The sequence below is a fragment of the Salegentibacter sp. BDJ18 genome, assembly GCF_017579965.1.
Lineage (GTDB): Bacteria > Bacteroidota > Bacteroidia > Flavobacteriales > Flavobacteriaceae > Salegentibacter.
On sequence record NZ_JAFLQX010000018.1, the window covers coordinates 57,672 to 115,342 of the forward strand.

Annotated in this window: 54 protein-coding genes (1 of these 54 only partly in view); 50 read left to right on the top strand and 4 right to left on the bottom strand. The window is 34.3% G+C overall.

The annotated features are described in order from the left end of the window. The 38 genes from rfbB (J0871_RS10145) to J0871_RS10330 form a co-directional block, all read left to right on the top strand. Window positions 1-906: the 3' portion of a dTDP-glucose 4,6-dehydratase gene (rfbB, locus tag J0871_RS10145; RefSeq protein WP_243870457.1), read on the top strand. It extends 144 nt beyond the left edge of the window; the window shows 906 of its 1,050 coding nt (coding positions 145-1,050); the start codon falls outside the window, past its left edge; it ends in the stop codon at window positions 904-906. Beyond that, window positions 903-1,775 (top strand): glucose-1-phosphate thymidylyltransferase RfbA, encoded by an 873-nt coding sequence (gene rfbA / locus J0871_RS10150; protein ID WP_208225117.1) that lies wholly within the window; start codon window positions 903-905, stop codon window positions 1,773-1,775. Before rfbB (J0871_RS10145) ends, rfbA (J0871_RS10150) begins: the two co-directional genes overlap by 4 nt. A gap of 285 nt (window positions 1,776-2,060) precedes the next feature. Further along, entirely contained in the window at window positions 2,061-2,885 is an 825-nt protein-coding gene (gene cysQ / locus J0871_RS10155) for a 3'(2'),5'-bisphosphate nucleotidase CysQ (protein WP_208225118.1), read from the top strand. A gap of 133 nt (window positions 2,886-3,018) precedes the next feature. Further along, complete coding sequence (cysC, locus tag J0871_RS10160; RefSeq protein ID WP_208225119.1) at window positions 3,019-3,612, top strand: adenylyl-sulfate kinase; 594 nt, start codon at window positions 3,019-3,021, stop codon at window positions 3,610-3,612. 1 nt (window position 3,613) lies between these two features. Next, window positions 3,614-4,519: a sulfate adenylyltransferase subunit CysD gene (cysD, locus tag J0871_RS10165; protein WP_208225120.1), complete on the top strand. Its 906-nt coding sequence runs from the start codon at window positions 3,614-3,616 to the stop codon at window positions 4,517-4,519. Window positions 4,520-4,610: 91 nt separating this feature from the next. Then, on the top strand, window positions 4,611-5,867 hold the full coding sequence (locus tag J0871_RS10170) for a GTP-binding protein (RefSeq protein ID WP_208225121.1): 1,257 nt from the start codon (window positions 4,611-4,613) through the stop codon (window positions 5,865-5,867). 343 nt (window positions 5,868-6,210) lie between these two features. Further along, on the top strand, window positions 6,211-7,221 hold the full coding sequence (locus J0871_RS10175; RefSeq protein WP_208225122.1) for an SDR family oxidoreductase: 1,011 nt from the start codon (window positions 6,211-6,213) through the stop codon (window positions 7,219-7,221). 61 nt (window positions 7,222-7,282) lie between these two features. Next, window positions 7,283-8,569, top strand: coding sequence for a nucleotide sugar dehydrogenase (locus J0871_RS10180; protein ID WP_208225123.1), 1,287 nt, complete (start codon window positions 7,283-7,285; stop codon window positions 8,567-8,569). A gap of 76 nt (window positions 8,570-8,645) precedes the next feature. After that, window positions 8,646-8,993 (top strand): four helix bundle protein, encoded by a 348-nt coding sequence (locus tag J0871_RS10185; RefSeq protein WP_208225124.1) that lies wholly within the window; start codon window positions 8,646-8,648, stop codon window positions 8,991-8,993. A gap of 70 nt (window positions 8,994-9,063) precedes the next feature. Continuing rightward, window positions 9,064-10,461 carry a UDP-glucose 6-dehydrogenase gene (locus tag J0871_RS10190; RefSeq protein WP_208225125.1) on the top strand — a complete coding sequence of 466 codons (1,398 nt, stop codon included), beginning with the start codon at window positions 9,064-9,066 and terminating at the stop codon, window positions 10,459-10,461. 89 nt (window positions 10,462-10,550) lie between these two features. Continuing rightward, window positions 10,551-11,348, top strand: a complete 798-nt coding sequence (gene cysQ / locus J0871_RS10195; RefSeq protein ID WP_208225126.1) for a 3'(2'),5'-bisphosphate nucleotidase CysQ — start codon at window positions 10,551-10,553, stop codon at window positions 11,346-11,348. After that, the gene (locus tag J0871_RS10200; RefSeq protein WP_208225209.1) at window positions 11,338-11,796 is read left to right on the top strand and encodes a DUF2061 domain-containing protein; all 459 of its coding nucleotides are present in this window, start codon (window positions 11,338-11,340) and stop codon (window positions 11,794-11,796) included. Before cysQ (J0871_RS10195) ends, J0871_RS10200 begins: the two co-directional genes overlap by 11 nt. Next, window positions 11,789-12,397 (top strand): adenylyl-sulfate kinase, encoded by a 609-nt coding sequence (gene cysC / locus J0871_RS10205; protein ID WP_243870459.1) that lies wholly within the window; start codon window positions 11,789-11,791, stop codon window positions 12,395-12,397. Before J0871_RS10200 ends, cysC (J0871_RS10205) begins: the two co-directional genes overlap by 8 nt. A gap of 1 nt (window position 12,398) precedes the next feature. Continuing rightward, entirely contained in the window at window positions 12,399-13,304 is a 906-nt protein-coding gene (cysD, locus tag J0871_RS10210; protein ID WP_208225127.1) for a sulfate adenylyltransferase subunit CysD, read from the top strand. 49 nt (window positions 13,305-13,353) lie between these two features. After that, the gene (locus J0871_RS10215; RefSeq protein ID WP_208225128.1) at window positions 13,354-13,704 is read left to right on the top strand and encodes a four helix bundle protein; all 351 of its coding nucleotides are present in this window, start codon (window positions 13,354-13,356) and stop codon (window positions 13,702-13,704) included. 86 nt (window positions 13,705-13,790) lie between these two features. After that, complete coding sequence (locus J0871_RS10220; protein ID WP_208225129.1) at window positions 13,791-15,047, top strand: GTP-binding protein; 1,257 nt, start codon at window positions 13,791-13,793, stop codon at window positions 15,045-15,047. 151 nt (window positions 15,048-15,198) lie between these two features. After that, window positions 15,199-16,251 carry a dTDP-glucose 4,6-dehydratase gene (gene rfbB / locus J0871_RS10225; RefSeq protein WP_208225130.1) on the top strand — a complete coding sequence of 351 codons (1,053 nt, stop codon included), beginning with the start codon at window positions 15,199-15,201 and terminating at the stop codon, window positions 16,249-16,251. A gap of 33 nt (window positions 16,252-16,284) precedes the next feature. Further along, window positions 16,285-16,665: a GxxExxY protein gene (locus J0871_RS10230; RefSeq protein WP_208225131.1), complete on the top strand. Its 381-nt coding sequence runs from the start codon at window positions 16,285-16,287 to the stop codon at window positions 16,663-16,665. Window positions 16,666-16,717: 52 nt separating this feature from the next. Then, a complete protein-coding gene (rfbA, locus tag J0871_RS10235; RefSeq protein ID WP_208225132.1) occupies window positions 16,718-17,581 on the top strand; it encodes a glucose-1-phosphate thymidylyltransferase RfbA in 864 nt (287 codons plus the stop codon). 3 nt (window positions 17,582-17,584) lie between these two features. Beyond that, entirely contained in the window at window positions 17,585-19,024 is a 1,440-nt protein-coding gene (locus J0871_RS10240) for a lipopolysaccharide biosynthesis protein (protein WP_208225133.1), read from the top strand. Next, the gene (locus J0871_RS10245; protein WP_208225134.1) at window positions 19,021-20,079 is read left to right on the top strand and encodes a DegT/DnrJ/EryC1/StrS family aminotransferase; all 1,059 of its coding nucleotides are present in this window, start codon (window positions 19,021-19,023) and stop codon (window positions 20,077-20,079) included. The genes J0871_RS10240 and J0871_RS10245 overlap by 4 nt, the downstream gene beginning before the upstream one ends. Beyond that, window positions 20,079-21,275: an ATP-grasp domain-containing protein gene (locus tag J0871_RS10250; protein WP_208225135.1), complete on the top strand. Its 1,197-nt coding sequence runs from the start codon at window positions 20,079-20,081 to the stop codon at window positions 21,273-21,275. The genes J0871_RS10245 and J0871_RS10250 overlap by 1 nt, the downstream gene beginning before the upstream one ends. 4 nt (window positions 21,276-21,279) lie before the next feature. After that, entirely contained in the window at window positions 21,280-22,242 is a 963-nt protein-coding gene (locus J0871_RS10255; RefSeq protein WP_208225136.1) for a hypothetical protein, read from the top strand. After that, on the top strand, window positions 22,235-23,038 hold the full coding sequence (locus J0871_RS10260; protein WP_208225137.1) for a sulfotransferase domain-containing protein: 804 nt from the start codon (window positions 22,235-22,237) through the stop codon (window positions 23,036-23,038). Before J0871_RS10255 ends, J0871_RS10260 begins: the two co-directional genes overlap by 8 nt. Further along, window positions 23,029-24,030 carry a glycosyltransferase gene (locus tag J0871_RS10265; RefSeq protein WP_208225138.1) on the top strand — a complete coding sequence of 334 codons (1,002 nt, stop codon included), beginning with the start codon at window positions 23,029-23,031 and terminating at the stop codon, window positions 24,028-24,030. Before J0871_RS10260 ends, J0871_RS10265 begins: the two co-directional genes overlap by 10 nt. A 5-nt stretch (window positions 24,031-24,035) precedes the next feature. Then, window positions 24,036-25,241 carry a glycosyltransferase gene (locus J0871_RS10270; protein WP_208225139.1) on the top strand — a complete coding sequence of 402 codons (1,206 nt, stop codon included), beginning with the start codon at window positions 24,036-24,038 and terminating at the stop codon, window positions 25,239-25,241. Between the two features lie 10 nt (window positions 25,242-25,251). Continuing rightward, window positions 25,252-25,830, top strand: coding sequence for a CatB-related O-acetyltransferase (locus tag J0871_RS10275; RefSeq protein WP_208225140.1), 579 nt, complete (start codon window positions 25,252-25,254; stop codon window positions 25,828-25,830). A gap of 13 nt (window positions 25,831-25,843) precedes the next feature. Further along, complete coding sequence (locus tag J0871_RS10280) at window positions 25,844-26,809, top strand: glycosyltransferase family 2 protein (protein ID WP_208225141.1); 966 nt, start codon at window positions 25,844-25,846, stop codon at window positions 26,807-26,809. Window positions 26,810-26,919: 110 nt separating this feature from the next. Next, window positions 26,920-27,936: a glycosyltransferase family 2 protein gene (locus J0871_RS10285; protein ID WP_208225142.1), complete on the top strand. Its 1,017-nt coding sequence runs from the start codon at window positions 26,920-26,922 to the stop codon at window positions 27,934-27,936. Window positions 27,937-28,082: 146 nt separating this feature from the next. Further along, window positions 28,083-29,207, top strand: coding sequence for a polysaccharide pyruvyl transferase family protein (locus J0871_RS10290; RefSeq protein WP_208225143.1), 1,125 nt, complete (start codon window positions 28,083-28,085; stop codon window positions 29,205-29,207). Window positions 29,208-29,277: 70 nt separating this feature from the next. Beyond that, window positions 29,278-30,300: a nitroreductase family protein gene (locus tag J0871_RS10295; RefSeq protein ID WP_208225144.1), complete on the top strand. Its 1,023-nt coding sequence runs from the start codon at window positions 29,278-29,280 to the stop codon at window positions 30,298-30,300. A gap of 99 nt (window positions 30,301-30,399) precedes the next feature. Next, window positions 30,400-31,608 carry a glycosyltransferase gene (locus J0871_RS10300; RefSeq protein ID WP_208225145.1) on the top strand — a complete coding sequence of 403 codons (1,209 nt, stop codon included), beginning with the start codon at window positions 30,400-30,402 and terminating at the stop codon, window positions 31,606-31,608. Window positions 31,609-31,622: 14 nt separating this feature from the next. After that, window positions 31,623-32,507, top strand: a complete 885-nt coding sequence (locus J0871_RS10305) for a glycosyltransferase (RefSeq protein WP_208225146.1) — start codon at window positions 31,623-31,625, stop codon at window positions 32,505-32,507. 10 nt (window positions 32,508-32,517) lie between these two features. Continuing rightward, window positions 32,518-33,597, top strand: a complete 1,080-nt coding sequence (locus tag J0871_RS10310) for a glycosyltransferase family 4 protein (protein WP_208225147.1) — start codon at window positions 32,518-32,520, stop codon at window positions 33,595-33,597. 1 nt (window position 33,598) lies between these two features. Next, window positions 33,599-34,702 (top strand): glycosyltransferase family 4 protein, encoded by a 1,104-nt coding sequence (locus tag J0871_RS10315; protein WP_208225148.1) that lies wholly within the window; start codon window positions 33,599-33,601, stop codon window positions 34,700-34,702. A gap of 191 nt (window positions 34,703-34,893) precedes the next feature. After that, window positions 34,894-35,976: an EpsG family protein gene (locus J0871_RS10320; RefSeq protein ID WP_208225149.1), complete on the top strand. Its 1,083-nt coding sequence runs from the start codon at window positions 34,894-34,896 to the stop codon at window positions 35,974-35,976. A gap of 3 nt (window positions 35,977-35,979) precedes the next feature. After that, the gene (locus J0871_RS10325; RefSeq protein WP_208225150.1) at window positions 35,980-36,861 is read left to right on the top strand and encodes a glycosyltransferase family A protein; all 882 of its coding nucleotides are present in this window, start codon (window positions 35,980-35,982) and stop codon (window positions 36,859-36,861) included. Further along, entirely contained in the window at window positions 36,843-37,946 is a 1,104-nt protein-coding gene (locus J0871_RS10330; RefSeq protein ID WP_208225151.1) for a glycosyltransferase, read from the top strand. The genes J0871_RS10325 and J0871_RS10330 overlap by 19 nt, the downstream gene beginning before the upstream one ends. Here the strand turns inward: J0871_RS10330 and J0871_RS10335 are convergent, their stop codons facing one another. Beyond that, on the bottom strand, window positions 37,947-38,615 hold the full coding sequence (locus J0871_RS10335) for an acetyltransferase (protein ID WP_208225152.1): 669 nt from the start codon (window positions 38,613-38,615) through the stop codon (window positions 37,947-37,949). A 104-nt stretch (window positions 38,616-38,719) separates the two neighbouring features. On the opposite strand from J0871_RS10335, the gene J0871_RS10340 reads away from it, so the two are divergent. From J0871_RS10340 to J0871_RS10370, 7 genes are read left to right on the top strand one after another with little or no spacing between them, the layout of a single operon-like run. After that, a complete protein-coding gene (locus J0871_RS10340; protein ID WP_208225153.1) occupies window positions 38,720-39,886 on the top strand; it encodes a glycosyltransferase family 4 protein in 1,167 nt (388 codons plus the stop codon). A 45-nt stretch (window positions 39,887-39,931) separates the two neighbouring features. Beyond that, complete coding sequence (locus tag J0871_RS10345) at window positions 39,932-40,537, top strand: sugar transferase (RefSeq protein WP_208225154.1); 606 nt, start codon at window positions 39,932-39,934, stop codon at window positions 40,535-40,537. A 1-nt stretch (window position 40,538) separates the two neighbouring features. Further along, window positions 40,539-41,141, top strand: coding sequence for an acetyltransferase (locus tag J0871_RS10350; RefSeq protein WP_208225155.1), 603 nt, complete (start codon window positions 40,539-40,541; stop codon window positions 41,139-41,141). Continuing rightward, window positions 41,134-42,294: an aminotransferase class I/II-fold pyridoxal phosphate-dependent enzyme gene (locus J0871_RS10355; RefSeq protein WP_208225156.1), complete on the top strand. Its 1,161-nt coding sequence runs from the start codon at window positions 41,134-41,136 to the stop codon at window positions 42,292-42,294. Before J0871_RS10350 ends, J0871_RS10355 begins: the two co-directional genes overlap by 8 nt. A 7-nt stretch (window positions 42,295-42,301) precedes the next feature. Then, window positions 42,302-44,278: a nucleoside-diphosphate sugar epimerase/dehydratase gene (locus tag J0871_RS10360; protein ID WP_208225157.1), complete on the top strand. Its 1,977-nt coding sequence runs from the start codon at window positions 42,302-42,304 to the stop codon at window positions 44,276-44,278. A gap of 10 nt (window positions 44,279-44,288) precedes the next feature. Then, window positions 44,289-45,074 (top strand): polysaccharide biosynthesis/export family protein, encoded by a 786-nt coding sequence (locus J0871_RS10365; RefSeq protein ID WP_208225158.1) that lies wholly within the window; start codon window positions 44,289-44,291, stop codon window positions 45,072-45,074. Continuing rightward, the gene (locus tag J0871_RS10370) at window positions 45,075-47,477 is read left to right on the top strand and encodes a polysaccharide biosynthesis tyrosine autokinase (RefSeq protein ID WP_208225159.1); all 2,403 of its coding nucleotides are present in this window, start codon (window positions 45,075-45,077) and stop codon (window positions 47,475-47,477) included. Window positions 47,478-47,525: 48 nt separating this feature from the next. On the opposite strand, the gene J0871_RS10375 is transcribed toward J0871_RS10370, so the two are convergent. After that, complete coding sequence (locus J0871_RS10375; protein WP_208225160.1) at window positions 47,526-48,257, bottom strand: CpsB/CapC family capsule biosynthesis tyrosine phosphatase; 732 nt, start codon at window positions 48,255-48,257, stop codon at window positions 47,526-47,528. Between the two features lie 76 nt (window positions 48,258-48,333). Here J0871_RS10375 and J0871_RS10380 point away from each other — a divergent pair, with 76 nt between their 5' ends. The 4 genes from J0871_RS10380 (at window position 48,334) to J0871_RS10395 (ending at window position 54,209) form a co-directional block, all read left to right on the top strand. Then, window positions 48,334-49,692 carry a capsule assembly Wzi family protein gene (locus tag J0871_RS10380; protein WP_208225161.1) on the top strand — a complete coding sequence of 453 codons (1,359 nt, stop codon included), beginning with the start codon at window positions 48,334-48,336 and terminating at the stop codon, window positions 49,690-49,692. 27 nt (window positions 49,693-49,719) lie between these two features. After that, window positions 49,720-51,891, top strand: coding sequence for a PAS domain S-box protein (locus J0871_RS10385; protein WP_208225162.1), 2,172 nt, complete (start codon window positions 49,720-49,722; stop codon window positions 51,889-51,891). A gap of 129 nt (window positions 51,892-52,020) precedes the next feature. Then, the gene (locus J0871_RS10390; RefSeq protein WP_208225163.1) at window positions 52,021-53,775 is read left to right on the top strand and encodes a PAS domain S-box protein; all 1,755 of its coding nucleotides are present in this window, start codon (window positions 52,021-52,023) and stop codon (window positions 53,773-53,775) included. Window positions 53,776-53,798: 23 nt separating this feature from the next. Then, window positions 53,799-54,209: a response regulator gene (locus J0871_RS10395; RefSeq protein ID WP_208225164.1), complete on the top strand. Its 411-nt coding sequence runs from the start codon at window positions 53,799-53,801 to the stop codon at window positions 54,207-54,209. On the opposite strand, the gene J0871_RS10400 is transcribed toward J0871_RS10395, so the two are convergent. Continuing rightward, window positions 54,206-55,315 (bottom strand): endonuclease/exonuclease/phosphatase family protein, encoded by a 1,110-nt coding sequence (locus tag J0871_RS10400; protein WP_243870460.1) that lies wholly within the window; start codon window positions 55,313-55,315, stop codon window positions 54,206-54,208. The genes J0871_RS10395 and J0871_RS10400 overlap by 4 nt on opposite strands. A 35-nt stretch (window positions 55,316-55,350) precedes the next feature. Then, the gene (locus J0871_RS10405; RefSeq protein ID WP_208225165.1) at window positions 55,351-56,166 is read right to left on the bottom strand and encodes a phosphatase PAP2 family protein; all 816 of its coding nucleotides are present in this window, start codon (window positions 56,164-56,166) and stop codon (window positions 55,351-55,353) included. Between the two features lie 190 nt (window positions 56,167-56,356). Between J0871_RS10405 and J0871_RS10410 the strand changes: the two genes are divergently transcribed. Next, window positions 56,357-57,487 carry a hypothetical protein gene (locus tag J0871_RS10410; protein WP_208225166.1) on the top strand — a complete coding sequence of 377 codons (1,131 nt, stop codon included), beginning with the start codon at window positions 56,357-56,359 and terminating at the stop codon, window positions 57,485-57,487. Window positions 57,488-57,671 lie beyond the last annotated feature (184 nt).

Sequence of the window (57,671 nt, forward strand, 5' to 3'; positions counted from 1 at the left end):
ATTGAGAATGCCGAAAATTATCATTTCCTAAAAGCTGATATTACTGATGCTGATAAAGTAAAATCGCTTTTTCAGGAATATAAATTTGATAGTGTAATTCATCTTGCAGCAGAATCTCACGTAGACCGGTCAATTTCCAATCCGAAAATATTCGTAGAAACCAATATTACCGGCACTCTAAATTTAATGGAAGCCGCCTTAGGAATCTGGAAAGAAAATCTGGAAGATAAATTATTTTACCATATAAGTACCGATGAAGTTTACGGCACTCTTGGAGAAATAGGCTTATTTACTGAAACCACTCCTTATGCGCCAAATTCCCCTTATTCTGCTTCCAAAGCAGCTTCAGATCATTTTGTAAGAGCCTATGGAGAGACTTATAATTTGCCCTATGTAATTTCCAATTGCTCCAATAATTACGGGCCAAATCAATTTCCAGAGAAACTTATCCCGTTATTCATCAATAATATTATTGAGAATAAATCATTACCGGTTTACGGAGACGGAAAGTACACGCGAGATTGGTTGTATGTTATAGATCACGCCAGGGCTATTGATTTAGTATTTCACAAAGGCAAAATTAAAGAAACCTACAATATCGGCGGATTTAACGAATGGCAGAATATTGATCTAATCAGGTTGTTATGTAGCATTTTGGATAAAAAACTGGGTAGGAGTGAAGGAGCATCTGAAGCCTTAATTACTTTTATCAAAGATCGTCCCGGCCACGATAAACGTTATGCAATTGATGCCAGTAAAATTAATAAGGAACTGGGGTGGAAACCCTCGGTAACTTTTGAAGAAGGTTTGATGAAAACAGTAGCTTGGTATTTAAATAATCCCGATTGGATAGAATCCGTTGGTTCGGGAAGTTATAAGGAGTATTATAAAGAGCAGTATTTATGAAAGGAATTATTCTAGCCGGGGGAACCGGTTCACGCTTATATCCACTTACTAAAAGCGTTTCAAAACAATTGCTGGCGGTTTATGATAAACCAATGATTTATTATCCGTTGTCTGTTTTAATGCTGGCGGGTATAAGGGAAATCCTTATTATTTCCATTCCCGAAGATCTTCCTAATTTTCAAAAACTGCTAGGCGATGGAAAAGCCTGGGGGCTTGATTTGTCTTATGAGGAGCAACCAAAACCAAATGGTTTAGCTGAAGCTTTTATTATCGGAGAGAATTTTATAGGAAGCGAGGACGTATGCCTTGTTTTAGGAGATAATATCTTTTACGGGCAGGGATTTAGCGGTTTACTGGAGAATGCGGTTAGAAACTGTAAAGAATCGGGCCAGGCTACTGTATTTGGATATTACGTAAATGATCCAAAAAGATATGGGGTTGTAGATTTTGATGAAACGGGGAATGCACTAAGCATAGAAGAAAAACCGGAAAAACCCAAAAGTCATTTTGCGGTAACCGGACTCTACTTTTATCCTAATTCTGTTATTGAAATCGCCAAAAAATGTGAGCCAAGCGAGAGGGGAGAGTTGGAAATCACGAGTATCAATCAGGCTTATTTAGATCAAAAAGAATTAAAGGTAGAAATTATGGGCCGCGGTTACGCCTGGCTGGATACCGGCACCCATGATTCTATGCTGGAAGCTTCTAATTTTGTACAAACTATAGAAAAAAGACAGGGTTTAAAAATTGCCTGTCCTGAGGAAATCGCTTTCAGAAAAAAGTATATAGATAAAGCTCAATTACAGAAACTGGCTGTGGAGCTTGAGAAAAGTGAATACGGGAAATATTTATTGAATTTGGTAAGATGAGCTAGTATATGCCATATTGAATTACCCTGCACTATTGGTTTTTTTTGTAAGAAAACCTTTAAAATCTTCATTTAGTCTAATAGAAGTCTATTGATTATGTCTTTTTCAATTAAGATATTCTGATTTTTATTTAGTTAAATCTTTTATTCTATTGTATTTCACAAAGAAAATAAGTCTTGAATTAGAATTTTAAAAATTTCAATATTTAAAACCCTATTAATTCGATAGACTAATGGGAAATATTATATTTGCGAAGTAATTATAGTATTGCCAATTAGTAAATGTATGAATAGCGAAGTTCAAAATAATGTTTCACAGGATTTCCTTGTGGCAATAAAAGCCGCTGTAAAAGCGGGCTTAGAAATAATGAGTGTTTACGAAAATGGTAATTTTCATGTTGAGCTTAAAGATGATGATTCACCAGTGACACTCGCTGATAAATCGGCTAATGATATAATAAATAAATATTTACAACCTACTGGGATACCTATAATCAGTGAAGAAAATGAAGAAATTGCTTTTTCTGAAAGAAAAAAATGGAATAAATGCTGGATAGTAGATCCATTAGATGGTACCAAAGAATTTATAAAAAAGAGCGGTGAATTTACAGTGAATATTGCCCTTGTTGAGAATAACCTGCCGGTTTTTGGGGTGATCTATATTCCGGTAAGTAAAGAGCTTTATTATGGGGATGTTAAAGAAGAAAAATCTTTTAAGATTCTGATTAATAATGAAAATGATATTGAAGGTTTGATAAATAAGGCACAGGAAATCTCTCCAGGTTTTGTTGAAAAAACTATTAAAGTGGCAGGGAGTAGATCTCATATTAATAAAGAGACGCTTAGCTTCATTGAATCGATTAAAGAAAAATATGAGCAGCAGGTTAATGTAATTCCAAAAGGAAGTTCTCTTAAATTTTGCCTGATGGCCGAAGGACTTATAGATGTTTATCCAAGGTTAGGACCAACTATGGAATGGGATACGGCCGCCGGTCACGCTATTTGCAAAGCTGTTGGGTTAAAAGTAATTGATAAACAAACGGGGAAAGAAATGGTTTATAATAGAAAAGTATTGTTGAATAATTCCTTTGTAGTTTCAAATCTAGCCTAAGAAATTTAATTAAACAATGCAGGTTCTTTGGAAATTGTAATGGAAATGCGTTTATGTTATCTTCACAAAATATTTAGTGTAATCAGCGGCGAAATCGAATGGTTTTTTCTGTTGAAAATTTAGAAAAGATAATATGAGCAATATCCAAACATTTAATTTTTCCATGGGTAGAAAAGAGCGTAATAGGTTAAATAGTCATACTTCGTTAGTAGTTTGGTTTACTGGCCTATCTGGGTCGGGAAAATCCACCCTGGCAAATATGGTTGAGAAACTACTTTATGAAGCAAAAGTTAGGACTTTTATTTTAGATGGAGATAGTCTAAGAAAAGGATTAAATAAAGAACTGAATTTTAGCAATAAAGAAAGGGAAGAAAATCTTAGGGTGGCAGCTGAAGTAGCCAAGATTTTGGTTAATTCCGGCTCTGTAGTGTTGGCTTCCTTTATTAGTCCGAAACAAACTAATAGGGATATGGTGAAAGAGATCATTGGAAAGGATGATTTTATAGAGGTTTTTGTAAATACAAGTTTAGAAACTTGTGAAAAGCGAGATGTAAAGGGATTGTATAAAAAGGCAAGAGCGGGAGAAATTAAAAATTTTACGGGAATAGATGCAGTATATGAGAAACCTGTGAATCCTGATATTGAAATAAATACTGAAAAGGAAAATCTGGAAGAAGCAGCTCAAAGAATTTTGAAACTGCTTCAAAAGAAACTTGAATTAAAGTAAAATGAGCAAATATTATTTAAATTATTTAGACGAGTTAGAGTCAGAAGCAATCTATATATTAAGAGAGGTTTGGGCACAGTTTGAGAATCCTGTAATCTTATTTTCAGGAGGAAAAGATTCAATTTTAGTGACCCACTTAGCAAAAAAGGCTTTTTATCCCAGTAAAATTCCATTTGCTTTAATGCATGTAGATACCGGGCATAATTTTCCGGAAACCATTCAGTTTCGAAATGATTTAGTTGAAAAACTTGGCGTAAAATTAATTGTGGGTTCTGTTCAGGATTCTATAGATCAGGGCCGGGTTGCCGAAGAAAAAGGTAAAAATGCTACTCGAAACGCACTTCAAATCACCACTTTACTTGACGCTATTGAAGAAAATAAAGTAGACTGTGCTATTGGCGGAGGAAGAAGGGATGAAGAAAAAGCACGGGCCAAAGAACGTTTCTTTAGTCATCGTGACGATTTTGGACAGTGGGATCCTAAAAACCAGCGTCCTGAACTTTGGAACCTGCTAAATGGAAAGCATTTTGAAGGCGAGCACTTCAGGGCTTTTCCTATAAGTAACTGGACTGAAATGGATGTTTGGAACTATATTAAAAGAGAGAATATTAGTATTCCTTCTTTGTATTTTGCTCACGAACGGGAAGTTGTTTTCAGAAGTAACTCCTGGATTCCTGTTTCAGAATATTTAAAGCTGGAAGAAGGAGAAAAAGTAGAGAAAAAGAAAATCAGGTTTAGAACCCTGGGAGATATTACTATTACTGGTGGAATAGAATCTGATGCCGACACCCTTGAAAAAATTGCACTTGAAGTTTCTGCAATGCGAAAAACGGAGCGAGGTGATCGTTCAGATGACAAACGTTCTGAAACTGCAATGGAAGACAGAAAAAAACAGGGTTACTTTTAATTAAACGTCACCCAGAACTTGTTTCAGGGTCTAACTATTCAGATATGTCATTCATAAGAAAGTACTGATGACATCTTTAATTAGAAATAAAATGGAAATAAATAACAACCAACTTTTAAGATTTACCACGGCCGGGAGTGTAGATGACGGGAAAAGCACTTTAATCGGGCGGCTTTTATATGATTCCAAGTCGATTTTTGAAGATCAACTTGATTCAATAACGGCGACAAGCGCAAAAAAAGGACATGATGGTATTGATATGGCGCTGTTTACCGATGGTCTAAGAGACGAAAGGGAACAAGGTATAACCATAGATGTAGCCTACCGTTATTTTACCACACCCAAGCGAAAATTTATTATTGCGGATACCCCCGGGCATATTCAGTATACAAGAAATATGGTTACGGGAGCCTCAACAGCAAATGCCGCGGTTATTTTAATAGATGCCCGGCACGGGGTAATTGAGCAAACCAAGCGCCATTCTTTTATTGCTTCTTTATTGAATATCCCGCATCTTATTGTATGCATCAATAAAATGGACCTGGTAGATTATTCAGAAGAGGTATATAATAAAATTATAGGACAGTTTGAAGAATTTTCTTCCAAACTATTGATGAAAGATGTTCGTTTTATTCCTATTAGTGCGCTTTTGGGTGATAATTTGGTAAACCGCTCAAAAAATATGGACTGGTACCAGGAAGGTACTTTGCTAAGCACGCTGGAAAACCTTCATATAAGCAGTGATATAAATAAAATAGACGCTCGTTTTGCTGTACAAACTGTTTTAAGACCTCAAAATGAAGAATTCCGGGATTACCGCGGTTATGCCGGGCGAATCGCTAGCGGAATTTATAGGGTGGGTGATGAAGTAGCAGTATTGCCATCAGGCTTTCAATCAAAAATCAAATCCATTAATGCCGGGGAGCATGAAGTTCAGGAGGCTTATGCACCCATGAGTATTTCAATGACCCTGGAAGATGATAAAGATGTAAGCCGGGGAAATATGATTGTGAGAAAAAATAACCAGCCCGAAATGGAACAGGAATTTGATGTTATGCTATGCTGGTTGAATAATGACTCTGCTAAACCAAGAGCGAAATATACAATAGTGCACACCTCTCACGAGGAGCGTGCACTAATCAAAGAGGTGGTATATAAAATGGACATCAATACTTTTGAAAGGGATAAGACTGGTCAGGACCTGGCTATGAGCGATATTGCCAGGGTTAAAATAAGAACTACCAGAAGGATGATGTTGGATACTTATCGCGAAAACCGAAATACAGGAAGTATTATTTTAATAGATGAAAATACAAATGAAACCGTTGCGGCTGGGATGGTTGTTTAAAGTTTCCGTAAACAGTTCACTCTTGTACTTTTTTAAAAAAGTTCACTAGTACTTTGATTTACTGAAAGTTGAAGGGCCGTGAATTATCAATCTTTTCTTATAAATAGCGAAGAGTGCAGTCTGAACTGACGATTTTTATGCAATTGATAAAAAAATAGGAGTCTTCGATAATATACTTCTATAAATTGAAAAAAATATGCTGGAGCTGCCAACCTTAAAAAGATTCTGGTTGCTAATATTAACAACATTTTTAACGTTTTTAAAGCTTTAAGGTTTCTTTAGCAATAGCCTCATAAAGAAATTCTATCTTTGCGGCCGATAAAAAGGTAATTTAATTTTTCAAATGACTGAATTTCAGCAAAGATTAGAAGAAAAAAAAATATTAGTGACTGGTGGGGCGGGTTTTATAGGTTCAAACCTATGTGAAACCCTGATAAATTTAAATGCTAAAGTTGTTTGCCTGGATAATTTTGCTACCGGTCACAAGCATAATCTTGATGCCTTCGAAAATCACGAGAATTTTCAATTAATTGAAGGGGATATTCGTAACCTTGAAACTTGTCATAAGGCGTGTGAAAATGTAGATTATGTATTACACGAAGCAGCCTTAGGTTCTGTACCGCGGTCTTTGGCCGACCCTATTATCAGTAATGAAGTTAATATTTCTGGATTTTTAAATATGCTGGTGGCTGCTAGAGATGCCGGTGTAAAAAGATTTGTTTATGCTGCAAGTTCTTCTACGTATGGAGATTCAGAAAAACTACCTAAAGTAGAAGAGGAAATAGGGAAGCCACTTTCACCCTACGCAATTACAAAATATGTAAACGAATTATATGCCGATATTTTTCAGGAGGTATATAAATTAGACACTATAGGACTAAGGTATTTTAATGTTTTCGGAAGAAAGCAGGATCCAAATGGAGCTTATGCCGCCGTTATTCCAAAGTTCGTGATGCAATTTATGAAGCACGAAAGCCCGGTGATAAATGGCGACGGAACTTATTCCCGTGATTTTACCTATATTGATAATGTAATTCAAATGAATTTAAGGGCAATAACATCTGAAAATGAAAAAGCCGTAAATGAAGTTTATAATACGGCTGTTGGGGATAGAACCAATTTGGTAGAACTTACTCAACTATTGAAAAAGCATCTTTCTGAATTTGATCCTGAGATTGCTAAGGTTGAAGTAAAACACGGTCCTAATAGAGCTGGGGATATTCCGCATTCTTTAGCTTCGGTAGAAAAAGCAAAGGAATTATTGGGCTATAATCCAAGTCACCGAATTGATGATGGTTTAAAGGAAGCTGTTTCTTGGTATTGGAGAAATTTAGACCCTGATGCTCAAAAATAAATCAAAGCTTAATTAGTTATGAATTTAAACTTCAATTTTATTCCCAATTAATAATTGAAAAATGATCAATAAAAAATTAGCCATTATAGGCCTTGGATATGTTGGCTTGCCTTTAGCAAGATTATTTGCAACTAAATATCCCGTAGTTGGATTTGATATCAATAAAGCCAGAGTGAAAGAACTAATGAGTGGACATGATTCTACTTTAGAGGTGGAAGACGGTGTGCTTCAGTCTGCATTGGTTGAAAAGGAGAATTTAGAAAAGGAAAATGGTCTGTATTGTTCGACAGAACTTGAAGATATCGCAGATTGTAATTATTATATTATTACCGTTCCCACGCCGGTAGACAAAAATAACCGTCCCGACCTTACTCCGCTTTATAGAAGCAGTGAAACCGTGGCTAAAGTCCTTAATAAAGGGGATGTAGTTATTTATGAATCTACAGTTTATCCAGGTGTAACAGAAGATGAGTGTGTTCCGGTGTTGGAGAAACACAGTGGGCTGAAATTCAACGAAGATTTCTTTGTGGGTTATTCCCCGGAAAGAATAAACCCGGGAGATAAAGAACATACGGTTGATAAAATATTAAAAGTTACGGCTGGCTCTACTCCTGAAATTGGAAAAAAGGTTAATGAACTTTATGCCGAAGTAATCACCGCCGGAACTCACCTGGCGCCTAGTATTAAAGTAGCTGAAGCAGCGAAGGTTATAGAGAATTCACAAAGGGATATTAATATTGCTTTTGTAAACGAGCTTGCAAAGATCTTTAATATGATGGGCATAGATACCCAAGATGTTTTGGAAGCTGCCGGTACCAAATGGAATTTCCTTCCGTTCAAACCCGGACTTGTTGGTGGGCATTGTATTGGGGTAGATCCATATTATCTTGCTCAAAAGGCCCAGGAAATTGGTTACCATCCTGAGATTATCTTAGCAGGGAGGAGAATGAATGACTCTATGGGGCAATATGTAGCTTCAGAAATAGTTAAACTTATGTTGCAAAATGACCAAAAGGTCAAAGGTGCAAATATTCTTGTAATGGGGATCACCTTTAAGGAGAATTGTCCCGATGTAAGAAACACTAAGGTCGTAGATGTTATAAAGAACCTGAAGGAGTATGGAACCAATGTGACGATTTATGATCCGCTTGCTAATCCGGAGGAAGTTAAACACGAATACGGACTTACAACTGTAAAAGAAATACCTTGCGAAAAATATGAAGCTGTGGTTTTAGCCGTGGCGCATAAAGAATTTTTAGAATTGGATCTTGATCAATTGAAAAACGGAAATACCGTTGTTTATGATGTGAAAGGTGTTCTAGGAGATAGATGTGATAAGAAGTTGTAATGATGTGATGGAGTGACGATGTAAAGAAGTGATCTTGTGGTAGAATTTAGTTTTGTAACCTTTAAATTTTAATATAGTGAAATCACACAAAGATCTCACTGTTTATAAGACAAGTATTGACCTGGTTATAGATATTTATCAACTAAGCCAGAATTTTCCGGATTCTGAAAAATTTGGATTAACGAGTCAGATAAGAAGAGCTTCAGTTTCCATTCCATCTAATATTTCTGAAGGAGCTGCAAGGAGTAGTAAAAAGGAATTTATTAGGTTTCTTTATATCGCTTTGGGTTCCGTGGCAGAAATAGAAACTCAGCTTGAGATTGCATATAGATTGAAGTTTATAAAAGACACTCCAGAAGTTGTGGAGAAAATAATATATATCAGAAGAATGATTCTGAAATTAATACAAAGTTTGAAGGAGTAATGTTGTGAAGTAGTAACGAAGTGAAGCAGTTGTAGCAAACAATTACCTGTTTAGAAGATATAAAATACTAATGACACAAATTAAAAACATCTGTTGCATAGGAGCTGGATACGTAGGCGGGCCTACAATGGCGGTAATCGCTCAAAAATGTCCTGAAATAAACGTAACCGTGGTAGATATAAATGAGGAGAGAATAAAAGCCTGGAATGATGAAGATGTAGAGAATATTCCAATTTATGAACCAGGTTTATCGAATGTAGTAAAAGAAGCTCGCGATAGAAATTTATTTTTTTCTACTGATGTTGATGCAGCAATCGATAAGGCCGATATGATCTTTATTTCGGTGAATACGCCAACCAAAACTTATGGTATTGGGAAAGGAATGGCTGCCGATCTTAAATATATAGAACTTTGTGCGCGACAGATAGCAAGAGTTTCTAAGACCGACAAAATAGTAGTAGAGAAATCTACTTTACCGGTTCGTACAGCAGAAGCTTTAAAAAATATTCTTGATAATACAGGGAACGGTGTAAATTACCAAATTCTTTCCAATCCTGAATTTTTAGCAGAAGGTACCGCGGTAGATGATTTGATGAATCCGGATCGTGTGCTTATAGGAGGTGATATTGATACTACTGAAGGGAAAAAAGCGGTAGATGCTTTAGTAGATGTTTATGCGCATTGGGTGCCAAGAGAAAAATTATTAACTACGAATGTTTGGTCTTCTGAATTATCTAAGCTTACCGCAAACGCCTTTTTAGCGCAACGAGTTTCCAGTATAAACGCAATGAGTGAATTATGTGAGAAAACCGGTGCAGATGTGAACGAAGTTTCTAAAGCTGTAGGGATGGATTCCAGGATTGGTTCAAAATTTCTCAAATCTTCAGTAGGTTTTGGAGGTTCCTGTTTTCAGAAAGATATTTTAAACCTGGTTTATATTTCTAAGTCTTTTGGTTTACACGAAGTAGCCGACTATTGGGAGCAGGTCATTCTTATGAATGATCATCAAAAAAGAAGGTTTGCCGCTAAAATTGTGCAAACCTTATTTAACACTGTTTCCGGAAAGAAAATTGCGTTACTGGGTTGGGCTTTTAAAAAAGACACCAACGATACCCGGGAATCGGCAGCCATTTATGTGGCAGACTATTTGTTGAACGAACAGGCCGAGATCGTAGTGTATGATCCGAAAGTAAAAACAGAACAGATCTATGCCGATTTAGATTATTTGAATACCCGTTCTTCAGAAGAAAATAGAGCCAGGGTAACAGTGGTAGACGGAGCTTATAAAGCGACTAAAGATGCTCACGCCATAGCGGTGTTAACTGAGTGGGATGAATTTAAAGAATTAGACTGGCAAAAAATATATGAAGGAATGCTAAAACCTGCCTTTTTGTTTGATGGAAGAAGGTTGTTGGACAGAAAAACTAAAGAGAATATTGGGTTTGAGTTTTATGCAATTGGTAGCTAGTTAAAAACTAAATAAAATAGATGTTAAGTTTTGTTTAGGACTAGGATTACAGTAATAAAGCTATAAATTTGCCGGTTTAAAAATTAAGAATGAAAGAGGTTTATAAAATTGCAATTAATGCAGCCATTGAGAGTGGTCATAAAATCATGGAAATCTATAAGACTGAAGACTTTCAAGTGGAATCAAAATCAGATGAATCACCGCTCACTATTGCAGATAAAAGTGCTAACAATATTATCAATAAGTTTTTAAGACCTACCGGGATTCCTATTATAAGTGAGGAAAATAAACAGCTTGAGTTTTCAGAAAGAAAAGATTGGAATAAATGCTGGATTGTTGATCCTTTAGATGGAACAAAAGAATTTATTAAAAGGAATGGGGAGTTCACAGTTAATATATCATTGATTGAAAACCAGAAACCTGTTTTTGGGGTTATATATGTGCCTGCTAAGAATGAGCTTTACTTCGGAGATGTGCTAAGTCAAGAAAGCTTTAAAGGTGTTATTAATATCGGAGAGTTTCTTTTCCAAAAATCTAATTTTAATCCAATTACTCCCGCTTTAGTTGGAGATAAAATAAAAGTTGTGGGTAGTCGTTCTCATATGAATCAAGATACGCTAGATTATATTGAGAACCTTGAAAATGAGTATAATAAAGAGGTAGAAATAGTTTCTAAGGGAAGTTCCTTAAAGTTTTGCCTGCTAGCTGAAGGCAAGGCGGATGTTTACCCAAGATTTGCACCCACCATGGAATGGGACACCGCAGCTGGACATGCTATTTGTAAGGCTGTAGGTTTAAATGTTATTGATAAAGAAACTTCAGAAGAATTGAAATATAACAGAGAAAATTTGTTGAATAATTATTTCCTGATATCTAATCTTGGATAAATCTTATAAAAGACATATTGCTAAAAGCATTACCTGGAGAATTATCGGTACAATAGATACAATTCTTTTGGCTTGGTTGATTTCCGGGGATCCCTTAACCGGTTTACAAATTGGTTTTGCAGAGGTGGTTACTAAAATGCTTTTTTATTACCTGCACGAAAGAGTATGGTTTAAAATTAGAGCGGGAATCACTAAAAATGGGGATAGCAAAAAACGTCATATTGCTAAGACAGTAACCTGGAGAATTGTAGGAACCCTTGATACTATGATTCTTGCTTGGATAATCTCGGGTAATCCTGTGGTGGGACTAAAGGTTGGCGGAGCCGAAGTGGTTACGAAAATGATATTATATTATTTTCATGAAAGGGGGTGGTATAAGATAGATTATGGCCTCGAGAAACGAAAAGAAAGAAAAAGGGAGTTACAGGAACAAACTGTTAATGAATAGTAATAATATGGATAATATCATTCCACATGATTTTTACATCGGAAAAACCGATAGAAATAAACTTAATGGCCACGATTCTTGTGTAGTGTGGTTTACCGGTCTATCAGGCTCTGGGAAGTCCACGATTGCGAATCTTGTTGAAAATGAATTATTTAAAAAGGGAATCAAAACCTTTTCGTTAGATGGAGATAATATTCGAAAAGGATTAAATAATAATCTTGGTTTTAGCGCTGAAGATAGACATGAAAATCTTCGAAGAATTGCGGAAGTTGCAAAACTCTTTGTAGAATCAGGATCTGTAATAATTGCCTCATTTATTTCTCCTTTAGAAAAAGACAGGGAAATGATTAAGGGTATTATAGGTAGAAGTAATTATATAGAGGTTTTTGTAAATACATCATTGGAGGAATGTGAACGTCGTGATGTAAAAGGTTTGTATAAAAAAGCCCGTGCAGGGGAGATTAAAAATTTCACGGGCATTGATGCGCCTTATGAAAATCCTGTGAATCCGGATATCGAGATAAATACAGAAAAAGAAAGTTTAGAGGAAGCTACCCATAGAATTTTTAAACTGCTTCAAAAGAAACTTGAAATAAAGTAAGATGAGTAAATATTATTTAAACTATTTAGACGAATTAGAATCGGAAGCGATCTATATTTTGCGTGAAGTTTGGGCGCAATTTGAGAATCCTGTCATCCTTTTTTCGGGAGGGAAAGATTCTATTTTAGTGACGCATTTGGCAAAAAAGGCCTTTTACCCCAGTAAAATTCCTTTTACCCTGATGCATGTTGATACCGGGCATAATTTCCCTGAGACCATTGAATTTCGCAATGATTTAGTTGAAAAACTGGGCGTTAAATTAATAGTGGGCTCTGTTCAGGAATCTATAGACCAGGGACGTGTAGCCGAAGAAAGAGGGAAGAATGCCACGCGAAACGCTTTGCAAATCACCACGCTGCTGGATGCTATAGAAGAGAATAAGATAGATTGCGCCATTGGAGGCGGAAGAAGGGATGAAGAGAAAGCCCGTGCTAAAGAACGGTTTTTTAGCCATCGCGACGATTTTGGGCAATGGGACCCTAAAAACCAGCGTCCGGAGTTATGGAACCTACTCAATGGAAAACATTTTGAAGGCGAACACTTTAGAGCGTTCCCAATTAGTAACTGGACTGAAATGGATGTTTGGAATTATATCAAAAGGGAAAATATTAGTATTCCTTCCTTATATTTTGCGCATGAGCGTGAGGTGGTCTTTCGTAGTAATTCCTGGATCCCGGTTTCTGAATACTTGAAACTTGAGGAAGGTGAAAAGATAGAAAAAAAGAAGATCAGGTTTAGAACCCTTGGCGATATTACCATTACCGGTGGTATAGAATCTGATGCCGATACGCTTGATAAGATAGCCCTGGAAGTTTCGGCTATGCGGAAAACCGAAAGAGGAGATAGATCAGATGATAAACGTAGTGAAACCGCTATGGAAGATAGAAAAAAGCAGGGGTATTTTTAACATGAGGCTATAGGCTTTATGCAATAAGCTATAGCAGCTACTGTCAATAATGAGAGATTTTAAGAAATATGATGTTTGGAAATTAAGTCATGATTTGACTTTGCGTGTTTATAAAATAACTTCTTCTTTTCCTCCTTCAGAGAGATATCAATTAATTTCTCAAATGCAGCGAGCTGCTTACTCAATACCTTCTAATTTTAGTGAAGGTTGTGGAAGAGGTTCAGACAAAGACTTTAATAGGTTTGTGCAGATTTCACTTGGTTCAGCTCATGAATTAGAATACTTTTTCATACTGAGCAAAGACTTAAAATTTATTGATGAGCGAACATTTGAGGTTTGTTTTGATGAGGTCAATGAAATAAAGAAAAAATTATACAGATTAAGTCAAAGATTACAGTGATATTTTATATATCAAAGACTTTAATCGACAACTAAAATACATTTTTGGCCTAAAGCTTAAAGCCTGAGGCCTAAAGCATAAAAAACATGGAGATAAATAACAACCAACTACTAAGATTTACAACTGCCGGGAGTGTAGACGACGGAAAAAGCACCCTTATAGGTCGTTTGCTTTATGATTCAAAATCTATATTTGAAGATCAGTTGGAATCGGTAAGTAATACCAGCGCGAAAAAAGGCCATCAAGGGGTTGATTTGGCATTATTTACAGATGGACTAAAGGATGAGCGGGAACAAGGCATTACAATAGATGTGGCATACCGTTATTTTACAACGCCCAAAAGAAAGTTTATTATTGCAGACACTCCTGGTCATATTCAGTATACGAGAAATATGGTAACGGGAGCCTCAACTGCTAATGCTGCTGTGATTCTCATCGATGCACGTCATGGGGTTATTGAGCAAACAAAGAGACACTCCTTCATTGCGTCCTTACTAAATATTCCTCATTTAATTGTATGTATCAATAAAATGGATCTGGTAGACTTTTCAGAGGAAGTTTATAATAAAATTATTGGCCAGTTCGAAGAATTTTCTTCAAAACTGTTGATGAAGGATGTACGCTTTATTCCAATTAGTGCTTTAAAGGGGGATAATGTGGTAAACCGTTCTGAAAATATGAATTGGTATCAAAACGGAACTTTATTAAGTACCTTGGAGAATCTTCATATCAGCAGTGATATTAATAAGATCGATGCGCGTTTTCCAGTGCAAACTGTCTTACGGCCCCAAAGTGAGGAGTTTAGGGATTACAGAGGTTATGCAGGAAGAATTGCCAGTGGAATTTATAGGCTTGGAGATGAAGTCGCCGTATTGCCATCAGGATTTACTTCTAAGATAAAATCGATCAATGCGGGAGAGGAGGAAGTTGAAGAAGCTTATGCCCCCATGTCTGTATCGATTACTTTAGAAGATGATATAGATGTAAGCCGGGGTGATATGATCGTTAAGAAGAACAACCAACCTGAGCAAGAACAGGAGTTTGATGTAATGCTTTGCTGGTTGAACAATGATGCTATAAAACCCCGTGCAAAATACACCATATTGCATACTTCAAATGAAGAAAGGGCGATGATAAAAGAAGTAGTTTACAAGATGGATATTAACAGCTTTGAAAGAGATAGTGAGGATAAAAATCTCGAGATGAATGATATCGCCAGAGTGAAGATTAGAACTACCCGAAGATTAATGTTAGATTCATACCGGGATAACCGAAATACTGGTAGTATTATATTAATTGACGAAAACACCAACGAAACTGTTGCGGCGGGGATGGTAGTGTAACACCGTATTTTAGCGAATTCTTAGCGAATTGCATGGATTAAAGTGTTTACTGTTAGCATCATATTTAAAAATTGTTGGAACTATATTAAGATTAATTTAGGGTTTAAAACTATAGAGAAAACCTACTTTTGAAACTTAGAAATATACCGATTTGAGAAATAAAAAAATTCTTATTACCGGAGGGGCAGGCTTTATTGGCTCTCACGTAGTTCGTTTACTTGTAAATAAATATCCGAATTATAAGATTTATAATCTCGATACCCTTACGTATGCGGGCAACCTGGAAAATTTAAAAGATATTGAACGGGCTGATAATTATTCTTTTCTAAAAGCAGATATTAATGATGCTGATTTAATACATATTCTTTTTAAAGAGCATCAATTTGATAGTGTTATTCATCTTGCAGCAGAATCACATGTAGATCGGTCTATAAGTGATCCTTTAGCTTTTGTAAAGACTAATGTAATAGGGACCATGAATCTCTTAAATGCAGCCCTGGAAAACTGGAAAGATAATTTTCAGAATAAGCTTTTCTACCATATTAGTACCGATGAGGTATATGGAACCCTGGGAGAAACAGGTTTGTTTACAGAAACAACTGCTTATGATCCAAATTCCCCTTATTCGGCTTCAAAAGCCGGTTCAGATCATTTTGTAAGAGCTTATGGTGAAACTTATGGGCTTCCTTATATCATTTCTAATTGTTCCAATAATTATGGGCCTAATCAATTTCCCGAGAAACTAATCCCTTTATTTATCAATAATATTGTAAATAAAAAAGAGCTTCCGGTTTATGGAGATGGAAAATATACCAGGGACTGGCTTTTTGTGAAGGACCATGCAGAAGCTATTGATCTTGCTTTTCATAAAGGTGAAATTAAGGAAACCTATAATATTGGTGGCTTTAATGAATGGCAGAATATTGATCTGATTCAGTTGCTTTGTGAAATAATGGATAAGAAGTTAAATAGAAATGAGGGAGATTCAGCCAAATTGATAACTTATGTGAAAGATAGGCCTGGTCATGATAAACGTTATGCTATTGATGCGTCTAAAATCAATAAAGAGCTTGGATGGAAGCCTTCCGTGACCTTTGAAGAAGGTCTGGAGAAAACCATCGATTGGTATTTGGAAAATGAGGTGTGGTTAAAGAATGTGACTTCCGGTAAGTATCAGGAATATTATGATAAACAATATAATTAGTAGATTTCACGGATTAAAACGGATTTCACTGATATGGGTAAACTATTATTCGAGGAAAATACATATAAGATCATAGGGGCATGTATGAGTGTACATAAAGGATTAGGTGCCGGTTTTTTAGAATCCGTTTATCATGAAGCTTTAGAAAAAGAATTTAAAAATCAGGAGGTTGATTTTGATAGTAAAAGGAAATTGCAAGTGTATTATAATGGTGCACCTTTGCAAAAATATTTTATTGCCGACTTTATCTGTTTTGATAAAATAGTGGTTGAAATAAAAGCCGCTTCATTTTTACATAAAGACACGGAGGCGCAAACCATAAATTATCTTAAATCTACAAATTACCCCTTAGGTTTATTAATTAATTTTGGACAATCCAGTTTAACCTGGAAACGATTTATTAACACTAATTAATGACTAAATGAATCCGTGGAATCTGTTTAAATCCACGTAATCCGTATTTAACATGAAAGGAATAATATTAGCAGGAGGAAGTGGAACAAGATTATATCCTATTACTATAGCAGTGAGCAAACAATTACTGCCGGTATACGATAAGCCAATGATCTACTATCCATTATCAATTCTGATGCTTGCCGGGATCAATGAAATTCTATTTATTACCACTCCACATGATCAGGAGGCTTTTAAAAAGCTACTGGGAGATGGATCTCATTTGGGTTGCAATTTTGAATATGCTGTACAGGAAGAGCCCAATGGTTTGGCCGAAGCTTTTACTATAGGAGAGGACTTTATTGGAAATGATAAAGTAGCATTGGCCTTGGGTGATAATATTTTTTATGGAAATGGCTTTGGAAGTCTTTTGCGTAGCAAAGTTGATGTTCATGGAGCGGCAATTTTTGCTTACCCGGTAAAAGATCCACAACGCTATGGGGTGGTAGAATTTGATGAAAATAATAAGGTAATTAGCATTGAAGAAAAACCGAAAGAACCAAAATCCAGGTATGCAGTACCGGGCTTGTATTTTTACGATAACCGCGTGGTGGAATATTCAAAAAAGGTAGAGCCATCAGCTCGGGGAGAGAAAGAGATCACAGCCATTAACGAAATGTACCTCCAGGCCGGAGAGTTAGAAGTAGGGGTCATGACCCGGGGAATGAGTTGGTTTGATACCGGGACAGTAGAGTCACTTGATGATGCCACAGAGTTCATAAGGGTACTTCAAAACAGACAAAGTACTATGATTGGTTGTATTGAAGAGGTTGCCTATCAAAGAAGATTTATTTCTGAATCTGAATTAAGGCTTTTATCTAATAGATATGGCAAATCTAAATATGGAAGGTATATTAAAGAATTTACAAAAAAATAATAGATGCCTTTAAAAAAGCAAGTCCTATCCGGGGTGTTTTGGACATTTTCACAACAATTTGGGGTACAGGGAATCTCTTTCCTGGTTTCTATTATCCTGGCAAGATTGCTTCAACCGGAAGAATTTGGACTTGTAGCCATGATTGGTATTTTTATGGGGATAGGTGCCGTATTAATGGATGGAGGTTTGGGCCAGTCTTTAATTAGGACAAAGAATCCCGACCAGGAAGATTTTTCTACGGTTTTTTTTTTCAATCTTGCAGGAAGTATAATAATGTATGGGCTGGTATATCTTGCCGCGCCCCTTATAGCTGACTTTTTTGAGAGAGAAATCTTGATAAATATCACCAGGCTTTACTGTTTGATATTTGTATTCAACGCCTTTTCTGCTGTCCAGGTTACCAGGCTTACCAAGAAAATGGATTTTAAAACTCAAATGTTTATAAAAATTCCATCCCTAATTATAAGTAGCGCAGTTGGAATATTTATGGCATATTCAGGTTTTGGAGTTTGGAGTTTGGTGTGGATGGCTTTAATTCAGGCATTTTTGCAATCTGTTCAATATTGGTTATGGTCTCAATGGAGGCCTTCTTTGGTTTTTAGCAAGAAAAAGTTTAGAAATCATTTTAAGTTTGGGTTAAACCTTACTATGTCAGGACTTCTGGATGTACTTTTTACTAATGCCTATACAATTATGATAGGGAAGTTTTTCACGGCTACCCAGTTGGGATATTATAATCGGGCTGATTCTCTAAAACAATTTCCGGTTAAAAATATTGGAGTCGTTTTAGGAAAAGTAACTTATCCTTTGTTTGCATCTATCCAGGAAGATACGGTACGGCTTAAAAGGGTATATGCCAAAATAATGAAAATGGTTATTTATCTTGTAGCTCCTACCTTGATTTTTATGGCCGTGCTTGCGGAACCCTTATTCCGGTTTTTATTAACGGATAAATGGTTGCCGGCGGTTCCTTATTTTCAAATCCTATGTGTCAATGGTATACTCTATCCTATAAATGGCTATAATTTAAATATTTTAAATGTGTTAGGGCGAAGTGATCTTTTTCTTCGACTGGAGATAATTAAGAAAGCTTTAATTGTGGTCGTACTCGCAGTGTCTGTTAACTTTGGTATTTTTGCTCTTCTTTATGGCAGTGTGTTTACATCCATTATGGCTTTTTTTATCAATACTCGTTATTCAGGAAAATTTATTAATTATTCAGCCTGGGAACAAACTAAAGATTTGGCACCATATATAGGCCTTGCTCTTATTTGTGGTGCTATACTTTTTATGTTCGACTTATTAATACCAACTGCAAAAAATTATGATCTGGTTAGATTGCTTCTAGGTAGCCTTGTGGGTTGCATCTGTTATTTTGGTAGCTCGTTCCTTTTAAAAATGAGCGCAACTTCTGAATTAATACTTCTAATAAAACGAAAATGATCCCTGTAACAAAAACATTTTTCCCCCCAATTAAAGAATATCATTGCCAGGTGCAACGTATATGGGATAACCAATGGCTTACCAATCGTGGTGAATTGGTTAAGGAGCTGGAAGCTAACCTAAAAGCTGAATTGGGAGTTACAAATATAACCTTAACCACAAACGGCACCTTGCCACTTCAAATTGCCTTAAAAGTTTTGGCCGGAGGAGAGGTGATCACCACGCCTTTTAGTTATGTAGCTACAACTTCAGCCATTGTATGGGAACATTGTACGCCGGTGTTTGTAGACATCCACCCGGAGTATCTCACAATTGATGAAACTAAAATTGAGTCTGCTATAACTAAAAAAACTACGGCTATTCTGGCAACTCATGTCTTTGGAAATCCCTGTAATGTAGAAGAGATAGAAGGAATTGCGAGAAAATATAATTTAAAGGTTATTTATGATGCGGCCCATTGTTATGGAGTAAAATATAAAGGGGAAAGTATATTTAATTATGGTGATGTAAGTACTTGCAGTTTTCACGCAACCAAGTTGTTCCATACCGGGGAAGGCGGAGCAATGTTTTGCAGAGATGAAGATTTGAATCATAAACTTTTTTACAGTCATAATTTTGGCCATAATGGCCCGGAAGATTTTTATGGGGTAGGAATCAATGCCAAAATGAGTGAATTGCAAGCGGCGATGGGCTTAAGTGTACTACCCTATATGAATAAAATTTTAGAAGCTCGAAAAAAAATAGTGGATTTTTATAATGAAAACCTGGATTTTTCAAAACTTCAAAAACTAAAAATACGTGAAAGGACCAATTGGAATTATAGCTACTATCCGGTGATCTTTGAAAATGAAGCAAAACTTTTAAATGTAAAAAAAGAATTAAACGAACAGGAAATCTATCCACGTAGGTATTTTTATCCTTCTTTGAACTTGTTGGATTATGTGAATAGGGATAGAATGCCCGTTTCAGAGAACATTGCTTCTAGAGTTTTATGTTTGCCTCTTTATAAGGAATTAGAACCTGAAGTATTATTTAAAATTATTAAAAGCTTATAATGAAGAAATTATTGCTCCTAGGAGGACTTAGATATTTAATTCCTGTAATTAAGGAAGCAAAAAGTTTAGGATATTATACTATTACTTGTGATTATATACCTGAAAATATAGCTCATAAGTTTTCTGATGAATATCATAATGTTAGTATAACAGATCGAGAAGCAGTCCTAGTCCTTGCGCAGAAACTCCAAATTACAGGAATTATGTCATTTGCAGTTGATCCAGGGGTATTAACAGCTGCCTACGTAGCTGAAAAGATGGGCTTACCTGGTTGTCCGTTAAAATCAGTTGAAATTCTTCAAAACAAAGGGCTGTTTAGAGAGTTTTTAAAGGAGCACAACTTTACAGTGCCTAAGGCAAAAGCATATAAAAAGTTTTCTGAAGCTAATAATGAAATTACGGAATTCAATTTACCAGTTATTGTAAAACCTGTTGATGCAGCTGGCAGCAAGGGGGTTACTAAAGTCACCAATTTTGAAAATCTTGAATCGGCTGTAAATTATTCAAAAGAACATTCTATCACTGATACTTTTATTATTGAAGAATTTATTGAAGCAGAAGGGAACCCGTCCGATTCAGATTGTTTTTCAATTAATGGAGAATTAAAGATTGTAACTTTTTCCAATCAATATTTTAACATAGATTCAAAAAATCCTTTTACTCCCTCAGCATATAGTTGGCCTTCAATTATTAGTGAAAAAAATCAGAAGGAATTGACAAATGAATTACAGCGATTAATTAACTTATTAGGCTTACAAACGTCATTGTATAATGTGGAAGTTCGAGAGGGTAAAGATGGAAAGGCTTATATAATGGAAATGGCTCCCAGAGGTGGGGGAAATAGATTGTCTGAGATGGTAGAATATTCCACCGGTTTGAATTTAATAAAATATGCTATAAAAGCTGCGATGGGAGAAAACTTTACCATACCCCAAAGTAAATCTTATAAGGGAAATTGGACTGAATTGATTCTTTATAGTAATAGGGAAGGCAATTTTCATAAACTTGAAATAGATGAGACAGTAAAAAAATTTTTAGTAGAGGAAGATCTTTGGGTAAAAAAAGGGGGAAAGGTATACTCATTTTTAGCTGCAAACTATGCTATTGGAACTTTGGTTTTTAACTTTAATGAGAAAAAACAAGTTGATAATTTGATAGAAAATAGAGATAAATTGGTGAGAATTATTTTTAAGTGATTTTATGTCAAATTCAAAGGAAATAGGAGGTTATTTTGAACTTGAACTAAATAATGGGTTTGAGTACCACGGAGATGCTATTGCTTTAAATACGGGAAGAAATGCATTTGAATATATTTTAAAAGTTAATAATTATAATCACATTTATCTTCCTTATTTTACTTGTGATGCAATGATTGAGCCACTTAAAAAGCTAAATATTGATTATGAATTTTACAATATAAACAATCATTTATTACCTGATTTTAATTATGAAAAAGTGAAGAATAACCAAGCTTTTGTCTACAACAATTATTTCGGTTTAGTGGGTAATGACATAGCGGCGATCCGCTCAAAATGTAAAAATATTATTGTAGATAATTCTCAGGCTTTTTTTGCTAGAGCTTTGTTAGATGTGGATACTTTTTATTCTCCCAGAAAGTTTTTTGGAGTGAGCGATGGGGGATATTTATATTCTAAAAGAAAAATTTCCGAATTTTTAAAGCCTGATATTTCATACAATAATATGAAACATTTACTAGGCAGAGTAGATATGGGAGCACAGAAATTTTATAAATTATATCAAAAAAATGAAGCCAGATTAAAGAATCAATCTATAAAGAGAATGTCCGTGTTGACGCAAAATTTATTAAAAAATATTGCTTATGATGATGTCATAAGAATACGGAGATATAATTATAAGTTTTTAGAGAAATATTTAAATAAGATAAATTTATTACAGCTCAATCTGGATAAGAATGCAGTTCCATTAGTTTATCCACTTCTATTGAAAGATGGTCACTCTTTAAAAAGGAAACTCATTCAAAATAAAATATTTATTCCCACTTATTGGCCAAATGTTCTAACGTGGACTAAAGAAAATAGTTTTGAAAAATTTTTAGCCGAAAACTTAGTGTGCTTACCTATTGACCAAAGGTATAATGAGGCTGATATGCAGGTAATAATTGATTTGATAAATAATGAATAAAGTTGCAATTTTTTCAGTACCGCGTTCTGGATCTTCTTGGGTTGGTCAAATATTTAATAGTCATCCTGAAATAATATTTAGATTCCAACCTAATTTTGCCTATAGTTTTAATTATTGCCTGTCGGAGAATGATTCTGAAAAAGATATTAATATTTTTTTTAAAGAACTTTTAAATACAAATGATGCTTTTGTCAAGGGAGTATTAACTATAAGTAGTAAAAAAGGGGTCTCTTTTCATAAAGAGACGCCTAGAACATTAGTATTTAAAGAAACTCACTTTCTCAATGTGATAAATAATTTATTGGCCAATTCTAATATAAAGGTTATTGGTTTGATTCGTTCTCCTTTTGGTGTGATTAACTCCTGGTTAAATATTCCTAAAGAGTTTAGTTCCAATTGGAGCGTTAAGGACGAATGGAATATGGCTGAGAAAAAGAATAAAAAACAACCATCAAATTATTTTGGCTATAAAAAATGGAAAGAAGCCGCTTTTTTATTTTTAAAATTAAAGGATGAATATCCTGAAAGGTTTTACTTACTGGATTACAATATACTCTTAACTGATAAGAAGGCTGAAGTTGAGAAACTTTTTAATTTTTGTGATCTTGAAATGAAAACACAGACTAAAGATTTTTTGAATAAGTCTTCAGAAAAAGATGATGAAGATGCCTATTCCGTTTTTAAGAAAAAGTCTAAAGATGATAAATGGAAAACAGAACTTCCTCAATTTATTATTGACGAGATAAAGGCCGATACAGATTTTCAGGAATTAAATAAAGTTTTTAAGTGGATTTAGAAGAATTTAAACAAAAATTTGAAAATAAACCAGTTGTTGAAGAGCCTAATTCAGTAACTCAAAATCCATTAGTTTCGGTTTGTGTACAGTCTTACCAGCATGCTAAATATATCAAAGAATGTTTAGATGGTATTTTGATGCAGGAAACCAATTTTGAATATGAAATACTTTTAGGTGAAGATGCATCAACCGATGGTACTCGAGAAATTTGTATTCATTATGCTGAAAAATACCCCGATAAAATAAGACTGTTTTTGCACCATAGAGAAAATAACATTGCTATTGAGGGCAGTCCAACGGGCAGGTTTATTTTTATGACTAATTTACTTACAGCTCGAGGTGAGTATATTGCTCTTTGTGAAGGTGATGATTACTGGACAGATCCTTATAAGCTTCAAAAGCAAGTAGATTTTTTAGAATCCAACCCAAGTTATATTATACATAGTGGTAAAGCACAAGTATTAAAAGATAATAATTTAGTAAAAGAAACATATAGTACTTTAGAATCAAAAACTTATGATATTAAAGGGTTTTACACTGTAAATAAAGTATATACCTGTACTGTAATGTTCCGTAACATATCAAGATCTACATTTGAATTTGAATTTAAGTTATTTGGAGATTGGATAAGTTACATATCACTTCTATCCAATAAACCGGGAAATTTGGCGTATGTTTCGAATGAAGTATATGCCGTATATAGAGTTCATAGCGGTGGCGCGATGCAGAGAGTGTCGCAATTATATAAAAATGCTGAGGCACAAATAACGCATATATATGCTATAAATAAATTTATTAAGTGTGAATATTCTGAAAAAGACATTCAACGGATAAACGACTATTGTTTAGTGATTTTTTCACACTACTTAAATATATCGGAATACAAAAAATGCATTAACATATTTTATAAGAACATCGAATTAGTGAAATATCATATTTCAGTAAAAGGTTATCTGTCATTATTATTTAGAAAAATAATACCTAAAAGTTAGGAGTTATGCAAAAATCCAAGAAAATTATTATTGTTCATGGGTATATGGATATGGGGGGTGTTGAAAAGGCTTTATTAGCTCTATTAGACGCTTTAGAGTTTACTGAATTCAGTGTAAAACTTTTATTGTTACGTCCAGGTGGCAAATTGTTTAATGATATTCCAAACTGGGTAGAGGTTGAAGCCCTTAAAGAATATGAAGAATGGAGTTTTCTACTTTCAGAACCTCCATTGAAGACTGCAATTAAGCTACTTAGAGAAGGTAAATTTTCACAATCTTTTCGTGCCATAATTAGAGCTTTGAGAATTAAATTTTCGAAACAGGATTTATGGCATCTTAATTTTAAAGCTTTTTTGAACCAGGTAAAGAACTCTTATGAAGCTGATATAGCAATATCTTTTAGGGGACTTGACATGATAATTCCATATTTTGTTTCTAAAAAAATCAGGGCAAGTAAGAAGTTGATATGGTTTCACGGGGATATTAAACATCACATTTCACCAAATCATAAATTTGCTCATCAATTGTATTCCGAATTTGAAAGGATTTATGGTGTGTCAGAGGATGTTGAAGAGTCTATAATTTCAATGTTCCCAAATTTAAAGGATAAAGTTGAAGTTTTTAGAAACATTGTTCCTGTTGATAGAATTAAAAAGCTAGCAGCGCAGGGAGAATCTTTTAATGATGATTTTTCTGGTTTCAGGTTGTTAACAGTTGGAAGGTTGGATCCATTGAAGGGGCAGGATAGAATCCCTGAAATAGTAAAAATGCTAAAAGACAAAGGATATAATTTCAAATGGTATTTAGTTGGTGACGGGGATCTAGAAAATGATATTAAAGAACAAATAAATAAGCTAGGTATAGAAGATTACTTAATCTTACTGGGAAATAAAATGAATCCCTATCCTTTTATAAAAAATTGTGATATATATGTTGTACCATCAAGAACCGAAGGTGCTTCTATTGTAATGCATGAGGTGAAAATTTTAGAAAAACCAATTATAACTACTTCTGTTGCTAGTGCAAATTTGTTCGTACGTGATGAAGTAGATGGTTTTATTGTATCAAATAATGTGGAGGGTATTTTAAATGGAATTAAAAAACTTCTTGATGACCCTATGCTTATTCAGAAATTCTCTTTTTTTTCCAATTTAGAGAAGAATAACTCTTTTAAGGATGTTGGTAAATTGAGTAATCTATTAAACACTTAAAATATCAAATATGAATGGTATCTTTCATCGATTAAGAATATTACTGTACTTTCTAAAAGAAAACTCTAAACCAAAAGCACAGCCTCCATACCCGATAAGGTCTCAGGGGCAAATTATAAGTAAAGGAAGAGACTCAGTTCAAAATGGTAACTTCGTAGTGAAGGGTAAAGGTGGAGTTTTAGAGATTGGAGGTTTTTGTGCCTTAGGGGCAAATGTAACAGTTATATTATCAAATCATTATTACGATTACCCAGCGATTGAATTTGATTTTTATAAAAAATATTTTGGTAAATATCCTTATAAAATAGAACAGAGAAAGAATATAATAGAAAATGATGTGTGGATCGGAGATAATGTAATTATATTACCTGAGATTACTATTGGAACTGGTGCAATAATTGGTGCGGGTGCAATTGTAACTAAAGATGTTCCGCCCTATGCAATTGTTGGGGGTAATCCTGCTAAAATTTTAAAATATCGTTTTTCAAAGAAAGTAATTGATGAGCTCTTAGAGTCAAAATGGTGGGAATGGGATGACGAAAAAATTGTTCAAAATTCAGATTTTTTTCTTCGAAATTTGAATAAATAAATCCAGAATAGTTTTGAATAAGATTTCAGTTATCGTTCCTATATATAATTCAGAAAAATTTCTGGAAGCTTGTTTAACTAGCTTAGGTAACCAGGTGTATGGAAATCTGGAAGTCATATTAGTAGATGATGGTTCAACAGATAGTAGCTTTAAAATAGCGAAATCTTTTGCAGAAAAAGATGCCCGGTTTAAACTTTTTAAAAAAGAAAACGGTGGTCAAGCATCGGCAAGAAACTTAGGTTTAAATAAAGCGACGGGTGATTTCTTATCCTTTGTGGATTCAGATGACACTGTCTCTCCAGATTTTTTTTCTAAAAATTTAAAACATTTTATTAAAGATCCAGAGCTTGAAATAGTACAGGTTCCTGTTTTTTTTAATTATGGAAATGCTAATGAAAAATTAAAAATTAATTCAGGGAGACAAATAATTACTTCTCAGAAAATATTTAAACATTGGATTGAGTTAGGGGATATTACCTGGATAGTTTGTGATAAAATATTTAAAAAAACACTGCTTGAAAATTTGCGTTTTAATGAAGGGATGCTGTATGAAGATAATTATCTCCTTGTAGATATTTTAAGAAAAAGTAAAAAAATATACCTGTCAGCGCAAGGTATTTACTTTTATCATTATAGACCCGGTTCTACAACACAATCTGCTCATAATTTAAAGAAAGACCTGGATACTCAAAAGGTAAGTTTGCATATTTTTTCAACTTTGTTAGAATATCCTGGTTTGGAAATGGCAAAATTGAAAATTTATATTAGGATTGTAAACGTTTATGTTTCCCAAGCTTTTAATTATAATTATCGTGAATTCAATCAAATTCCTGAAATTTTGTTAAGGTTTTCTTATTCAATTTTTTGGATGGTTAAATTAAACTCTTCAATCAGTGAAAAAGTAAAATTAATTGTAATTAAAATAATTGGGCTAAAAAATTACTTGTTACTTTTTCTTAAGCTTAGGAAGTTAAATTGATGCAATTTTTTCGAATTGCCTATTCTTTGGGGAAAAGATTTTTCAGCTTACTTAAGCATTTTTAGTTTATAACTTTATTATCACGAATTCTTTTAAAATTCATCTCACAAATGAGTAATGATTCGGAAATAACTTTAATAATTCCGGTATTTAATGCAGAAAAGTACATCATTAGATGTCTTGATAGCGTGAAACTTCAAAACTATAAAAATTTTGAAGTCATTTTAATTAATGACGGTTCTACAGATAACTCTGAAAATATCATACTAGATTTTATGAAATCGGATAATAGGTTTCGGTACTTTACTCAAAGCAATGCCGGTCCTTCATCGGCAAGGAACCTTGGGATAAAAGAAGCTAAAGGAAAATACTTAGCTTTTATAGACGCCGATGATTGGTTACGTCCAGATTACCTCGAGAAATTAGTTACCCCAATGCAGAAGCCAATAATCGATCTGGTTTGTGCGGGTTATTATGAGGTAAATCGCGACTATCCAAAAGGTTTAAAATTACATGATTTTCAGCCCGAAGTTTTTACTAAAAGCATTGATAAAAGAAGTTTTCAAGCTAATTTGTTCAACGGCGTTAGCGGGGTGCTCTGGGGTAAATTATTCAGGAAAGAAATTTTCCTGGTAAATAATATTGAGTTCCATCCTAACTTAAGATTGTCAGAAGATTTGCTGGCAGTCATAGAATATTCACTTTACCTTAATAAGGTATTTATTATACCTGATGCAATTTATTTTTATAATCGATTAAATGAAACCGGCTTAAGCCAGGGGATAAGTATAGAAAAATATCATAATCTGAAATGCTTTTTCCGGGAACTAGGGAGATTTAGGGAAGAACTTGATTTTTTGGACCTTGACCTTATTAAATTAAGAAGGAAATATTCTTTTATAATTCAACTTCTTAAAGATCAATCTTCATCAAAAAGGGAATACTATAACACAGCCCAATTTTTAGTGGAGAATGAAAAACCTTTTGACCCCAACATGTTTCCAAAAAAGAAAATCGATAATTTTATACTTAGGAGTATATATAAAGGAAATTATTACAGGTCCTGGATTATAGTGAGACTATTTCAAACCCTAAAGCGAGTTAAAGCTGGATGGAAATTTTTTTAAGAATTTTTTAGTATTTATTCCGGTGGACTAAGCTATTTCTTAAGGGCTTAAAAGAAGATTCCAAACTTAGGTTTTGTACATTTGCAGCTTGAAAACTCCAAGTTATTAGTATTATTAAATTGGGAGATTGAATTAATAGTTTTAACATGAAAAATAAAATTGCCTTACTTACTCTACCGCTTGGACATAATTATGGAGGCATCATTCAGAACTACGCATTACAAAAAGTTCTGTTGGATCTCGGATATGAAGTGGTTACTATAGACAGAAGGGCAGATAACCCGCATTCCAAGATTAAAATCCTGGCCAGTAAATATAAATCCAGTTTCTTTAGGAATATTATACAATCTAAAAACCCTAAATATCTGCCGTATAATACGGTATTTAAACACAATTTAAGTTTTATAAAGGAATATATAAAATTATCGCCTGAACTCGAGTCTACAGAGGCTTTGGCTGCCTATTTTAATAAAGAAAATTTTGATGATGTAATAGTTGGTAGTGATCAGGTTTGGCGACCTAAATATTCTCCTGATATTTTGAATTTTTACCTGGATTTTATAAAAGAGCCTTCAATTAGCAAGCTAGCTTATGCGGCTTCATTTGGCACCGAAGAATGGGAGTATACCAATGAACAAACAAAAAAATGCTCTGAACTGATTAATCAATTTAATGCCATTTCGGTGAGAGAGGATTCAGGGGTTCCAATTTGTGGCGATAAATTTAATAGAGATGATGCAAAACATGTATTGGATCCAACTTTACTTCTAGAAGCAGAAGATTATAGTCAGCTTATAGGGGAGAAACAAAAAAAGTCTGGATTATTTACTTATGTGCTTGATGACTCAAAACTAAAAAAGGACTTTATAAATAATTGTTCAGAATATTTAAATTTAGGAGTAAGCACAAATCAGGCAAAATATCAAACTCATATCTACAAGAGTGGCAAAACTGAGGATTATATCGTTCCACCTCTTGAGGGATGGCTTCAGGGTTTTAGGGATTCAGACTTTGTGATTACAGATTCCTTTCACGGCACCTTATTTTCAATTATTAATCAAAAACCTTTCTTGTCTTTAGCCAACATGGATAGGGGAGCCTCGCGTTTTGAATCTATTTTGAAACAATTGGGTTTAGAAGATCGTTTAGTCTATGATGTCGAAAAATTTGATAAATCTAAATTAAAAAAAGAGATTGATTATGCTGCTGTTAATTTAAAACTGAAATCTTTAAAAGAGCATTCCCTTAATTTTTTAAAAAACAATATATAGTTTATAATAAAGACTAATTCGGCTTTGAAATCAGTGAACCTTTCCAGAGCTCTAATCATATGAAATTTCTATGAATAAAATAAAAAATTCAATAAAAAAAATACTGGGACCTAAGCTATATAATAGTTTCATAAATACTATTATTAATCTACTGGGTATCAGGAAACTTTTTGTTAATACATATGAAGATGCCAAGTTGTTTTATAAACATTCTATGGTGTTTAAGCAAAATACCTTTAACAAAATTGAGTCTAAAATAGTTCTACACTATCATGCTATAGAGAAGGGATTTTTACATAATAATTTTAGATATAGATTTGGAGAGGATCGAATAAGGGACTTGATAAAGCTTTTGTCTATCGATATTGTTAAACAAAACTATAAGAATAGTCAAATAGCAGCTGCCTATTTAGCTATGTGTAAGTATTACGAAAAGCACGAATCTGACAAAGTAGATATATCTGATTTTTTTAGTAGGGAAGATTATGAACTTTTTAAAAAAATGACAACATTAAATATGTGCATAATTCAGGAGAGGGATAATAATACATATTTTAATAATGTTTATCATGATTTTAAAGAATTTTCAGCCTCACGTAAAAGTGTTAGAAATTTCAAAGAAGATAAAATACCTTTAGATACCATTGAAAAGGTAATAGAATTAGCAAAAAACGCACCTTCTGTTTGTAACAGACAGCCTACTAAAGTTTACTATTTAGAAAACAAGGAGAAAATAGATAAGGTCTTAAAAATTCAGGGTGGACTCACCGGGTACACAAAAGAGATAAATCAATTGTTAGTGGTGGTGGCAGATAGAAACTATTTTTACTCCATTGGGGAGAGAAATCAGCTATATATTGATGGAGGATTATTTATTATGAATTTGCTATATGCTTTGCATTACTATAAAATTGCAGCCTGTCCTGCGCATTGGGGGCATCCCATAGAAAAAGATAAACAAATTTTGAAAGTATTGCCTCTATTAGAGTCAGAAAAAGTTCTTTGTGTTGTCCCAATAGGTTTTCCTGCCAATTCCTTTAAAACTACGTTGTCTTTAAGACGGGAAAATGATGAAATTTTGAAAATAGTATAAATTGAATAATTATACACAAAAACCGGGAAAATAGTGCTTGGTACTTAGATTGTATATAGAAATTATAATTAGGAAAAACTATCACTAAAGGAAATCAACTTGAATAAAAGAAATAAAATAAAAATACTTTTTGTCATTGAATCCTTAAGTTTAGCAGGTAGTGAAAAGAGTTTAATAGCCTTACTATCTAATTTAGATTCGGAGATATATGATATTGATTTACAGTTATTTAGTTACGGAGGTGAATTGGAAAATTTAATACCTGATTATGTTAGATTATTATCTCCCTTACCTTATAATGAATTTGCCAAAAAATCATTAATTCAAAATTTGACATCATTTAAAATTAGATATGTATGGGCAAAACTAACCTATACCATAGGTTTGCGAGTTGGAAAGAGAAATGTGTCTGACACTGCAAAACTTTATTGGGGTTCTGTTCAAAAGGCTTTTACTATTAGTGATAAAGAGTACGATATTGCCATTGCATATGCTCAGGGAGTTCCCACCTACTATGTTATTGATAAAATAAAAGCGCAAAAGAAAATTACCTGGGTAAATGCTAACTTACAATTAACCAAACGTAGTTTGTCTTTTGAAAAAAAATACTACAATCAATTTGATTATATTGTTCCTGTTTCTAGAATAAACAGACAACATATTGCAAAAATTCTTCCTTTTCTTACTGAAAAGCTTTGGTTGATTCCAGACATGCTTGATGTTTCAAGTATTTACAAGATGGCTGATATGTTCCAGGCCGATTTTAAAAAGAATACTTTTAAAATATTAACAGTTTCTCGTTTAGAGAAAGGAATGAAGGGGCTTGATATTACCATTGAAGCCTGTAGACTATTAAAGGAAAGTGGAATTGATTTCCATTGGTATATTATAGGTAAAGGTTCTTTTCAGTCTGAAATGCAGGAATTCATTAAATCTAATAAGCTCGCCGGGTGTTTAACACTTTTAGGCACAACCGCCAATCCTTATCCTTATTTTAAAGCGGCTGACTTATACGTGCAAACATCACGTTCAGAAAGTTATGGGATTTCAATTGCCGAAGCTCGATTGTTGAACACCCCCGTAGTAACCACACGTTTTGATACTGTTTATAATCAGATGGTACACGGTAAAAATGGATTGGTAACAGACATGAATCCCGAAGCAGTTGTTTGTGGAATTATAAAAATGATGCAGGATAAAGAATTATACCATTCAATTGTAAATTATTTACGGAAGGAACCTAAAGAGAGTAGCGAAACGATAAAACGTTTTGATTCGATGATTAGCAAATTAATTGCTTCTAACTGAATTTATATTAAAAAATGGATAAAGTTTCAGTAAGCATTTGTTGTTTAACATATAACCATGAGCATTATATAGAAGAATGTTTGAAGGGATTTTTGATGCAACAAACCAACTTCTCTTTTGAGATTCTTATTCATGATGATGCTTCTACCGATAAAACCCTGGAGATTATTACGAAATATGAGAAAAAGCATCCGGACTTATTTAGAGTAGTCAAGCAAAACGTCAATCAATTTTCTCAGGGAATTCAACCTTTTTTTAAGTTTTTGTTTCCGATCGCTAACGGAAAGTATATTGCTTATTGTGAAGGAGACGATTTTTGGACCGATCCTTTAAAGTTGCAGAAACAGGTTGATTTTATGGAAAAAAATGAGCAAATACAAGTTTGCACTACCAGTTATAATATTTTAAGAGGAAATCAATTAATTGAAAGTATAAAAATTCCAAAATTGCAAATTTTTAGTCAATATGATCTCATTTTAAAAAACAGAACCGGTACTTTAACCGGATTAATTAGGAACAATTTTAATATACCGGATTATTTAGCTGAAGCTGCGATAGGAGATTTAAGTTTGTTATTATTTCTTACACGCAACAATGGTAAAATTGCAGTTTTGCCGTTTAATTCAGCGGTATTTCGGGTAAATGAGAAAGGTATATATAGCGGAGCAAGTGTAGATGAAAATTTGCAAAAAGGATTTTCTGATAAAATATTATTTTTAAAGCATAATACCAAAGACCCGTTATTCCTTTTTTACTCTATAATTGGTTATTTTAAAAATTCTTCTATTTATTTTATGAAGGCATTTTTTAAAAATTCTTCTGCTAATTTTCGGTATGCAAAAATTTACCTAAAACAAATTTCAAATTTAGTTCAGGTTTATTTAATGAAATCCAATTAATTAAAAGTGCATGAAACTTCTATTTATTACTAATGGTGTGACCGGGTCGGGAGGTTTGGAGAGGGTGCTGTCTGTAAAGACAAATTTGTTGATAGAAAAGTATGGGTATGAGGTAAGTATAATCTCTTTAAATGAAGAAAATTTATCAGCCTTCTATTCTTTTAATAAAAATATTACTTTTTATAATATTAAAATAAATGATGGCCTTGTAGGGAAAATAAAAGATTATATAGAAGGGCTTCGAAGTATATTTCACGAATTTCAGCCCGATATTATTTCCGTTTGTGACGATGGTGTAAAAGGATTATTTCTACCGTTAATCTTTAAAAAAAATATAAAATTTATATATGAAAGGCATGCTTCGAAGGAAATGAATTTTAAAAATCCAAAAAGTATAAAATCCGGGATTTTTAGCATCTTAATGAACTATGGAGCCGGTCTTTATGATAAGTTTATCGTACTTACCGATTCTAATAAAAAAGAATGGAAAACGAACAATATAATTTCAATTCCAAATCCACTTTCGTTTTATCCATCTCAGGTTTTTCAGGAGAAAGAAGAAAAAAAAGTTATTATGGTTGGTAGCCATAGTTATATAAAAGGTCTTGATAGATTGTTGAATATTTGGGCAAAGGTATATTCACAAAACCCTTCCTGGAATTTAGAGATTTTTGGAAAGATAGACAAGGATAGAACATTTATTCGATTAGCGAATAAGCTAAATTTAAAATCTACGGTAAAATTTTTTGATCCTGTTAATGATATTGAAAGTGAATATTTGCAAGCATCAATTTTCGCTTTAAGCTCCCGATCAGAGGGGTTTGGGATGGTAATTGTTGAAGCCATGGCTTGCGGTTTAGCTTGTATAGCCTATGATTGCCCCAGTGGTCCCAGGGATATTATTACCGATGGCATTGACGGTTTCCTTATTCCTGAAGGGGATGAGCAAGTCTTTATAGAAAAATTACAATTATTAATGAACGATCATAACTTAAGATACAGGATGGGGGAAATGGCTCGAAAGAAGGCACTAAAATATAAGCCGGAGAATATTTTGCCGCAATGGGATAAATTATATAAAAGTCTTTAGTTTGAAAATATTATTTATAACCGATCAACTTTATAAACCCGGCGGAATAGAAAGGGTACTAAGCTTGAAAGCTAATTATATGGCCGCAGAGTATAAATGGGATATTTCAATTTTAACAACTGAACAAAAAGATAAAAAAGCATATTTTGAATTAAACTCGAAAATTAATTTACTAGATATAGATATAAATTATAATAGGGATAAGAGTTACTTTAGCTTTGAAAACTTAAAAAAACTACCTAAACATTTATTTGAACTTCGCAAAACTATAAAGAAAATAAAGCCTGATTATGTTATTTCAGTTAGTTTTGGACTGGATTTTTATTGCTTACCTTTTATAGGTAATTCAGTAAAAAAAATTAAAGAATTTCATTCCAGTCGTTTTTATGATTTTCATCAGAATAGGTCTATAAAACAAAAATGGAAGCTAAAAATTAGGGCTTATATAGAAAATAAATATAACCGATTAATAATATTAAATCCCGGGGAAAAACAATATTATAAAAATAAAAATATAAGTATTATCCCGAATCCCGCTCCTGATTTTAAGGGGGGAGCAGCTAAACTAGATACTAAAAAAGTAATGGCAGCGGGTAGAATTGCACCGGTTAAGGGCTTTGATAAATTAATTGCAGCCTGGCAACTGGTAATTACAAAACATTCGGAATGGACCTTAGATATTTTTGGAGATGATTATTTAGGAACCTCTGAAAAATTAAATGAAATGATTGTTGCGCGTGGTCTGGAAAATTCTGTTCGTTTAATGGGAACTACGCCTGATATTGTGAGTGAAATGAAAAACTATAGTCTTTATTTAATGACCTCTAAAACCGAATGCTTTCCAATGGTTTTACTGGAAGCGATGTCGGTTGGATTACCGGTTGTATCTTTTGACTGTCCAACCGGTCCAAAATATATATTGCTAGAAGAGCAGGCAGAATTGCTGGTGCCAGACCAAGATATTGAAGTATTTGCTAATCAGGTGTCCCGCCTTATAACTAGTAAATCTGCCAGACTTAATTATGGAAAGCAGGCCCAAAAAGTAGCCAAGGAATTTAACCTAGACAGAACCATGGAAATGTGGAAAGACAATTTAGTTAAGTAATATGTTAGTAATTGAGCAGAATTTCTGATTTAATTTCTGAGGGAATGAATATTTTGGCGAAAGATACAGGGATTACTTTTATCGATTTCAGTAATATATATAACCTATGATGGTCATCATTTACCAAAAAACGGAGGTAATGTTTTTACAAAAGACCTTTGTGATGCAATTTTAAAAATAAAATAAAATAGTTGGAACTATTCCCTATACAAATATATACTCCTATTTATTATCAGTTGCTTTTTGCAATTGTATTTATAACTGCTATAAATACTTTTTCAACGAATATTACCACGCCCATTGGAATTAAATTTACAAAAGTTGTTGGGGGTGTCGCAGTAATTTATCTCCTGTTGATAATGGGACTAAGGCCAATAAGCTATTATTTTGGTGATATGGGGACCTATAATAAATATTTTGAAAGGTATCAGTCAGGAGAGGAAGTACTTCAGGTTAAAGATGGATTCTTTTATGCCTTTATGAAGTTTTCTTCTTACTTTATGAACGCTCAATTCTTTTTCTTCCTGTGTGCGACTTTGTATATACTACCCATTTATTTGGCCTGTAAAAAGTGGTTTGCCAATTATTGGGGCTATGGGTTTTTAATGATTATCTCCGTTTTAACCTTTTGGGCTTATGGGACGAATGGAATTAGGAATGGACTGGCCACGTCAATTTTTATTTATGCCCTTTCGAGAGATAAATTATTATTTAAAGCATTATGGATGTTTCTGGCGGTGAATATACATACCTCTATTGTAATTCCAATTTTAGCTTATTTAATTATATACTTCAAAAATAATCCTTCTTTATATTTAAAGATTTGGTTTCTGGCTATTCCTTTATCTTTGGTTGGGGGTGGTTTTTGGGAATCTCTTTTTTTGGGGTTTGGTTTTGAAGAAGATAGAATGCAGTTATACTTAGCAAATGATGAGTTTGCTGAACAATTTTCCCAAACAGGGTTTCGCTGGGATTTTTTGTTATATAGTTCCACCGGGGTTTTTGCTGGATATTACTATATGTTTAAAAAGAAATTTAAGGACAAGAATTATCGGGTAATCTATCAAGTTTTTGTAATTACCAATTCGTTTTGGATCCTGGTTATTAGGGCTGGATTTTCTAATAGATTTGCCTATCTATCCTGGTTTTTATTAGGACTGGTAATAATTTATCCTTTATTAAAGAAAAAATTCTTGATCAATCAGCACAATAAAATAGGTCTTATTATTTCAGCTTCATTTTTGTTTACCTATTTGCTGGAAGTTATACTATGATAAATGAAAAAACTTACAATTTTTACTCCTACATATAATCGTATAAAATTACTACCCAGACTTTATGAAAGTTTAAAAGCTCAAAGTTCAAAAGAATTTATATGGTTGATAATCGACGATGGCTCAACTGACGGTACAAATGAACTTGTAAAAGAATGGCAGAAAGAAAATTTTATTGAAATACAATACGAATTCAAGCAAAATGGCGGGATGCATACAGCGCATAATCTGGCATACGATAAAATAAAAACAGAATTAAATGTATGTATAGACAGCGATGATTATATGCCATTTGACGCTATAGAAATTATTGTGAATAAATGGAAAGTTAATGACAATCAAAATATTGCTGGATTAATTGGTCTTGATGCTTTACAAAATGGAGAAATAGTTGGAACCTCAATGCCGCATAATCTGGAAACATCAACACTCCACGAGTTATATTCCCAATATAAAGTTAAAGGAGATAAAAAGATTGTTTTAAGAACTGATATTGTTAATAAGTACCCAAGATATCCTGAATTTGAAAATGAGAGATTGGTACCCCTGGGAATTCTATATCTTATGATTGGGCAATCCTATGAATTTTTGTTAGTCAATAAACCTCTATGTACTGTCGAGTACCAGGCGGATGGCTCTTCTAAAACGATATTACAACAATATCGGAAAAGTCCTCGTGGTTTTGGTTATGCCCGATTAGTTAAGCTAAAATATAGTACCGATTGGTTAGCAAAATTTAAAGATTCATTGCATTTAATTTCCTCTGCATTTTTTTTGAGAGATATTAAATTACCATTCAAGTCACCTTACCCAATTCTTTCATTCCTGTTGCTCCCGGGAGGCCTTCTTTTGAATTTATATATACGATGGAAAACAAAACCTTAAAGATATTGCATGTAATAAATAGCCTGGCAACAGGAGGAGCCGAAAAGTTAATTTTGGACAGCCTTCTTATTTATAAAAGTGAGGGATTAGAGGTTGATCTTTTTTTGTTAAATGGGGTTTCCTCCCCATTTTTAAATGAGCTAGAAAAGAATGATATTAAGATTATAAAATCTAAATATAAGTCGGTTTATAACCCATTGCATATCTTGGAAATATCTCCTTTAATGAAACAGTATGATATGGTTCATGTTCATTTGTTCCCATCATTATACTGGGTTGGTTTGGCAAAGATTTTAAACCGAAATAAAACTTTACTTTTATATACTGAGCATAACACCTCCAATAGGCGCAGGAGCAACTATATACTAAAGATAACAGATAAACTAATTTATAAGGTATATAACAAGATAATTACCATATCTCCAGAAGTAGATAAGAATTTACAGGATTATCTTAAATTTTCAAAACATAATTTTCAATTAATACCAAATGGTGTAAACCTGGAGAAAATTAGATGTGCCAAACCTTTTCGAAAAAACCTTTTACTGGAAAATGATGACGTATGTATTATTCAGGTTTCTAGTTTTCGCCCTCAAAAAGATCAGAATACTTTGGTAAAATCTTTACAATATTTACCAGAAAATTTCAAAGTATTATTAGTGGGTGATGGTCCTCTCAGAAGTGAAATAGAAGAAAATGTAAGGAAATACAAATTAGAAAAACGAGTAATATTCTTAGGTATCCGGAGTGATATACCGCAGTTATTGAAAATGGCTGATTTAGTGGTATTGTCTTCTTTTTACGAAGGACTCTCTTTATCAAGTATCGAGGGCATGGCTAGCGGAAAACCCTTTCTGGCGTCAGATGTGCCAGGCTTACATAATATAGTTAATGGGGCAGGGATATTGTTTCCGCAAGGAGATTCAAAAACGCTAAGTGAAGAGATTTTAAAGCTAATTAATGATGAAGTTTATTATAAAACTATCTCAGAACGTGTTGTTGAAAGAGCGAGTAATTTTGATATAAAATTAATGGTTGAAAATTATATTCAAATTTATGAGGAGTTAGTTGAGTCTAACTTTTAGCTAAAGATATTTTCCATTAATATCCTTATAACTTAGCTTGTGAATTTTTGTAGCAGGTTCAGAAAATACAGCATGATCGGGAGTGTTTGATGTAATTTTACTATTCATACCTATTATATTAAAACTTCCTATTTTAATTTTAGGCTTGATAGTAGCATTTAGGCCGATAAAAGTGTTTTTTCCAACTTGTACTTCGGCACCAAGTAAACATACGCTTAATAACGAATTTTTACCAATTTTAGAATGATGTCCTATATTTGCTGCAATAATAAAAGTATTGTTTCCTATCTCTACAAAAGGTTGAATGCCTGTTTTTTCTCCAATGTAGACATTATCCCCTGTCTTTAAGTTTTTGGGGTATATTGCAGAGGAGGCAATATAAGTTGCAAGGGTGTAGCCCTTTTTTAAAGCTGATCTATAGATACGCTCTCTTACCCTATCATCGCCAACAGTAATAAACAGTTCGTATTCATCGGGATTAAATTTTTTTTCTAGATCGTCAAAATTTACTAATGGAAACTCATGATCGGTTTTTGGGATTTTAGAAATATAGGTTTCTTCAACGCATTGGGCAACAACTTTATAACTACTGTCATGCATGAAAGAATAGATAATGAAATCAGCAAATTTACCAACTCCATATATAACTAGCTTTTTACTTTTTTTCATTTTTGGGTCGATTTATTGTCGCAAATATAAAATTTATAAACCTTGTGATTATATCTTTAACAATTTATAAATTAAATTTAGTTTTGTATCCGCAAAAGATTCTTATGCCCAAAAAACTCATCCGCATAACCACAATTCCTCTTTCCCTGGAAAAACTGCTGGAAGGTCAGCTCACCTATATGAACCAATATTATGAGGTTACCGCAGTCGCCGCTGAAAGGGAACGTCTGGAAAAGTATGGAGAAAAAAATAAAGTAAATACTTTCTGGGTGGAGATGACCAGGGCCATTACCCCAATACAAGATCTTAGAGCCGTTTGGAAGCTTTATAAATTTTTTAAAAAGGAAAAGCCGGAAATTGTTCATACGCACACCCCAAAGGCGGGGATTGTGGGGATGTTAGCGGCAAAAATAGCAGGAGTGCCTATTAGGTTACACACCGTTGCTGGATTGCCACTAATGGAAACCAGTGGAAATAAGCGAAAGCTTTTAGATCTGGTTGAGAAATTCACCTATAAATTAGCGACGAGAGTTTATCCAAATTCCAGGGGCTTAAAAGATATTATTTTAAAAGAAGGTTTTGCTACAGAAGATAAACTAAAAGTGCTGGGAAAAGGAAGCTCCAACGGAATTGACACCAGGTATTTTGATCCTTTTCAATTTGATGCAACCCAGAAAAAAAATAAAAGAGAATCCCTAGGTATTCCTCATGATGATTTCATCTTTATTTTTATTGGGAGATTGGTTAGTGAAAAAGGCATAAACGAACTAGTAGAAGCTTTCTATAACCTTCAGGCTGAAAATCAAAATATTTCCCTGCTTTTGGTGGGGCCTTTTGAAAAAGAATTGGATCCTTTAAAAGAAAAAACTTTCAAAACTATTCAACTACACGAAAAGATATTCACTACGGGTTACCAGGAAGATGTTCGGCCTTATTTAGCTGTCTCAAACGCATTGACATTTCCCAGTTATCGGGAAGGTTTTCCTAATGTGGTCATGCAGGCTGGAGCTATGAACCTTCCGGCAATAGTAAGTAATATTAATGGTTGTAATGAAATTATAGTTGATGGAATTAACGGAGTGATTATACCTGTTAAAGATACTTTAGCCTTAATTACTGCTATGAAGTTAATTGTAGAAAATAAAAATTATACCGAAAGATTATCTTCAAATGCCCGTGATGAAATTTGTAAATATTACGAACGAACGGAATTTTGGCAAATACTGTTAAAGGAATACAAAAGCTTAGAACGGGAGTATATAAAATCTTAATTTTGGCCAGGCCAATTTTTACAGTATAAATTCCTAAATATACCTATGTACAGGCACTTTTTTAAAAATTTACTTGATTTTTTAATTGCTTTTACGGCATTATTAGTGCTTAGTCCGTTATTAATTCCAATTATAGTTTTACTAGCTTTGGCGAATCGTGGGAAGCCCTTCTTTTTTCAAAAAAGACCGGGTAAAGATGAACATATTTTCAGTATTATCAAGTTTAAAACAATGACAGATGAAAAGGATAGGAACGGAAATCTATTGCCCGATGACAAAAGATTAACCGGCGTAGGTAAATTTGTAAGAAAAACATCTATAGATGAAATTCCACAGTTAATTAATGTCCTAAAAGGAGATATGAGTTTAATTGGTCCCCGGCCGTTATTGCCTCAGTATTTGCCATTATATTCTGAAAGGCAAAAAAAACGTCACGAGGTAAAACCCGGAATTACTGGTTGGGCCCAGGTTAATGGTAGAAATGCAATAAGCTGGACTAAAAAGTTTGAATATGATGTGTGGTATGTAGAAAACCTATCCTTTGGTTTAGATCTTAGCATTATTTTTAAAACAATTAAGAAAGTAATTATTTCTGAAGGAATAAATACCGCCAATATGGCGACTACGGAAGCTTTTAATGGAAAAAATTAGAATGAATATTTACGGAGCCAGTGGTCACGGAAAAGTTGTTTTTGATATCCTGAGTAGTAGGAATATTCAGGTTGATTCAGTTTTTGATGATAATACAGCAATTACAGAATTTCTCGGTTTTAAAGTGACACATGAGCCTAATGAACATCAGCTTAAAACCTCTTCAGTTTTGGCTATTGGTAATAATACAATTAGAAAACAAGTTGCCCGTAGATATACAGGTTTAATAGCTGAAGCAGTAAGTCATTCTTCAGCCATAATTTCTAAAAATATCGAGCTGGGTAAGGGCACTGTTGTCATGCCGGGAGCAATAATTAATGCAGGTACAAAAATTGGCGAACATTGCATTATCAACTCTGGTGCGGTTGTTGAACACGACGTGCACCTGGAGAATTTTGTACATATAGCGCCAAATACTGTATTAACTGGAAATGTTAGTGTGGGAGAAGGAACTCAGGTAGGAACTGGTTCCTCAATTATTCCCGGTGTAAAAATAGGAAAATGGGCATCTATTGGTGCCGGAGCAGTAATTATTGAAGACGTGCCAGACTTTGCTGTGGTTGTTGGCAATCCTGGAAAAATAATAAAATACTTAAATGAATAAAGATAAAATTTGGTTATCATCTCCACACATGGGCGGAAATGAGCAAAAATTCGTCAATGAAGCTTTTGAACAAAACTGGGTAGCACCTTTAGGCCCCAATGTAAATGGCTTTGAAGAGGATATAAAGAATTACCTCTTCAAAGAATCTGGGAAAGAAGGTGCCGTGGCTGCTTTAAGTTCTGGAACAGCGGCATTACATCTTGCTTTAATTATGATAGGCGTCAAAGCCGGAGATGAAGTGCTTTGCCAGAGCATGACATTTGCTGCTTCCGCTAACCCTATTGCATATTTGGGAGCTACTCCAATCTTTATTGATAGTGAAGAAGAAACTTTAAACCTTTGTCCAAATCAACTTAGAATAGCTATTGAGGATAGAATTTCAAAAAGAAAAAAACCAAAAGCAATAATTGCCGTACATTTATACGGAATGCCTTATCAAGTTGAAAAAATAAATGAAATAGCACAGGAATTTGATATTCCTGTAATAGAAGATGCTGCTGAAGCTTTGGGCAGCACCTATAAGGGTGGGAAATGTGGAACTTTTGCAGAATATGCAATTCTTTCTTTTAACGGAAATAAGATTATTACAACTTCAGGAGGTGGCGCTTTAATCGCTAAATCGCAGACAAATAAGGAGAAAGCGGTATTTTTAGCCACCCAGGCTAGAGATGCTGCACCACATTATCAGCATAGTGAAATTGGATATAATTATAGGTTGAGTAATATTTCTGCGGGAATAGGTCGTGGCCAAATGCAAGTTATAGATAGCCGGGTAAGTGCAAGGAGGCAAATGCACGATTTTTATGTAGATTTGTTTTCTGAAATAGAGGGAGTTAAGGTTTTTGAGGCTCCTAATAAAGATTATTTCGCAAATCATTGGCTAAGTGTGATCACTATTGATGAAAATAAGACGGGTGGAATAAATAGGGAAGATTTGCGTTTACACCTCGAAAATCTAAATATTGAAAGCAGACCTCTCTGGAAACCAATGCATATGCAGCCGGTATTTGAAGATGCTGCTTTTTATGGAACAGGGGTTGCAGAGCAATTATTTAAAAACGGACTCTGTTTACCATCGGGTTCCAATTTAACCGAGGAAGAACGAAACCGAATTAAATCTGGAATTTTATCCTGTTTTAGCAACAGAAGTTAATAGAATTATGGGCAATAAAGTTAATAAGGCACTAAGAAATATTTTATCGGGTACCGATAATGCCCTGGATTTAAGAAATATTAAATACCTGCCAAGATGGGCAGTATATTTAATAGATCTTTCCTTAGTGGCTATTTCTACATTGTTTACTGTTTTAATTATAGTAGATCTTACTCCAAACTACTATACTATGCTTAGTTTTTATGATAAAGCATTTATAATAATTGGTGTCCATACTTTCTATTTTTATGTATTTAAGACTTACGCGGGAATTATTAGGTATTCTTCCAATATAGATGCCCTAAAATTACTATTAGCCACAATTAGTTCATTTATCACGTTATTGATTATTAACTATGTAACTTTTTTCATCGTCGGTCAGAAGGTGTTTTTAGTTGGAGGCTTATTAATTAATTTATGTATTTCATTCTCTTTGCTTTTCCTTTTTAGATTGGGAGTAAAACAGATCTATGAATATTTTAAATTGGTTAGTAGGGATGAAGATATATTGAATGCAGTGATCCTCGGCGCCGATGAAAATGCAATTTCCATTGCCGGAGCCCTGGATATTGAAATTCCGAGAAGATTTAAAATAGTTGGATTTTTAACTAACGAAAAGCATAATAAAAGCATTAGGCTACTTGATAAACCGGTAATTAACTATTCAGCTAAAATTCATAAAGCAGTAGAATCGGTTAATGCAGATGCTATAATTCTTTCTGAAAATAGTTTTACGGCTGAAGAAAAATTCAATTTTGTAGAAGACTGTTTAGAGCACAACATTAAAGTCTTTAATGCGCCAATTGTTTCTACCTGGGGGGAAGATAACCAACCAATCGCGAAAAAGGTAAAATCTTTACAAATTGAAGATCTTTTAGAGCGGGAACCCATAAGACTTAATCCGGAAAATAAAATTGAGCAATTAACTGGTAAAACAATTTTGGTAACCGGGGGAGCTGGTTCTATAGGAAGTGAAATTGTAAGGCAGGTTGCAAAATATAACCCTAAAAAATTAATAATTCTAGACCAGGCGGAAACTCCCTTGCATTCCTTAAGTCTCGAAATTCAGGCGAAATTTCCTGAGCTTAAATGCAAATTTATTATTTGTGATGTAGGCAATTTTAAACGTCTTGAATTAATGTTTCAAAACCAGGGAATAGATGTAGTTTATCATGCCGCGGCGTATAAGCATGTTCCGTTGATGGAGGAGAATCCTCACGAGGCAGTTTTTGTAAACATACAGGGAACAAAAAACCTGGCCGATCTTTCATTAAAGTATCAAGTTTCGCATTTTGTTATGGTTTCTACTGATAAAGCGGTTAATCCTAGTAATGTGATGGGTGCTTCAAAGAGAGCTGCTGAAATGTACGTTCAGTCACTTTATCACTCTAGGGTTAAAGAAGATTCAAACACTACAAAATTTATCACCACCCGATTTGGAAACGTGTTAGGCTCAAATGGATCTGTAGTGCCTTTATTTAAAAAGCAAATTGAAAAAGGAGGCCCGGTTACCATTACTCATCCGGATATCATTAGGTATTTTATGACCATTCCGGAAGCCTGTCAGCTGGTTCTTGAAGCCGGCGCTATGGGGAAAGGTGGAGAGATCTTTATTTTTGATATGGGAGAACCGGTAAAAATTATGGATTTAGCCATAAAAATGATTAAACTTGCCGGTTATGATCCTAATAAGAATATTAAAGTTAAGATAACCGGTTTAAGGCCGGGGGAAAAACTTTATGAAGAATTGCTTAATGATGAATGTAAAACACTTCCCACTCATCATAAAAAAATAATGATAGGGCAGGAAGTGGTAAGAGATTACGAACACATTAGTGAAAGAATTGAAAGTATTATTAAATCGGCCAATACCTTAAAAGCGGATAAAATGGTTAAAAAGTTAAAAACACTTATTCCAGAGTTTAAGAGTAACAATTCTATGTTTGAAAGCCTGGATAATAAAGAAGAAGTAATAAGTAAATAAATATAATTGAATGTTTAAATCAATTTGGAGAATTGGATTGTTTCTTATTTCGAGTATTATAATTTCAAGTTGTGCCACTAAAGATGACGTGGTGTATTTTCATGGATCAGAAAGCCTCGAGGGAAAAGAAAACCTGTTGGATTACGAACCGCGAATTGAAGCGAATGATGTTTTACGTATCAATGTTTCTTCATCTTCTGTGAATGAAGAGATAGTAGAACCGTTTCGTATGAATCAGCAAGGACAAGGAAGTGGCGGTGGCGGAGGTGGCCAAAATCTCTCCTTAACGGGTTACTTGGTAAGTCCGCAAGGAACTATTAATTTTCCTGTTCTCGGAACCGTAGAAGTAGAAGGCCTAACCCGAACAGCAATTCAGCAGAAATTGGAGGAGCAAATTTCAGAATATGTGAGGGATCCCGTCGTAGATGTTAGAATCGTCAATTTTAGTGTAACAGTGTTGGGAGAAGTTGGTTCTCCCGGCAGAGTTCAAATTACCGATGGACGTATTACTATGCCAGAACTGATTGCCATGAGCGGGGATATTACCTATAACGGTAGGCGAGAAAATATTAAGATTATTCGCGAAGTAAATGGTATTAAAACTGTGGGACATATTGATATGACAGAATCTGATTTGTTTGATAGTCCATTCTTTTACCTTAAGCAAAACGACCTGGTGTATGTAGAGCCAACTTATAGAGCTGTTAAATCAGCTGGATTTTTTACCAGCTACCAGGGTATAATTTCAGTAGGAACTACTATTATTAGTCTTTATCTTTTAATCAATAATCTGTAAATGGAAGAACTAAACGACTTCACCGAAGAGAAGGAAGAATCGAATTTTGATTTAAAAGCAGAGATTTATAAGTATTTAACTTATTGGAAATGGATTCTTTTAGGTTTTCTAATTGGTGGATTATTAGCCTATTTATATAATAGATATACAATCCCAAAATATAGTACCCAGGCTACGATGATGATCGTCGACGATCAGGAAAAAAATGCAATGAATGCTACCCCGTCTGGTGGTGGAGCCATTTTTTCTTTAGAAGATGACGGAATTCAGAATCATATTGAAAAACTTAAGTCTAAACAACTTGTAGAAAGCGTAGTTGATGAATTAGATCACAATATCAGCTATTTTATTGAGGGAAATGTAATTACTGTAGAAGCTTATAAATCCAGCCCTGTTCTGATAGAATTTATTACGCCAGATACAATTGTACACTCAATATCCAAAAATCTGGTGGTGACACCTAACTCAGATACTTCTTTTACACTAGAGGAAGAGACTACTGGATATTTTGAAAATCACAATATAGGAGAAGTCATTAAATTAGACGACCTGGAATTTACAATTCTTCCCAAATCGGGGGAAGAAGAAGGTACTTTTAGAAAAACGAGTTCCGTAAATATTAGAATTCAACCTTTGCGCAGTGTAGCTGCCGAGTATATTGCCAAGTTGCAAATTGCTCAAAAAGGCCAGGCCAAAGATATTTTAGCTTTAAGTTTAGTTCAGGCTTCTTCAGGAAAATCAGAAGATTTTCTGAATAAATTGATGGAGCGTTTTAATGAAGAAGGAGTTAAGGATAAACAAGAGGTTGCAGAAAATACTACCAAATTTATTCAGGATAGACTTGAAATGATCACTACCGAACTGGACTCTGTAGAAGGTGGAATAGCCGAATTTAAGAGAGAGAATCGTTTGATGGATATTTCTAGTGGTGCATCTGAGTTTCAATCAAAATTTTCTGCAGCCGAACAGGAGATTTTTACGTTGGAAACGGAATTATCCCTGCTTGAATCTATAGAGGAGGTTTTACGAAATCAAGGAAATTATGAATTATTACCCGAAGTAGGAATAAGTGAAGGTGGAGTTGCTGGACTAATAAACTCATACAACACGCTTGTGATGGAGCGTAATATGTATTTAAAAGCCGGAACTGAAAAAAATCCTATTGTAGAAACTATAACCGAGCAACTTGATAGTTTACGAGAAAATCTATATGAGAATATAGAAAGCACAAGGCGTTCGATTAATGTCAGGCTGAGGGAACTTAATCAACGGGAAAATGTCGCCCAGGGCCAGTTTAGCACCTTCCCCGGTTTGGAAAAAGGGATGCGAAGTATAGAACGCCAACAGCAAATTAAAGAACAGCTCTATTTATTTCTTTTACAAAGAAGGGAAGAAGCCGCTATCTCCTTTGCGGCTACCGCTTCTGTTGCAAGAGTAATTGATGAGGCATTTACGAATAACTCACCGGTAGATCCGAAACCCTGGTTAATTTTGGTAGGTGGATTTCTAATTGGATTAATTATTCCTATTCTTATCATTTTTGCTAAGAATATGTTAGATACTAAAGTTCACCATAAAGGAGAATTGCAAAGTCTAACTAAACATGTGCCATTTATTGGGGAAGTACCTCGAATAGGCAGTGACCAAAGCGAACAGATTGAACTTAATGATAGATCTCCCCTGGCAGAATCCTTTAGAATTTTAAGAACCAACCTGGCGTATCTAATTCAGAATAAAAATAAGGATCGAGGTGAGGTGATTTTTATTACTTCTACTATTAAAGGAGAAGGAAAAACCTTCATTTCATACAATATGTCGCGCACATTAGGAAGTACCGGCAAAAAAGTGCTTCTAATTGGTGCTGATATTAGAAACCCTAAATTGCATCGATATGCCGATGTTGCTATGGGTGAGAAAGGATTATCAGATTATCTTTATGATTTTGAAGTAAGCGAAGAACAAATTATTTCAAGAGATCAGAGCGGTAGTATAAAAATGGATATGGTACTTTCTGGACCGATACCTCCAAACCCTGCAGAATTACTAATGAATGACCGTATGGAGGAGCTTATTAATTATGCGGCGAAGCTTTATGATTATGTTCTGGTTGATACTGCACCAACAATGATTGTTACAGATACCTTGCTTATTAGTCCGTTGGCTGATACTACACTTTATGTAGTACGAGCAGATCTAACCGATAAAAAAATGTTAGATTTCCCAAAAGAACTCAAACAACAGGGAAAAATTAAAAGTCCGGCGATAATTCTGAATGATGTAGATTATTCTAAATTCTCTTATGGAGCTAAATACGGTTATTCTTATGGTTATGGTTACGGCTACGGTGTAGATAAAGAATCCCGTTGGCGACGAATTAAAAACACAATGTTCGGTAAGAAATAATACACTGCTAAATTTGGTGGTATAATAAAATAAAATCCAGAGCTATATTTAATTAAATAAAGCTTTGGATTTTTCAATTACCGGCTCAATTAACTTTACCCGATTTTTCTTCAGTTTAAGATTTCTTATTTTTTCAAGATGTTCCATACGGTGCGCATCGCTACTAATAAAATCTATCATTCCGTTTTCCAGTAGTTGTAATGCTTTTTTGTGGATTCCCGTCCCGTAGTGAGTGCTTAAAGAAAGCATATTAAGCTGAAACTTACAGCCTCTTGCTTTTAAATCTTCATATTTATTGAGGCTGTTTCCGTGGTAAAATGCATACCGCTCTGGATGCGCTAAAATTGGTTTCAGATTTTTACTCTGAATTTTAAAAAGGATTTCAGCTAGATTAATTGGCGCCTGGAAATAAGACATTTCAACTAAAACATAGTTATCTATTACATTTAATACGTTTTCCTTTTCTAATTGATCTATTAGAAATTGATCCATCATATACTCTCCGGCAGCTTTTATTGAGTTTCCGTTAGGTAAATAAGTTTTTACCTTTTCCAGGGCTGGAAGTATTGTCTCTGGTGTATTTGGATAGAACTCTCCCATTACGTGGGGACTGGCCACGAAGTCAGTTACTCCAAATTCGTTAAATTTTTGGATCATACTCAAAGAATCTTCAACTTCTTTAGCACCATCGTCTATTCCAGGTAACAAATGGTTATGGAAATCGGTAAAACCTTCCAGTAAATCGGCTAAGAATATTTTTTTCTGAAAAATGGATAGCATTTCTAAGTTTTAGAAGCATAAAATTACATATTTTTAAATCAAATTAAGCATATTTGAATTGTCTTAAAGCCTACTTATGAAACACTATTTTCCTACATTTTTATTTTTATTACTGTTTTTATCGGTTAATGCCCAGCAAATAGATTTTAAGGGCAATGTAAATGCTACCGGCTTACTTTTTAGTGAAGACAATTCTCCTTTTTGGTTACACACCAACCAACGCGGCAGAATAGACGAACTTACTAATTTATCTGGTTTTGCAACTATTGCGGGAATTTATAGGTTTTCTGAAAATGCCAGTTTAGAAGGAGGTTTGGGAGCGCTTTATCAGGATGGTTATACAGATGCTTTGCAGTTAGACGAGGCTTATCTGGCTTTTAATAATTCCTGGCTGGGAATTGTAGCAGGTCGCAAACAACGTCAAGAATTATATAGAGGACTAAGCGCTACAAATCAAAGTATTCTATGGTCTTTAAATGCGAGACCATTACCCGGAATAAGATTTTTCACCAAACGCCCAATCTTTTTTAAAAACAATCGTGGGCTCGGTTTTGAAGCTTCCCTGGAGGAATATTTTATGGATGACGAGCGCTATGTTGAAGATACAAAGCTTCATCATAAAAGCTTTCATTTAGTTTATAAATCTTCACCGCAATTCCAAATTTCTGCAGGTTTAAGGCATTTTGTTCAGTGGGGTGGTACACATCCCGAATTTGGCGATTTACCTTCAGATTTTAAGGCTTATACAAGAGCAATTACTGGTAGAGGAGTAGGAGATGATACCGGCGACGGAATTTCTGAACAGGAAATTAATGGCCTGGGAAATCATTTGGGAAGCTACGAGGTTAATATTAAAACTATTCTGGCCAATTATAATGTTGAAATTATTTACAACCATTTATTTGAAGATGGCTCTGGAAGTTTACTTAGAAATACACCAGATGGCCGCTACGGGGTTTTTATAGAAGATCCTACAGCAACTATAGATTCCTGGATTCAGGCGGTGATGTACGAGTTTTATTATACTAAAAACCAGAGTAAAAACACCCCCACAACAGATGGTCAGGATAATTATTTTAATAATAACCTGTATCGCTCCGGATGGACCTATGAGAATAGGGTTTTAGGTCTACCGTTTATTACACTGGGTCCAGATAGGTTTAGAATAACTAATAATAAAGTACTTGTTCACCATATTGGTTTAAGCGGAATGGCTTTCAGTAAAATTCCTTACAAATTCCTAGGAAGTTTTAGAAAGAATTATGGAGGTAAAGGAAGCGCTAACACAAACGGGCAACATGTACTTTCAACTTATCTTGACTTAAATTTGTTACAAAATATAGTGAATATAAACCTTCAATTGGGAGCTGATTTTGATGAAATTGAAGGCTCTAATTTTGGCGCAGGAATTTCTGTTTCCAAATCATTTTTATAACAGCGCCGGTAACTTTAAACTCCCCCAATGAAGAAATGCACCACGCCTGTATTAAAAATAAACGAAGCGTATAAGATTTTATCCTGGAATTCTTCTGCGGAAATTTTTGTAAAAGAAAATTTCAATAAACATTTAGCAACTCAAATTGGTATTTCAAAAGTTTTTTCTGCAGAAATATGTAAAAAATTTAAAAGTGATTTTACTTCAGGCGAAGGTATTATTCATAAGCTATATTCATTTTCAGAATCAGAGAATTTAAAAATACTGTGTAGTCCCTGTTTAAACGAAAATGGTGATGTAGAAGCTTTTTCTATATGTTTAAAATTAGTCGATAAAAATGATGCTGTCTCCCCCGAGAATATAATTCAGGCAAAAAATGTTGTAGAGAACTCTTCATTGGCAATTTTCCTTTCAGATCCTAACGGGCCGGTTATAGAGGTTAATAAAGCTGCTTGCAGGATGTTCGGTTATACTTTTGAAGAGTTTAAGCGGCTAAGCAGGGAAGACATTATACTTAAAAACGCAAATTTAAAGAATGCGCTTAACCAAAGAAATTTGGTGGGGGAATTAAGACATGAATTAACAGGAATAAAGAAAAATGGAGAGAATTTTCCGTGCGAAGTACACTCGGTTATCTATACAAATCATAATGGAGAACAGAGAACCAGTACTGCAATTATAGATATTTCAGACAGGAAAAATCAAGAAATAATTGCAGAAAACAGTATGCAGGCGTTTCAATCTTTATTCGATTATAATCCCGATGCAGTATATTCCTTTGATCTAAAGGGGAATTTTATCGATTTTAATGAAACTGCATTAGAATTTATTGAAGGAACAAAAGAAAATGCGAAAGCGGCGAATTTTTTGCCTTTAATAGCTCCGGAAGATAAAGAGCGCGTGTTGAATATTTCTCTTAAAGCCGCTTCAGGAGAGATTCAACGTTATCAAACTAATTTTATTGGTCTTAAAGGGACTAGAAGAGTTCTGGATGTCACGAATTTTCCCATATATGTTAACCGAAAAATCACTGGTGTATATGGGATTGCCAAAGATATTACCCGGCAGGTTGAAATTGAACAGAAATTAAGGGAAGAACGTAATATGTTCCGGGCAATTATAGATTATATTCCAGACCATATATTTGTGGTGAACCAAAATCACGAAATCATTTTAACCAACTATGCTTTTTACAATAATTATTTAGGTGCTGAAACTGAGGAAAACAGTTTAGGGCTAACTCCCAAAGATTTTTTTTCAGAAAAAGAAGCTTTAGAAATAATAGATGATAATACGTGGGTGATGAATTCGGGCGTACCAATTATAAATCGCGAAGATATTATTAGAGATTTTAATGATAAAATTGATTACACGCTGTTAACTAAAGTGCCCTTTAAGTTTGGAGATAATAAAAAAGGATTGGTGGGAATTTCCCGGAATATTACTGAAATAAAACAAAAAGAAGAAGCCTTAGAATTATTAAACCGTGAATTAAAAAAACATACCGAAGAGCTTGCACTCTCTAATAAAGAGCTCGAGCAGTTTGCTTATATCGCTTCACACGATCTTCAGGAACCGCTTAGAATGGTAACCAGTTTTCTTACACAACTTAAGAAAAAGTACAGCGATCAACTTGATGAGAAGGCCCAGCAATATATTTATTTTGCCCACGATGGTGCTACCAGAATGCGACAAATAATATTAGATCTACTTGAATATTCAAGGGTTGGGAGAGGAGAGTATCAGGTTGTGGAAGTTAATACTAAAGATTTGGTTTCTGAAGTTTTAATGCTTCAAAAAAGATGTATTGAAACGCAAAATGCAGAAATTAAATTAGGAAAACTACCAGATTTAAAAGTTGAAGAGCTTCCTTTAAAACAGTTATTTTCTAATTTAATTGGAAATGCATTAAAATACCATTCTAAAGATCGGCGGCCTGTTATAGAAATTTCAGCTGAAGAAAAAGATGTTTACTGGGAATTTAAAATAAGCGATAATGGTATAGGAATTGAGGAAGAATTTAAAGAAAAGATATTTGTGATTTTTCAGCGTTTACATCATCGTGATGAATATGAAGGCACTGGAATAGGATTAGCAATTTGTAAGAAAATTGTAGACCACTTTGGAGGTGAAATTTGGGTAGAATCAGCGTATGGTAAGGGTAGTAGCTTTTATTTTACAATCCCAAAACAATTTTAGTATATTTACTAATCTATGTAATTTAAATTCTTTATTGTTTAGTCCGGGTTATCTTGTCTTTTCAATTTATAAGCTGAAAATTTTTTCAGAAGTTGGCTATTAAATTACTGAGGTTTAAAATTATTTTAAATGACGAAAAATTCCGGGGAATTAAAAATCTTGGTTATTGAAGATAACCCAGGTGATTTTATGCTTATTGAAGATTACCTGTCTGAAGAACACCATGCCCTGGAAATTCAGCGTGCCGAGAACTTTAAAATTGCTAAAACGATTCTTCAGAAAACCTCAGATTTTGATACTGTTTTACTCGATTTATCGCTTCCAGATATTAATAATACAGAATTACTTGTAAAAGATATCCTTGCATTTTCTAACGGAACGCCTGTAGTTGTGCTTACCGGTTATACCAATAAAGATTATGGTGTAAAAACACTTTCCTGGGGAGTTTCAGATTATTTGCTGAAAGACGAAATAAATGCTTCCATTTTATCTAAAAGTATCCATTACAGCATGGAACGGAGGAAAGTACAGCATCAACTTTATGAATCTGAAGAAAAATATCGTACTCTCTTCGATTCAAGTCCGCTGCCAATGTGGGTTTTAGATAGGAATACTCTAGAGTTTTTAAGTGTAAACCAGGCTGCTATAAATTTATACGAATATACCCGCGAAGAATTTATGCAGATGTCTGTAAGAGATTTATGGGCAGATGATCAAGCGAGAATTGAAGAAACTGTAGAAGAAAATTTTCACGATTTTTTTACTTTAAAAGTCAAGCATTATACAAAAAGTAAAAACCTGCTTTATATAGATGTGCAGAGCAATCCTATTCTATTTGGTGGGCGCGAAGCCAGGGTTACCCAGGCGCATAATATAACCGAAAAGTTAAAAGCCGAAGAAAAATTAAGGCACAGCCAGGAGCGTTTTAAAGCCCTGGTTCAGGATGGTAGCGATCTTATAAGTATTATAGATCAAAATTTTCATTATGCCTATGTAAGCCCCAGCGTAAAGAATATTTTAGGAGTAGATCCCGAAAAAATTGAAGGTAGAAATGTATTTGACTTTATACATAGGGAAGACCGTGAGAAAATCGAAGGCAAAATCCAGTATTTAGGCAGCAGAAAATCCTATCAGTTACCTTCCTATAGATATAAAGATGGGAAGGGAGAGTGGCGTTGGTTTGAAACCATAATTAGTGATTTAAGAGATGATCCTGCTGTAAAAGGATTAATTGCAAACTCCAGGGATATTACCAAAGCTAAGGTACAGGAGCAGCAGTTAAGGGAAAGCCTGGAGCGGTACGATATCGTTGCTAAAGCCACCAGTGACCTTATCACCGATTTTGATGTTGAAAAAAATGAATTTCAGTACAGCAATGCCATATACGATATCTTTGGTTATTCCCAAGAAGAATTAGAAACCTCAAAAGAATGGTGGCAGGATAGAATTCATCCTGAAGATAAACCACGTGTTATTGAAGCTGCCAAAGGAATATACGAGCGTGGGCAAAAGATCCTTGGAATAGAATACCGTTTTAAATGTGCAAATGGAGAATACAAATATATTCTTGATCGTAGTTATGTAATAACCGATGCTACCGGGAAACCCTCGCGTATAATTGGTTCTATGCAAGATATTACCGAAAGAAGAAAATACATTAACGCTATAGAACGCAGTAATGAAAGGCTTCGCGAAATAGCATGGACACAATCTCACGTAGTGCGGGCGCCATTAGCCAGAATTATGGGGTTAATAGAATTACTGAAAAATCAGAGAAATAACCTTGATAATATTGAGGAAATTATAGATAATATCTTAAATTCGTCTGAAGAGCTTGATAAAGTGATTAGAAAGATCACCATTAAGACTGAAGAAGAATTCTAAGCTCTAGCCCTAAATTTCTTATAATGCTTGAAGTACTTATCGTAGATGACGATCAAATTGTGGTATTTATTCAGAAGAAAATGATAAGCAACCACGAGATCGCCCAAAACCCTATAAGCTTTAGTCAGGCGGCAGATGCTTTAAACTATATTCTAGAAGATCAAAATCACGCCAAGAAAAAGGATTTTCTTATTCTTTTAGACATTAATATGCCTAATATGAATGGTTGGGATTTTTTAAAGCGTTTAGAAGCTCATCCGCAAAAATCCAGGTATCACGTTATTATGGTAACTTCTTCTATAGATGCAAAAGACAAAGAAAAAGCTAATAATTATAGCACAGTACGTTCTTTTATAGAAAAACCAATCTCTGCTGCAGATTGTGAGAAAATTAAAGAAATTTCAGAAATAAGTCATTTTTTCGAAACGGCTTAAACACCGTTTTCCCTGGGTTCTGCATCATCAATTTTCTCCTGGGCCCATTCTTTTTCCTCTTCATCAGGTTCAGGTTTTTCCTGTTCTTCTTCGGCTGGGCGTTCAAAATTTAAATTAATATACATAGGAAAATGATCTGATCCCATAGGTTTTTCTCGCGCAATTTCTATTAAAGTAAAATCGTTGCTATGAAAAACGTGATCTAGCGGCCATCTAAAAAAGCGATAACCGGCGTGAAAAGTATTAAAAAAGCCTCTGCCTATCCTGGGATCTAATAACCCGCTCATTTGCTGAAATAATCTTGTGGTGCGGGACCAGGCAACATCATTTAAATCTCCAAAAACCAAAACGCTATCATCCTGTTCTCTAACATCCCTTCCCAACATCAATAATTCGGCATCACGGTTGGTAGAAGTATCAGCTTCAGACGGGCTTGGAGGTCTTGGGTGCATACAGTGAATTCTAACTTTGGTATTATCGTCTAGACGTACAAACCCGTGTATAGAGGGGATATCATTTTTTACTAAATATCTAACTTCGGTTTCTTCTAATTTTAGTTTAGAATAAAGATGCATTCCGTAGAGGTTATCCATAGGCACTTTTACGGTGTATTTATACTCTTCTTCTATTTCTTTAAGTGCTTCTTCCCACTTTTTATCAGATTCCAGCGTAAGAAGAATATCGGGTTGCCGCCTGTGTACAATTTCAAGGAGTTTGTGATACTGGGTGTTGGGAGTGAGTACATTACTTACCAGAATAGAAATATTATCGCTGGGGTCACCGTCCTCAAATTTCATTACTTCTTTTTTTGCGAACCAGGTGTATGGAAAAATCTTATGAAGTTGATAAATAAGACTTAGAATAATTAAAGCAATAGCTATAAAATGAATAGTTTCAGAAAAATCAAAAATAATAATAGAGATAATTATAACCGTGCTAATTAGAATTGAAATTTGAATACGAGGGAAATCGAAAGCACGAATCCACCATTGGTCAAATCGTGTGGCAGACGCCAGGCTTGGAATTAGAAATATTCCGCACAATACTAGCATTATAATTTCTGAAACCTCCATAGAGCTTGCTCGATAACCGAGTTTTAAATGCATCGAGGCTTGCCTCGAAAATTAAACAATAGTTTTACTTAGAACTTATAAGAAAGCGCAAGGCCTTTAGTGTTAATTCCCGTACCGTTAATATTAAAATTAGCGGTAGGATAAAGATCAATATTTTCTTTACCTTTTTTATGCAATTCAGGAATTAATATTCCACTAACGGCACCTACTACGGCACCTGCAATATTATCTGTAAGAAAATGTTTTCCGGCTTTTGTTCTTAAATATCCCATTAAAACCGAAACTCCTGTGGCTCCACCCCATACAAAAGGAACGGCCTTAGAATCAGGGTGAAAATCATTAAAAATTTTGGCGGCAAAAAAACTACCGGCAGCAGCAACTGCAGTGTGCCCTGCAATAAAGGAGCGTTGTGCACCACCCTCGGCACGTTCGTCCATCGGAAGATTTTCATTATAAACAAGAGGTCGGCTTTTATCTATTAAACCGGCAGTCATAGTATAAAAGACACCCGTAGTAGCCATAGTTTCTACAAATAAAACACTTATTTGTCCAAAATTATTTCGCTCTGCTTCACCGGGCAGTAAAGCAAGTGGAGCGGCCAGGGCTGCATAAAAGGGTATATAGCTTAAAGCATCAGCTTCTTCAGAATAATTTCCTGCTGCCCAACGATCTATTCCCCAAATATTATTTTTATCTAAATCTGCAACTTCAGCTTCAGTAAGTGCATCTTTATTCTGGATAAAAGTGAATCCTAATACATTTAATCCAACGGTACCGGCAATATAGGCGCCATCTGTCCAGGCATGGGTTTTATAGGGGGAACCCTGGGAAAAACTAGTATAGCTAAGAACAAAACAAAAACTGAGTAAAAGCAAATTTTTCATTAATCTCTTATTGTGGTTTTAATTATATTCAAATCTCTTAACTACATTGTAAACACTGAAGTTTTTAAGAAAAGAATAACAATATTAGCCTTCTAAATATAATATAAGCAATTTTTAGATTAACATAAGTTTAATTCCTGTTGCAGCTAAAGATTTTCCAATTCTATATAAAATACCGTAATTTTAGAATATGAAGAAGAAAGATTATAGACAGGGAAGCGGATTTGTTTTTAATAAGTTTGAGGAGCTTGAAAAGTCACCGTTTGACAGGCTTTTTGAAGTTTTTAAAGAATTAATTACTCATACTTCAGGAGATTTAGATGAAGCCCTGGATTGGCTGAAACAGTTAGACGACGAATACAAATTAACCACAGAAGATTACACCCTGAATGATTTTGTAGAAGACCTTAAAAAGAAAGGTTACATAAAAGAGGAAACGGAAGACGAGGGTGGAGGCATGGGGATTACAGCCAAAACCGAACGAGCTATTAGAAAACAGGCTTTAGACCAGATCTTCGGAAAACTGAAGAAAAGTGCCTCAGGAAGTCATAGAACCAATCACGTAGGTAGGGGAGACGAACATACGGGTGATTTCAGGAATTTTCAATTTGGAGATTCGCCCGATAAGATTTCGGTAACCGAAAGTTTAAGAAATGCCCAAATTAATCACGGTATCGGGAATTTTAATATGACTGAAGAGGATTTAGTGGTGGAGGAAACCCATTATAAATCCAGGATGAGTACTGTACTTATGATAGATCTTAGTCATAGTATGATTTTATATGGTGAAGATCGTATTACTCCTGCGAAAAAAGTAGCGATGGCTTTGGCCGAATTGATTACAACAAGATATCCAAAAGACAGTTTGGATATTATTGTTTTTGGAGATGATGCCTGGCCGGTTTCTATTGCCGATCTTCCTTATCTTAAAGTAGGACCATACCATACCAATACCGTGGCGGGTTTAAAATTGGCTATGGATATTCTTAGAAGAAAAAGGAGCACAAACCGTCAAATCTTTATGATAACCGATGGAAAGCCGAGTTGCCTACGAGAACGCGACGGCTCTTATTATAAAAACAGTATGGGTCTTGATCCTTATATTTTAGGCAAATGTTATACAATGGCCCGCCAGGCAAGGAAATTACATATTCCTATAACTACATTTATGATAGCGCAAGATCCTTATCTAATGCAGTTTGTAAGGGAGTTTACCTATGCTAACCAGGGGAAAGCTTTTTACACAGGCTTAAAAGGCCTTGGAGAAATGATTTTTGAAGATTATGAAACCAATAGGAAAAAGAGAATTAGGGGGAATTAAAGAAGTCAAACTCCCCGTTTTGGTTTAGCAATAGAATTTTAATAAACCATCATCCTGAACTTGTTTCAGGATCTAAGATGTTAGAAATCATAATGTATTAGAAGCTGAAACAATCCCGAGGCTTCGGGACAGCTGGACGTAAATAGTTAGAAAAAGCATTCCGAATTTTAAATCAGAAATAAAA

Excerpts from the sequence above, each read along its gene's own strand:
- rfbA (WP_208225117.1), top strand. The coding sequence starts at position 903 with ATGAAAGGAATTATTCTAGCCGGGGGAACCGGTTCACGCTTATATCCA.
- cysQ (WP_208225118.1), top strand. The coding sequence starts at position 2,061 with ATGAATAGCGAAGTTCAAAATAATGTTTCACAGGATTTCCTTGTGGCA.
- cysC (WP_208225119.1), top strand. The coding sequence starts at position 3,019 with ATGAGCAATATCCAAACATTTAATTTTTCCATGGGTAGAAAAGAGCGT.
- cysD (WP_208225120.1), top strand. The coding sequence starts at position 3,614 with ATGAGCAAATATTATTTAAATTATTTAGACGAGTTAGAGTCAGAAGCA.
- J0871_RS10170 (WP_208225121.1), top strand. The coding sequence starts at position 4,611 with ATGGAAATAAATAACAACCAACTTTTAAGATTTACCACGGCCGGGAGT.
- J0871_RS10175 (WP_208225122.1), top strand. The coding sequence starts at position 6,211 with ATGACTGAATTTCAGCAAAGATTAGAAGAAAAAAAAATATTAGTGACT.
- J0871_RS10180 (WP_208225123.1), top strand. The coding sequence starts at position 7,283 with ATGATCAATAAAAAATTAGCCATTATAGGCCTTGGATATGTTGGCTTG.
- J0871_RS10190 (WP_208225125.1), top strand. The coding sequence starts at position 9,064 with ATGACACAAATTAAAAACATCTGTTGCATAGGAGCTGGATACGTAGGC.
- cysQ (WP_208225126.1), top strand. The coding sequence starts at position 10,551 with ATGAAAGAGGTTTATAAAATTGCAATTAATGCAGCCATTGAGAGTGGT.
- cysC (WP_243870459.1), top strand. The coding sequence starts at position 11,789 with ATGAATAGTAATAATATGGATAATATCATTCCACATGATTTTTACATC.
- cysD (WP_208225127.1), top strand. The coding sequence starts at position 12,399 with ATGAGTAAATATTATTTAAACTATTTAGACGAATTAGAATCGGAAGCG.
- J0871_RS10215 (WP_208225128.1), top strand. The coding sequence starts at position 13,354 with ATGAGAGATTTTAAGAAATATGATGTTTGGAAATTAAGTCATGATTTG.
- J0871_RS10220 (WP_208225129.1), top strand. The coding sequence starts at position 13,791 with ATGGAGATAAATAACAACCAACTACTAAGATTTACAACTGCCGGGAGT.
- J0871_RS10230 (WP_208225131.1), top strand. The coding sequence starts at position 16,285 with ATGGGTAAACTATTATTCGAGGAAAATACATATAAGATCATAGGGGCA.
- rfbA (WP_208225132.1), top strand. The coding sequence starts at position 16,718 with ATGAAAGGAATAATATTAGCAGGAGGAAGTGGAACAAGATTATATCCT.
- J0871_RS10240 (WP_208225133.1), top strand. The coding sequence starts at position 17,585 with ATGCCTTTAAAAAAGCAAGTCCTATCCGGGGTGTTTTGGACATTTTCA.
- J0871_RS10245 (WP_208225134.1), top strand. The coding sequence starts at position 19,021 with ATGATCCCTGTAACAAAAACATTTTTCCCCCCAATTAAAGAATATCAT.
- J0871_RS10250 (WP_208225135.1), top strand. The coding sequence starts at position 20,079 with ATGAAGAAATTATTGCTCCTAGGAGGACTTAGATATTTAATTCCTGTA.
- J0871_RS10255 (WP_208225136.1), top strand. The coding sequence starts at position 21,280 with ATGTCAAATTCAAAGGAAATAGGAGGTTATTTTGAACTTGAACTAAAT.
- J0871_RS10260 (WP_208225137.1), top strand. The coding sequence starts at position 22,235 with ATGAATAAAGTTGCAATTTTTTCAGTACCGCGTTCTGGATCTTCTTGG.
- J0871_RS10270 (WP_208225139.1), top strand. The coding sequence starts at position 24,036 with ATGCAAAAATCCAAGAAAATTATTATTGTTCATGGGTATATGGATATG.
- J0871_RS10275 (WP_208225140.1), top strand. The coding sequence starts at position 25,252 with ATGAATGGTATCTTTCATCGATTAAGAATATTACTGTACTTTCTAAAA.
- J0871_RS10285 (WP_208225142.1), top strand. The coding sequence starts at position 26,920 with ATGAGTAATGATTCGGAAATAACTTTAATAATTCCGGTATTTAATGCA.
- J0871_RS10290 (WP_208225143.1), top strand. The coding sequence starts at position 28,083 with ATGAAAAATAAAATTGCCTTACTTACTCTACCGCTTGGACATAATTAT.
- J0871_RS10295 (WP_208225144.1), top strand. The coding sequence starts at position 29,278 with ATGAATAAAATAAAAAATTCAATAAAAAAAATACTGGGACCTAAGCTA.
- J0871_RS10305 (WP_208225146.1), top strand. The coding sequence starts at position 31,623 with ATGGATAAAGTTTCAGTAAGCATTTGTTGTTTAACATATAACCATGAG.
- J0871_RS10310 (WP_208225147.1), top strand. The coding sequence starts at position 32,518 with ATGAAACTTCTATTTATTACTAATGGTGTGACCGGGTCGGGAGGTTTG.
- J0871_RS10325 (WP_208225150.1), top strand. The coding sequence starts at position 35,980 with ATGAAAAAACTTACAATTTTTACTCCTACATATAATCGTATAAAATTA.
- J0871_RS10330 (WP_208225151.1), top strand. The coding sequence starts at position 36,843 with ATGGAAAACAAAACCTTAAAGATATTGCATGTAATAAATAGCCTGGCA.
- J0871_RS10335 (WP_208225152.1), bottom strand. The coding sequence starts at position 38,615 with ATGAAAAAAAGTAAAAAGCTAGTTATATATGGAGTTGGTAAATTTGCT.
- J0871_RS10340 (WP_208225153.1), top strand. The coding sequence starts at position 38,720 with ATGCCCAAAAAACTCATCCGCATAACCACAATTCCTCTTTCCCTGGAA.
- J0871_RS10345 (WP_208225154.1), top strand. The coding sequence starts at position 39,932 with ATGTACAGGCACTTTTTTAAAAATTTACTTGATTTTTTAATTGCTTTT.
- J0871_RS10350 (WP_208225155.1), top strand. The coding sequence starts at position 40,539 with ATGAATATTTACGGAGCCAGTGGTCACGGAAAAGTTGTTTTTGATATC.
- J0871_RS10355 (WP_208225156.1), top strand. The coding sequence starts at position 41,134 with ATGAATAAAGATAAAATTTGGTTATCATCTCCACACATGGGCGGAAAT.
- J0871_RS10360 (WP_208225157.1), top strand. The coding sequence starts at position 42,302 with ATGGGCAATAAAGTTAATAAGGCACTAAGAAATATTTTATCGGGTACC.
- J0871_RS10365 (WP_208225158.1), top strand. The coding sequence starts at position 44,289 with ATGTTTAAATCAATTTGGAGAATTGGATTGTTTCTTATTTCGAGTATT.
- J0871_RS10370 (WP_208225159.1), top strand. The coding sequence starts at position 45,075 with ATGGAAGAACTAAACGACTTCACCGAAGAGAAGGAAGAATCGAATTTT.
- J0871_RS10375 (WP_208225160.1), bottom strand. The coding sequence starts at position 48,257 with ATGCTATCCATTTTTCAGAAAAAAATATTCTTAGCCGATTTACTGGAA.
- J0871_RS10380 (WP_208225161.1), top strand. The coding sequence starts at position 48,334 with ATGAAACACTATTTTCCTACATTTTTATTTTTATTACTGTTTTTATCG.
- J0871_RS10385 (WP_208225162.1), top strand. The coding sequence starts at position 49,720 with ATGAAGAAATGCACCACGCCTGTATTAAAAATAAACGAAGCGTATAAG.
- J0871_RS10390 (WP_208225163.1), top strand. The coding sequence starts at position 52,021 with ATGACGAAAAATTCCGGGGAATTAAAAATCTTGGTTATTGAAGATAAC.
- J0871_RS10395 (WP_208225164.1), top strand. The coding sequence starts at position 53,799 with ATGCTTGAAGTACTTATCGTAGATGACGATCAAATTGTGGTATTTATT.
- J0871_RS10400 (WP_243870460.1), bottom strand. The coding sequence starts at position 55,315 with ATGCATTTAAAACTCGGTTATCGAGCAAGCTCTATGGAGGTTTCAGAA.
- J0871_RS10405 (WP_208225165.1), bottom strand. The coding sequence starts at position 56,166 with ATGAAAAATTTGCTTTTACTCAGTTTTTGTTTTGTTCTTAGCTATACT.
- J0871_RS10410 (WP_208225166.1), top strand. The coding sequence starts at position 56,357 with ATGAAGAAGAAAGATTATAGACAGGGAAGCGGATTTGTTTTTAATAAG.